At 59.1% G+C, this 57,671-nt stretch carries 52 protein-coding genes (2 of these 52 cut by a window edge); 25 read left to right on the top strand and 27 right to left on the bottom strand.

Annotated features, from left to right (window positions below; translation table 11 throughout):
* Positions 1-283: the 5' portion of an ATP-binding cassette domain-containing protein gene (locus EO133_RS14460; protein ID WP_127073354.1), read on the bottom strand. The gene continues 593 nt to the left of window position 1, outside the view; 283 of the gene's 876 nt are visible here — the first part of the coding sequence; its start codon is at positions 281-283; the stop codon falls past the left edge of the window.
* A gap of 113 nt (positions 284-396) precedes the next feature.
* On the opposite strand from EO133_RS14460, the gene EO133_RS14455 reads away from it, so the two are divergent.
* The gene (locus EO133_RS14455; RefSeq protein ID WP_127073353.1) at positions 397-1,488 is read left to right on the top strand and encodes a zinc ABC transporter substrate-binding protein; all 1,092 of its coding nucleotides are present in this window, start codon (positions 397-399) and stop codon (positions 1,486-1,488) included.
* Between the two features lie 232 nt (positions 1,489-1,720).
* The gene (zigA, locus tag EO133_RS14450) at positions 1,721-2,914 is read left to right on the top strand and encodes a zinc metallochaperone GTPase ZigA (protein WP_127073352.1); all 1,194 of its coding nucleotides are present in this window, start codon (positions 1,721-1,723) and stop codon (positions 2,912-2,914) included.
* 3 nt (positions 2,915-2,917) lie between these two features.
* On the opposite strand, the gene EO133_RS14445 is transcribed toward zigA, so the two are convergent.
* The 7 genes from EO133_RS14445 to EO133_RS14415 form a co-directional block, all read right to left on the bottom strand.
* Positions 2,918-3,292: a DMT family protein gene (locus tag EO133_RS14445; protein WP_127073351.1), complete on the bottom strand. Its 375-nt coding sequence runs from the start codon at positions 3,290-3,292 to the stop codon at positions 2,918-2,920.
* Between the two features lie 65 nt (positions 3,293-3,357).
* Complete coding sequence (locus EO133_RS14440; protein WP_127073350.1) at positions 3,358-4,398, bottom strand: osmoprotectant NAGGN system M42 family peptidase; 1,041 nt, start codon at positions 4,396-4,398, stop codon at positions 3,358-3,360.
* Complete coding sequence (locus EO133_RS14435) at positions 4,395-5,207, bottom strand: FadR/GntR family transcriptional regulator (protein ID WP_127073349.1); 813 nt, start codon at positions 5,205-5,207, stop codon at positions 4,395-4,397. Before EO133_RS14435 ends, EO133_RS14440 begins: the two co-directional genes overlap by 4 nt.
* Before the next feature lie 8 nt (positions 5,208-5,215).
* Positions 5,216-6,019, bottom strand: coding sequence for an ATP-binding cassette domain-containing protein (locus EO133_RS14430; RefSeq protein ID WP_127073348.1), 804 nt, complete (start codon positions 6,017-6,019; stop codon positions 5,216-5,218).
* Positions 6,016-7,803 (bottom strand): dipeptide/oligopeptide/nickel ABC transporter permease/ATP-binding protein, encoded by a 1,788-nt coding sequence (locus tag EO133_RS14425; RefSeq protein WP_127073347.1) that lies wholly within the window; start codon positions 7,801-7,803, stop codon positions 6,016-6,018. The genes EO133_RS14430 and EO133_RS14425 overlap by 4 nt, the downstream gene beginning before the upstream one ends.
* A complete protein-coding gene (locus EO133_RS14420; RefSeq protein WP_127073346.1) occupies positions 7,800-8,747 on the bottom strand; it encodes an ABC transporter permease in 948 nt (315 codons plus the stop codon). The genes EO133_RS14425 and EO133_RS14420 overlap by 4 nt, the downstream gene beginning before the upstream one ends.
* A 252-nt stretch (positions 8,748-8,999) precedes the next feature.
* On the bottom strand, positions 9,000-10,553 hold the full coding sequence (locus tag EO133_RS14415) for an ABC transporter substrate-binding protein (protein WP_127073345.1): 1,554 nt from the start codon (positions 10,551-10,553) through the stop codon (positions 9,000-9,002).
* Positions 10,554-10,695: 142 nt separating this feature from the next.
* On the opposite strand from EO133_RS14415, the gene EO133_RS14410 reads away from it, so the two are divergent.
* The 9 genes from EO133_RS14410 to EO133_RS14370 all read left to right on the top strand — a co-directional run bounded on the left by EO133_RS14410 (position 10,696) and on the right by EO133_RS14370 (position 21,668).
* Positions 10,696-11,337: a DUF1028 domain-containing protein gene (locus tag EO133_RS14410; RefSeq protein ID WP_127073344.1), complete on the top strand. Its 642-nt coding sequence runs from the start codon at positions 10,696-10,698 to the stop codon at positions 11,335-11,337.
* A gap of 137 nt (positions 11,338-11,474) precedes the next feature.
* Positions 11,475-12,776, top strand: a complete 1,302-nt coding sequence (locus EO133_RS14405) for an amidohydrolase family protein (protein WP_127073343.1) — start codon at positions 11,475-11,477, stop codon at positions 12,774-12,776.
* 99 nt (positions 12,777-12,875) lie between these two features.
* The gene (locus EO133_RS14400; RefSeq protein WP_127073342.1) at positions 12,876-13,871 is read left to right on the top strand and encodes a BMP family protein; all 996 of its coding nucleotides are present in this window, start codon (positions 12,876-12,878) and stop codon (positions 13,869-13,871) included.
* Between the two features lie 15 nt (positions 13,872-13,886).
* Entirely contained in the window at positions 13,887-15,323 is a 1,437-nt protein-coding gene (locus tag EO133_RS14395) for an amidase (protein WP_127073341.1), read from the top strand.
* Complete coding sequence (locus EO133_RS14390; protein WP_127073340.1) at positions 15,320-16,840, top strand: ABC transporter ATP-binding protein; 1,521 nt, start codon at positions 15,320-15,322, stop codon at positions 16,838-16,840. Before EO133_RS14395 ends, EO133_RS14390 begins: the two co-directional genes overlap by 4 nt.
* On the top strand, positions 16,830-17,882 hold the full coding sequence (locus EO133_RS14385; protein WP_127073339.1) for an ABC transporter permease: 1,053 nt from the start codon (positions 16,830-16,832) through the stop codon (positions 17,880-17,882). The genes EO133_RS14390 and EO133_RS14385 overlap by 11 nt, the downstream gene beginning before the upstream one ends.
* Complete coding sequence (locus EO133_RS14380; protein WP_371870900.1) at positions 17,882-18,820, top strand: ABC transporter permease; 939 nt, start codon at positions 17,882-17,884, stop codon at positions 18,818-18,820. The genes EO133_RS14385 and EO133_RS14380 overlap by 1 nt, the downstream gene beginning before the upstream one ends.
* Positions 18,821-18,897: 77 nt before the next feature.
* Complete coding sequence (locus tag EO133_RS14375; protein WP_127073337.1) at positions 18,898-21,081, top strand: FdhF/YdeP family oxidoreductase; 2,184 nt, start codon at positions 18,898-18,900, stop codon at positions 21,079-21,081.
* Between the two features lie 68 nt (positions 21,082-21,149).
* Positions 21,150-21,668, top strand: coding sequence for a shikimate kinase (locus EO133_RS14370; RefSeq protein ID WP_127073336.1), 519 nt, complete (start codon positions 21,150-21,152; stop codon positions 21,666-21,668).
* Here EO133_RS14370 and cbiB read toward each other — a convergent pair.
* Genes cbiB through cobA form a run of 4 tightly spaced genes read right to left on the bottom strand, consistent with a single transcriptional unit; the run spans position 21,633 to position 26,212 of the window.
* On the bottom strand, positions 21,633-22,595 hold the full coding sequence (cbiB, locus tag EO133_RS14365) for an adenosylcobinamide-phosphate synthase CbiB (protein WP_127073335.1): 963 nt from the start codon (positions 22,593-22,595) through the stop codon (positions 21,633-21,635). The two genes, EO133_RS14370 and cbiB, sit on opposite strands and share 36 nt — an antisense overlap.
* The gene (locus tag EO133_RS14360) at positions 22,592-24,067 is read right to left on the bottom strand and encodes a cobyric acid synthase (RefSeq protein WP_127073334.1); all 1,476 of its coding nucleotides are present in this window, start codon (positions 24,065-24,067) and stop codon (positions 22,592-22,594) included. Before EO133_RS14360 ends, cbiB begins: the two co-directional genes overlap by 4 nt.
* Complete coding sequence (locus EO133_RS14355; protein WP_127073333.1) at positions 24,064-25,371, bottom strand: cobyrinic acid a,c-diamide synthase CobB; 1,308 nt, start codon at positions 25,369-25,371, stop codon at positions 24,064-24,066. Before EO133_RS14355 ends, EO133_RS14360 begins: the two co-directional genes overlap by 4 nt.
* Positions 25,364-26,212 carry a uroporphyrinogen-III C-methyltransferase gene (gene cobA, locus EO133_RS14350; RefSeq protein WP_244640599.1) on the bottom strand — a complete coding sequence of 283 codons (849 nt, stop codon included), beginning with the start codon at positions 26,210-26,212 and terminating at the stop codon, positions 25,364-25,366. Before cobA ends, EO133_RS14355 begins: the two co-directional genes overlap by 8 nt.
* A 46-nt stretch (positions 26,213-26,258) precedes the next feature.
* On the opposite strand from cobA, the gene EO133_RS14345 reads away from it, so the two are divergent.
* Positions 26,259-27,017, top strand: a complete 759-nt coding sequence (locus EO133_RS14345; protein ID WP_127073331.1) for a cobalt-precorrin-6A reductase — start codon at positions 26,259-26,261, stop codon at positions 27,015-27,017.
* On the opposite strand, the gene EO133_RS14340 is transcribed toward EO133_RS14345, so the two are convergent.
* The 3 genes from EO133_RS14340 to EO133_RS14330 form a co-directional block, all read right to left on the bottom strand.
* The gene (locus tag EO133_RS14340) at positions 26,996-27,985 is read right to left on the bottom strand and encodes a cobalamin biosynthesis protein (protein WP_127073330.1); all 990 of its coding nucleotides are present in this window, start codon (positions 27,983-27,985) and stop codon (positions 26,996-26,998) included. The two genes, EO133_RS14345 and EO133_RS14340, sit on opposite strands and share 22 nt — an antisense overlap.
* A gap of 61 nt (positions 27,986-28,046) precedes the next feature.
* The gene (locus EO133_RS14335; protein ID WP_127073329.1) at positions 28,047-28,931 is read right to left on the bottom strand and encodes a hypothetical protein; all 885 of its coding nucleotides are present in this window, start codon (positions 28,929-28,931) and stop codon (positions 28,047-28,049) included.
* 1 nt (position 28,932) lies between these two features.
* Positions 28,933-29,952 (bottom strand): LacI family DNA-binding transcriptional regulator, encoded by a 1,020-nt coding sequence (locus EO133_RS14330; RefSeq protein WP_127073328.1) that lies wholly within the window; start codon positions 29,950-29,952, stop codon positions 28,933-28,935.
* A 128-nt stretch (positions 29,953-30,080) separates the two neighbouring features.
* Between EO133_RS14330 and EO133_RS14325 the strand changes: the two genes are divergently transcribed.
* From EO133_RS14325 to EO133_RS14280, 10 genes are all read left to right on the top strand, one after another.
* Positions 30,081-30,572, top strand: a complete 492-nt coding sequence (locus EO133_RS14325; protein WP_127073327.1) for a hypothetical protein — start codon at positions 30,081-30,083, stop codon at positions 30,570-30,572.
* A 76-nt stretch (positions 30,573-30,648) separates the two neighbouring features.
* Positions 30,649-32,103: a mannose-1-phosphate guanylyltransferase/mannose-6-phosphate isomerase gene (locus EO133_RS14320; protein ID WP_244640600.1), complete on the top strand. Its 1,455-nt coding sequence runs from the start codon at positions 30,649-30,651 to the stop codon at positions 32,101-32,103.
* A gap of 91 nt (positions 32,104-32,194) precedes the next feature.
* Positions 32,195-33,148: a sugar-binding transcriptional regulator gene (locus EO133_RS14315; protein WP_127073326.1), complete on the top strand. Its 954-nt coding sequence runs from the start codon at positions 32,195-32,197 to the stop codon at positions 33,146-33,148.
* Positions 33,149-33,352: 204 nt separating this feature from the next.
* Positions 33,353-34,663 (top strand): ABC transporter substrate-binding protein, encoded by a 1,311-nt coding sequence (locus tag EO133_RS14310; protein WP_127073325.1) that lies wholly within the window; start codon positions 33,353-33,355, stop codon positions 34,661-34,663.
* A gap of 166 nt (positions 34,664-34,829) precedes the next feature.
* Complete coding sequence (locus tag EO133_RS14305) at positions 34,830-35,702, top strand: carbohydrate ABC transporter permease (protein WP_127073324.1); 873 nt, start codon at positions 34,830-34,832, stop codon at positions 35,700-35,702.
* A 10-nt stretch (positions 35,703-35,712) separates the two neighbouring features.
* Complete coding sequence (locus EO133_RS14300; RefSeq protein ID WP_127073323.1) at positions 35,713-36,543, top strand: carbohydrate ABC transporter permease; 831 nt, start codon at positions 35,713-35,715, stop codon at positions 36,541-36,543.
* A gap of 12 nt (positions 36,544-36,555) precedes the next feature.
* The gene (locus tag EO133_RS14295) at positions 36,556-37,554 is read left to right on the top strand and encodes an ABC transporter ATP-binding protein (RefSeq protein WP_127073322.1); all 999 of its coding nucleotides are present in this window, start codon (positions 36,556-36,558) and stop codon (positions 37,552-37,554) included.
* Between the two features lie 48 nt (positions 37,555-37,602).
* Positions 37,603-39,078: a mannitol dehydrogenase family protein gene (locus EO133_RS14290; protein WP_127073321.1), complete on the top strand. Its 1,476-nt coding sequence runs from the start codon at positions 37,603-37,605 to the stop codon at positions 39,076-39,078.
* Positions 39,079-39,080: 2 nt separating this feature from the next.
* A complete protein-coding gene (locus EO133_RS14285) occupies positions 39,081-39,794 on the top strand; it encodes an HAD family hydrolase (protein WP_127073320.1) in 714 nt (237 codons plus the stop codon).
* 11 nt (positions 39,795-39,805) lie between these two features.
* On the top strand, positions 39,806-41,389 hold the full coding sequence (locus EO133_RS14280; RefSeq protein ID WP_127073319.1) for an FGGY-family carbohydrate kinase: 1,584 nt from the start codon (positions 39,806-39,808) through the stop codon (positions 41,387-41,389).
* 2 nt (positions 41,390-41,391) lie between these two features.
* On the opposite strand, the gene upp is transcribed toward EO133_RS14280, so the two are convergent.
* The 12 genes from upp to EO133_RS14220 all read right to left on the bottom strand — a co-directional run bounded on the left by upp (position 41,392) and on the right by EO133_RS14220 (position 54,690).
* Positions 41,392-42,021, bottom strand: a complete 630-nt coding sequence (upp, locus tag EO133_RS14275; RefSeq protein ID WP_127073318.1) for a uracil phosphoribosyltransferase — start codon at positions 42,019-42,021, stop codon at positions 41,392-41,394.
* Positions 42,022-42,039: 18 nt separating this feature from the next.
* Entirely contained in the window at positions 42,040-43,257 is a 1,218-nt protein-coding gene (locus EO133_RS14270; RefSeq protein WP_127073317.1) for a phosphopentomutase, read from the bottom strand.
* Positions 43,257-44,579, bottom strand: a complete 1,323-nt coding sequence (gene deoA, locus EO133_RS14265; protein ID WP_127073646.1) for a thymidine phosphorylase — start codon at positions 44,577-44,579, stop codon at positions 43,257-43,259. The genes EO133_RS14270 and deoA overlap by 1 nt, the downstream gene beginning before the upstream one ends.
* A 9-nt stretch (positions 44,580-44,588) precedes the next feature.
* Complete coding sequence (locus EO133_RS14260; RefSeq protein ID WP_127073316.1) at positions 44,589-46,961, bottom strand: aldehyde dehydrogenase family protein; 2,373 nt, start codon at positions 46,959-46,961, stop codon at positions 44,589-44,591.
* A gap of 70 nt (positions 46,962-47,031) precedes the next feature.
* Positions 47,032-48,021, bottom strand: coding sequence for a deoxyribose-phosphate aldolase (deoC, locus tag EO133_RS14255; RefSeq protein ID WP_127073315.1), 990 nt, complete (start codon positions 48,019-48,021; stop codon positions 47,032-47,034).
* Positions 48,018-48,812 carry a purine-nucleoside phosphorylase gene (locus EO133_RS14250; RefSeq protein ID WP_127073314.1) on the bottom strand — a complete coding sequence of 265 codons (795 nt, stop codon included), beginning with the start codon at positions 48,810-48,812 and terminating at the stop codon, positions 48,018-48,020. Before EO133_RS14250 ends, deoC begins: the two co-directional genes overlap by 4 nt.
* A gap of 15 nt (positions 48,813-48,827) precedes the next feature.
* A complete protein-coding gene (locus EO133_RS14245) occupies positions 48,828-49,238 on the bottom strand; it encodes a cytidine deaminase (RefSeq protein ID WP_127073313.1) in 411 nt (136 codons plus the stop codon).
* Position 49,239: 1 nt separating this feature from the next.
* Positions 49,240-50,214 (bottom strand): ABC transporter permease, encoded by a 975-nt coding sequence (locus EO133_RS14240; RefSeq protein ID WP_127073312.1) that lies wholly within the window; start codon positions 50,212-50,214, stop codon positions 49,240-49,242.
* Positions 50,215-51,351 (bottom strand): ABC transporter permease, encoded by a 1,137-nt coding sequence (locus EO133_RS14235; RefSeq protein ID WP_244640602.1) that lies wholly within the window; start codon positions 51,349-51,351, stop codon positions 50,215-50,217. It lies immediately after the preceding gene.
* Positions 51,348-52,934, bottom strand: coding sequence for an ABC transporter ATP-binding protein (locus tag EO133_RS14230; RefSeq protein WP_127073311.1), 1,587 nt, complete (start codon positions 52,932-52,934; stop codon positions 51,348-51,350). Before EO133_RS14230 ends, EO133_RS14235 begins: the two co-directional genes overlap by 4 nt.
* 33 nt (positions 52,935-52,967) lie before the next feature.
* The gene (locus EO133_RS14225) at positions 52,968-53,981 is read right to left on the bottom strand and encodes a BMP family lipoprotein (protein WP_127073310.1); all 1,014 of its coding nucleotides are present in this window, start codon (positions 53,979-53,981) and stop codon (positions 52,968-52,970) included.
* Positions 53,982-54,198: 217 nt separating this feature from the next.
* Positions 54,199-54,690: an SRPBCC family protein gene (locus EO133_RS14220; protein ID WP_164735028.1), complete on the bottom strand. Its 492-nt coding sequence runs from the start codon at positions 54,688-54,690 to the stop codon at positions 54,199-54,201.
* A 137-nt stretch (positions 54,691-54,827) separates the two neighbouring features.
* On the opposite strand from EO133_RS14220, the gene EO133_RS14215 reads away from it, so the two are divergent.
* The 3 genes in view from EO133_RS14215 to EO133_RS14205 are tightly spaced (at most 15 nt apart) and all read left to right on the top strand, a layout consistent with a single transcriptional unit that may run on beyond the window.
* Positions 54,828-56,015 (top strand): cell surface protein, encoded by a 1,188-nt coding sequence (locus tag EO133_RS14215; protein WP_127073308.1) that lies wholly within the window; start codon positions 54,828-54,830, stop codon positions 56,013-56,015.
* 15 nt (positions 56,016-56,030) lie between these two features.
* Complete coding sequence (locus EO133_RS14210) at positions 56,031-56,966, top strand: DUF6384 family protein (RefSeq protein WP_127073307.1); 936 nt, start codon at positions 56,031-56,033, stop codon at positions 56,964-56,966.
* Between the two features lie 13 nt (positions 56,967-56,979).
* Positions 56,980-57,671: the beginning of a coiled-coil domain-containing protein gene (locus EO133_RS14205; RefSeq protein ID WP_127073306.1), read on the top strand. The gene runs 820 nt beyond the window's last position; the window shows 692 of its 1,512 coding nt (coding positions 1-692); the start codon lies at positions 56,980-56,982; its stop codon lies off the right edge, out of view.

Below are 57,671 nucleotides of genomic sequence, written 5' to 3'. Positions count from 1 at the left end.
CAACCGTCATGGGCAGCGAGCGGTCCATTGCAACCCGCTGCGGGACATAGCCGATCCTGAGTTTCTTTTCGCGCCAGACCTTGCCTTCATCCGGTGCCATGATGCCGAGCGCAAGCTTGACGGTAGTGGATTTTCCGGACCCGTTCGGGCCGATCAGCGTGACGATTTCGCCCCGTGCAATGGAAAGATCGACCCCGCGCACCAGCCAACGATCCTCGCGCCGGACACCGACGCCGCTAACGGTGATGATGGGGTGCCGCTCGGGCGCGGTAAAGTTTTGCATAGGCATTCCTGCGCAACGGGTTCGAGAACGCTTGACAGCGTGCGTGCTGTTATAGCATTACACCAACTCAAACTTGTAATGTCATAACATAATGCCGAGAGGACGTCCCGACAATGCCCAATCGTGCCGCACGCCTGATTGTCCCCGCAACCTTGGCGATTTTTGCTGCCAGCCCGGCGCTTGCCGCGCCCAATGTGGTGGCTTCCATCAAGCCCATTCATTCCCTTGTCGCCGCCGTGATGGACGGGGTGGGCGAACCCGGACTTCTGGTGCAAGGCGCGGCCAGCCCGCACAGTTTCTCGCTCAGGCCTTCCGACGCGGCAAAGCTGGAAGCTGCGAACATCGTCTTCTGGATCGGGGCCGATCTGGAAACCTTCCTGCCTGGCCCGCTGGCAAGTCTTGCTGGTGACGCCCAGGTTGTGGAACTGATGGATGTCGAAGGCATGACCATTCTTGACATGCGCGAGGGTGGACTTTTTGAACCCCACAGCCATGATCATGGCGACCACGACCACGACCACGACCACGACCACGACCACGACCACGACCACGACCACGACCACGACCACGATCATGGGCACGATCACGATGACGACCATGGACATGAGGCGCACGATCACGACGATCATGGGCATGATGAGCATGGGCACAGCCACGATCATGAGCACGATCATCACCATGATCACGACCATGGCGATGCCCATATCTGGCTCGATACGCAAAATGCGCGCCTGATGGTCGCCGCGATTGCCGATACGCTGATGGCCGCCGACCCGGAAAATGCCGAGACCTATAACGAGAACGGTCAGGCGCTGGTCGCGCGGCTTTCCGAACTCGAAGACGAGATTGCCGAGAGCCTCGATGGCGCGCGCGGCAGGCCGTTCTTTGTTTTCCACGATGCCTATCATTATTTCGAGAACCGCTTCGACATCGAGGCGACAGGCACGTTCACCGTTAATCCAGAAGTCGCACCCGGTGCGGCCCGGCTGACTGAAATTCGCGAGCGGGTTCAGGCTGAGGAAGCCGTGTGCCTTTTTGCCGAACCGCAATTCAGTCCGGCTGTTGTTGAAACCATTGCCGATGGCACAGATGCGCGGCTTGGTGTTCTCGACCCCCTTGGTGCCGATATTGAGGATGGGCCGGAGCTCTATTTCACGCTGATGCGCAATCTGGCCCAAAGCCTGAGCGACTGCCTGGGCCAGTAATCAGGGGCAGAAACCTCGCACCGCAATACGACAAGAGAGGCGGGCCGATTGTGTCCGCCTTTTCACTCAGAAAAAATGTAATGTTATAACAGAAAAGTCATGGCGCCGGCCGCATTGTGACCGCGGTAAAGCCGGCACTGCATACCCTGAAGTCGAGCCATGCCCTTTCACATCGTTACCGCCGGTGGATTCGGCCACGGTCCCGGATTCGCCTCACATCGGAGATATATAAATGGATAGACGGCTTCCCGTCACCGTGCTTTCGGGTTTCCTGGGCGCAGGCAAAACCACATTGCTCAACCACGTGCTTGGCAATCGCGAAGGGCTGAAAGTCGCCGTGATCGTCAACGACATGAGCGAGGTCAATATCGATGCGGCGCTGGTGCGCGACGGCGGTGCAAATCTTTCGCGCACCGATGAGCAGCTCGTGGAAATGACCAATGGCTGCATCTGCTGCACCCTGCGCGACGATCTCCTGATCGAGGTGCGCAAGCTGGCAAGCGAAGGCCGGTTCGACTATCTGCTGATTGAATCCACCGGCATTTCCGAACCGCTGCCGGTGGCGACGACCTTCGATTTCCGCGATGAAAATGGGATCTCCTTATCCGACATGGCCCGGCTAGACACGATGGTAACGGTTGTCGATGCGGTCAATCTTTTAGCCCATTATGCCTCCCACGACCGCCTAGCCGATCATGGCGAAAGTCTCGGGGAAGGCGACGAGCGCACATTGATCGATCTTTTGGTCGAGCAGATGGAATTTGCCGATGTGGTGGTGCTCAACAAGGTTTCAGATGCCGATCCTGGTCAATTGGAAGCTGCACGCAAGATCGTGCGTTCGCTTAACGGGTCGGCGCGCATCATCGAAACCGATTTCGGCAAGGTGGAGATGTCCGACATCATGGGAACCGGTCGGTTCGATCTTGAAAAGGCCCAAGCCCATCCCTTGTGGTTCAAGGAGTTGAACGGGTTCACCGACCATGTGCCCGAAACCGAGGAATATGGCATCCGGTCCTTCGTCTATCGGGCGCGGCGGCCGTTCGTGCCGCAGTTGTTTCATAAATTTGTCCATGACGCATGGCCCGGCGTCGTGCGTGCCAAAGGCTTTTTCTGGCTGGCCACGCGCCCTCATTTCGTGGGCGAGATGAGTCAGGCCGGCGCCATGGTGCGTACCGAACGGCGCGGGCTTTGGTGGTCTTCGGTTTCCGAGGAACGCTGGCCCGACCATCCCGACTGGCGGGCATCGATGGAGCCTTATCTCGACCCGGTCTGGGGCGACCGCAGGCAGGAACTTGTCTTTATCGGGGTCGATCCCATGGATGAAGCGGCAATCCGCCAGAGGCTCGACCAATGCCTGATGCCTGCGCGCAACTTCTCGCCCGACGCCTGGCAGGGCTTGCCGGACCCCTTCCCGCACTGGGGATAAGGTCTATTTGAGCGGACCCTTAAAGATGAAAAAGGCGCCAAGGGCGATAAAGGCAAAGCCGAGCACGTGATTGAGGGTAAACTTTTCGCCCAGATAAAAGATGGCAAAGAGCGCGAAGACCGACAGAGAGATCACCTCCTGAATGGTCTTCAGCTCAGCACCTGAATAAACGCTATAGCCGATCCGATTGGCGGGCACTGCCAGCCAATATTCAAAAAAGGCGATGCCCCAGCTTATAAACACCACAACCCAGAGCGCGGCACCGGGGAATTTCAGGTGCCCGTACCAGGCAAAGGTCATAAAGACATTGGACCCGATCAGCAAAACGATCGGGGCCAGTAGCGAAAAGAGCGAAGGCGCGGCAGCAAGCGAGGGCATTGAGGCACTTTGAGGATTTTGAGAAAGCCAAAATTCAAAGCGCCGTTTGCAGGCAAATTGCAAGCCTAATATTTGCTGCCCGGCAGGGACACTAGATCGCTTTGCAGATAGGCGACGATCAACCGGGTCAATTGGATGAGGCTTTCGATATGGGTGCGTTCCCAGCCATGCGAGGAATCGAGTGAAAAGCACGCAAGCCCAACCCGCAAATCCCAGCCCGCATCGATTGCCGCCGCGCTGTCGGAGCGATAGGAGCGGAACGTGTCGCGCACATGGGTGATGGCGTTGGCGTTGCACAGATCGACAAGGTGGCGCGTGATCGGCATGTCGAATGGGCCGGTGCGGTCGCGAAAGGCAATGATGGCCGCGTCGTCCCGGCTGGCCTGATCGGGCGCTGTAACGCCATTATCGATGGCGACGAGTTCCTGAACCTTTGGCCCAAAACCATGCGTGCCGCCGATCCCCACTTCCTCAGAAATGGTGAACATGATTTGGGCGGGGATGGCCGGTTCGATGCCGTTGTCGCGGCAATATTTGAGCGCGGTCAGAAGGCAGGCGACCCCGGCCTTGTCGTCCAGATGGCGCGAAACGATAAAGCCGTTATCGAGAAATTCGGGCTGGGCATCGACGGCAACGATATCCCCGATCTGAACGGCCTTGGCGTCTTCATCATTGCAATCGAGGCGGATTTCCAGATTATCCCAATCGGCGGGTTGGGTATCGACTTCGGTATTGAACCGGTGCCCGGACGCTTTGAGCGGCAAAATGGTGCCGCGTAACGCTCCGCGATCGGTAAAGACAGTGACCCGCGCGCCTTCGGCAAAACGGGCGGCCCATGTGCCGGTATTGCGCAAGGTCGGGCGGCCGTTGGGTCTGATGCCGGTGACCATGGCGCCCAGCGTATCGAGATGGGCAGCAAGCGCGCGACGCGGTTCGCCTTGGCCGATTTGCGTTGAAAGCACGCCGCGGCGCGTATAGGCGCGCGGTAGGCCGAGATCCTCAAGCCAGCCATCGGCAAGCGCAACCGCAGGTTCGGTGCGCCCGACCGGGCTGGGGGTCTCAACAAGTGCCTTGAGGCAGGCGGTGAGATAGTGCGTATCGATCACGAGACAACCTTCCGGCGCCTTTCGCCCCGACCGCGTGCAACCGGATCGTGCAGGAAGTCGCCGGTCAATTCCGCCTGCAGATCGAGCATGGCCGTTTCCGCATAGGCCATGTGATCGGCCATGATCTGGTGCACGCGCGTACTGTCGCCAGCCTTCATAGCCTCGAGCAATTCGCGCTGATAGGCGATGCCCTGCTGTCGCAGCACAGGCTTGGGCTGGCGATAGATGTCGCGGCAGACGGCAAGCTCTTTGAGCAGCGTTTGGAGAAACCGGCAGGTAAAGGCCAGAAGCGCATTGTCGGCATATTCGGCAACAACTGCGTGGAAATCAAGCTCGGCCATGCGTTGGTCCCAACGCTCCTGCGCATCGGCGGGTTCATGATCGTAAATGGCGATGATGTCGGTGAGCCGCTTATAGCCCGCATCATCGATATTGGTCATGGCCGAAACGGCAACCAGGGGTTCAAGCACCTTGCGCAGAGCGTAGATGTCGCCAATCGTCATGTTCTTGGCGAACAGGTAATTGGACAAAAGGCTCATCGCCCGCTGTTCGGACATGGTCTCGATAAACGCGCCGCCGCCCGGACCGGTGCGAATGCGGATCAACCCCTGCACTTCGAGCGCCTTGAGCGCTTCGCGAATGGTTCCTTTGGATGCTGCATATTGCTCGATCAGCTCGCGCTCCTGCGGCAGCCGATCACCGGGCTGCAAGCCATGCTCGACAATGGTTTTCTTGATCGCATCGACAATTTCGTCGGTGCGTTTGCGGCGCATGGGGGCGGGCGAGGCGAGGGGCGTGAGTTCGTTCATTGTGCCAGTCAACTTGCAGCGCTTTCCAGACGCGGGGCGCTTGCGATCAGCTCCCTTGTATAGTCGTGGGACGGGGAATGAAACAGCTTAGCTGCCGTATCGAGTTCCACCATTTCGCCCAGATACATGACGGCCACCCGATCCGAGACGGATTCCACCACGGCAAGGTCGTGGCTGATGAAAAGGTAGGAAAGATCGAATTCGCGCTTGAGATCGTCGAGCAGGAGCAGGACTTGCGCCTGCACCGACACATCGAGGGCCGAGACCGGTTCGTCCAGCACCATGATTTTTGCTTCAGCGGCGAGCGCGCGGGCAATGGCAATGCGCTGGGCCTGCCCGCCGGAAAATTCATGCGGGTAGCGTTCGAGCGTATCGGCGGGCATCTGGACCGCATCGAGCAATTCGCGCTTGCGCGCCTGGCGCTTTTCGCGCGGATATTCGCGCAACAGCTTGAGCGGGATATCGAGAATATCGTTTATGGTCTTGCGCGGATTGAGCGAGGCGACCGGATCCTGAAACACATATTGGACCATGCGGCCAAAAATGCGCGAGCCTTTCGCACGCAAGGCAGCGGCATCCTCGCCACCGATTTCCATGGTGCCCGAGGTGGGTGTTTCCAGTCCCACCAACATGCGCGCGATGGTCGATTTGCCCGACCCCGATTCCCCGACAATAGCGAGGGTTTCGTTTTGCTTGAGGTCAAAGGACACGCCCCGGACAGCATGGACTGCATGGGAGGTGCCGCCAAACAGCGTGCGCTTCCCGCCGAAGGTTTTGACAAGATCTTTTACGACAATGGCATTGGCGCTCATGGCTTTGCCTCCGCAAACAGGGGGCGGACGGTTTCAAGAAAGGCCTTGCCCTGACCAAGTTCCGGCACGCAGGCGATGAGCTTCTTGGTGTAGCTGTGCTGCGGATTTTTGAGCAGGGTTTTGGTTTCCCCGCTTTCAACGATCTCGCCGTCTTTCATCACGGCGACCTTGTCGCAGACCTGGGCCACCACACCGAAATCGTGGGTGATGAGCAAAAGTGCCAGCCCGCGCTCGCGGCGCAAATCCTGCAGCAGATCGAGGATTTTGGCCTGTACGGTGACATCGAGCGCGGTGGTGGGCTCGTCCGCGATGATAATGTCGGGATCGTTGGCGAGCGCCATTGCGATGCCGATGCGTTGGCGCTGCCCGCCGCTCATCTCATGGGGATAGGCCGAAACGCGCTCTTTGGCATCGCGGATGCCCACTTGCTCCATCAGTTCGATGGCGCGGGAGTGCGCCGCATCGCGTGAAAGCGGCTGATGGGCAAGAATCGCCTCTGCAATCTGATCGCCGACACGGAACAGCGGGTGCAGTGTTGTAAGCGGGTCCTGAAACACATAGGCAACTTTCGCGCCGCGCAACGCACGCAAGCCGTGTTCGGTTTTCGAGAGCACTTCCTCGCCATCGATATAGACCCCGCCATGGGTAATGACGCCAGGCGGCGAGGCGACAAGTCCCAGAAGTGACAGCGCAGTGACCGATTTGCCGGAACCGGACTCCCCGATCAGGCCCATGCACTCGCCTTTTTTGAGCGAGAACGAGACCTTGTTGACGGCCGGTATGGTGGCGCGGCCACGCTGGAAGCTGGTTTCCAACTGATCGACAACGAGAATGTCGGAGCTTTGCATGGTCTTGGGCGGGATCGTGTCGCGCTTGATATTGGTCACCGAGCGCGGGCGGGTGAGATCGCCGGCGCGCAGGCGCGGATCGAGTACGTCGCGCACACCATCGCCCAGAAGGTTGATACTCATCACCAGCGCAAAGATCATAAGCCCCGGAATGATCGAGACGTGGGGCGCATTAAACAGCAGACGGCGGCCTTCGCCCAGCATTGAGCCGAGATCGGCCTGTGGCGGCTGCGCGCCAAGCCCGAGAAAGGAAAGCCCGGCGGTTTCCAAAATCATCCAGCCAACGGTTGTCGACATGGTGATGACGATGACCGGGGCGACATTGGGCAGCACTTCGGTAAAGAGAATGGCCGTATGGCTCTTGCCCGAAAGCCGGGCTGCATCGACGAATTCGCGATTGGCAAGACCAACCGTCACCCCGCGCACGTTACGGGCAAAGAACGGGATGTTGACAACGGCAATGGCGTAAAGCGCATTGATGAGGCTGGGGCCTAGCACCGCAACGATGGCCAGCGCCAAAAGGATATAGGGGAAGGCCATCAGCATATCGATGCCGCGCATCAAAAGGTTGTCGACGCGCCCGCGCGCATAGCCTGCAACCAGCCCGATCAGCGAACCGACAAGCGCCGCAATGGCGGTGGCGGAAAGCCCGACCGCAATTGAAACGCGCGTGCCCCAGATCAGCCGCGCCAGAATATCGCGGCCAAGGTGATCTGTGCCCAGCCAATGGCCGTCGGAAAAAACCGGCTGGAGGCGGTTGGGCGGATTGGTCGCGTTGGGGTTGGGGATCGGCAGGAGCGGCGCCAATATGGCCAAAAGGCAAATGATACCGAGGATAACCAGCCCCGCTGCGGCCAGCCTGTTGTTTAAAAGCAGCGCCCAGCTTGAAAGGCGTGCTGTGGAAACCTGCGGTTTCGTCGCGAGCGCTTCGGTCATGATTTCAGCCTCGGATCGAGAAGGGCCTGCGCCACGTCAGCGAGAAGATTGAGCAGGACATAAGAGACAGCCACGACCAGCACGCCACCCTGCACCAGCAGGATGTCGCGGGTGGAGATGGCATTGACCAGCATGGCGCCGATGCCCGGCCACTGGAACACGGTCTCGATATAGACCGCGCCGCCCATGACGAACCCGGCCTGGATGCCGATGACAGGAATGATCGAGACAAAGGCCGCCTTGAAGGCGTGCTTGTAGATGACCTTGCGCTCGGCAAGCCCCTTGGCCCGCGCGGTGCGTACGAAATCCTGCCGCAAGACTTCCAGCATGGCGGCGCGGGTGAGGCGTGCAATCACCCCGGTCGCGACAATGGCAAGGGTGATCGAGGGCAGCACGAGGTGGCGCAAAAGGTCGGGCAAATCGCCTCCACCATAAACCGAATACATGCCCGATGCGGGCAGGACGCGCCATTGCACCGCGAAAATGAGGATGAACAACAGTCCCAGCCAGAACGAGGGCGTGGAAATGCCGATCAGAACGAAAAAGGTGACGATGCGATCGGTCCAGCCGAACTGGCGGACAGCGGAAACCACACCGGCGAGAATGCCAAAGATCGAACACAGGACCAGCGAAGTCCCGGCTAGGATGAGCGTTGCCCCGAACCGGTCCATGATCTCATCGATCACCGGCCGGTTGAGAATGAACGAGCGCCCGAAATCGCCTTGCAGGAGATTGGTGATCCAGACGAAATATTGCTCGTAAAGCGGCCGGTCGAGGCCAAGGTCGCGGTTGATGCGCGCGACGTTTTCAGGCGTTGCATAGGAGCCGAGAATGGCAAGGGCCGGATCGCCAGGGATCAGGGCCATGATGGCAAAGACAATGATCGAAAGACCGATGATGACGGGTATGGCGGACAAAAGCCGCTTGATGATGTAACCGGTCATTATGTCCTCCTGCGCCGCCCTGCCTTCTGGATTCCGGGGATGAACCCCGGAATGACATTTGGCGTTGGTGCTGTCTCTCTACCGCACACACAAGCGCCTGCGTTCTGTGCCGCAGACCCCTCATCCGTCTCGGTCCTGCGGACCGATCCACCTTCTCCCTCAAGGGGAGAAGGGGAACAGTGCCAGATCTTTGCCGCTGTGTTCCCCCTCTCCTCTGGGTGAGGGAGGGGTGAAAACCAACAGCAATCGACCTCAGTTCTTCGTCACGCCCTTGAGCACCAGATTGAAGTCCGGCTGCAGGGCGAAGCCTTCGACATTGGATGTCGTGACTGCGTTCTGCTTCCAGTTGGCGACAAAAATCCAGGGCGCATCGTCATGGACGACCTGCTGGACGTCGCGATACAAAGCGGCGCGCGTTTCAGGGTCGGTATCCATACGGGCCTGATCGAGCATTTCGTCAACATCGATATTTGAGTAATAGCTCGAATTGAACCCTCCCGCGTCGGGCCATGCTGCGGTGCGCAGGGTGAGGAAAGGCAGGGTATCGGGGTCCGATGTCATCCATGCCATCTGGGCCATGTCGGCCTTGCCTTCCAGACCGGGATTCACATTGGCAAGGAAAGTGTTCCACTCGTAGGTTTCGATGGAAACGTCAAAGCCAACGGCGGCAAGATCGGCCTGAATGGCCGTGCCCATCGGAATGGGATCGAGCATGCCCGAGCCGCCTTCGGTGACATAGAAGGTGACGCTCAAATCGTCGATGCCAGCTTCTTGGAGAAGCTCGCGCGCACGATCGGGATCGTAAGGATAGGGCGCAACGTTTTCGTTATAGGCCCAGTTGAACGCGGGCGGGATCGGGCCGGCCGAGACATCGGCAGTGCCTTGAAGAACATCGTTGACAAGGCTTTCCTTGTTGACCGCGTAATTGGCAGCCTGGCGCACACGCACATCGGTGAACGGACCTTCGAGCATGTTGAGCATCACGTACCAGACATGCGGGCCAACCGCGTCATGCACGGTAAAGCCGGGATCGTCGCTAAACATGGCGACATTGTCGGGCGGAACCTCGACCATCACGTCGATGCCACCTGAAAGCATTTCGGCAACGCGGGTATTGGCGTCCGTGACAGGGCGGAAGACAACCGCTTCAACGCCAGCGGGTTCGCCCCAGTAATCGTCATTGCGTGAGACGACAACGCGGGTGTTGGACGCCCATTCCTCAAACCGGAAAGGGCCGGTTCCAACCGGGTTACGCCCGAAATCCTCGCCATGTTCGGCAACGGCTGCGGGCGAAACGATAACGCCCGACGTGCCCGCAAGATTGCTCATAAAGGGCGCGAAAGGCTGGCTGAGCGTGAATTCGACGGTGAATTCGTCAACAACGGTGGTTTCAGCAATATCGGCGAAAAAGAACGACAGCGGGAACGGACCGGTGTCGTAATAGGGATGATCTTCATCGAGCATGCGATCGAAGGTGAACTTGACCGCTTCTGCGTTGAACGGGGTGCCATCATGGAAGGTCACATCGTCACGCAGATTGAACGTATAAACCAGCCCGTCCTCAGAAATGGTCCAGTCTGTCGCCAGCGCAGGCTCGACTTCGAGCGTGCCTTCGGCAAAGCGGACGAGCCCTTCAAATACATTGATCAGAATACGGAAATCATTTGCGGCAGTGACTACATGCGGATCGAGCGATTGCGGTTCGGCAATCTGGCCAACGACAAGAACATTGGGTGGGGTCTGGGCGACGGCCGGCGATGCCGCCAACAGAACTGCGAGTGCTACCCCTCGTAGCAGAGTTTTCATAACAACCTCCTTTGACAGACGTGCCCCCCCCAAGTTGCGTGCAGGGGCAGCAATCCTGAATTTAATTTATCAGCATAAATAGACAGCGCAACATATTTATTAGTATAAATAGCACGCAAGAACGAGGAGCCAACCACCGCATATGACCTATTCGATTATCGCGAGAGACAAGATTAGTGGCGCGTTCGGCGTGGCAACGGCAACCGGTGGACCTGCGGTGGGCGCGCTGGTTCCTCATGCCCGCGCTGGGTTGGGCGCGTTGGCCACGCAAGGCTATACCAACCCATTTTACGCCTATGACGGGCTGGCGATGCTGGCGCAAGGCAAGGCAGCGCAAGCCATTGTGGATAGTTTGACTCAGGCCGATGCGGGGCGCGAAAAGCGGCAATTGATCGTTATTGACACTGAGGGACAATGCGCTGGCTGGACCGGCAAGGCGCTCAGCCCGAATGCAGGCATGATCCTGGGAGACGGCTTTGCCATTGCGGGTAATCTGCTGACCGCTGAAAATGTTCTGGCGGCAATGGAGGCCGGCTTTCTGGCGCGTCCAGCCGATGCGCTGGCCGACCGTATGATGGCGGCAATGCAATCGGGATTTCAGGCGGGCGGCGACAAGCGCGGTACGTTCTCCGCAGCGCTCAAGGTCGTGACCGACCAGCTTTATCCGGCAATCGATATTCGCATCGACCGCTCCGAAACCGCTATCGGCGATCTCACGCACCTTCTCGATGAGGTCCGCAACGGTGACTATGGCGACTTCGTCGCCGGGCTGCCAAGGCGTTAGGTCCTGACCCTAGGCGCACGCCGTCGCGTTGCGGCGCGATAGTGCTGAAAAGGCGCAGCTTTTTCATGGCTTGCTCTTGATTGGTTTAGGCCGGGCGCGCAAAGTGCCCGCAAAAATCAAGTACCGGTGCAGGGCTCATGTTCGATCTGATTATCCGCAATGCCAACCTTCCCGATGGAAGGATGGGCATCGATATTGGCGTGCGCGCGGGCGCGATTGCCGAAATCGCCCCGACGATTGCAGCTGAGGCGGGAGAGGAAATCGATGCGAGCGGGTGTCTTGTAAGTCCGCCCTTTGTCGATCCGCATTTCCATATGGATGCGACGCTTTCGCTGGGTCTGCCGCGCATGAATGTTTCGGGCACCTTGCTTGAAGGCATCGCGTTGTGGGGCGAGTTGCGGCCAACGCTGACGACAGAAGCGGTGGTTGAGCGGGCGCTGCGTTATTGCGATCTGGCGGTTTCTCAAGGCCTGCTGGCGATCCGAAGCCATGTCGATGTTTCCGATCCCGAACTGGTGACGGTTAAAGGGCTGCTGGAGGTCAAGGAAAAGGTGGCGTCCTATATCGACCTGCAACTGGTGGCCTTTCCGCAAGATGGCTATTACCGCGCGCCGGGCGCTGCCGAGGCGCTGGAGCGGGCGCTGGATATGGGCGTCGATGTCGTGGGCGGTATTCCCCATTTCGAGCGCACCATGGACGATGGCGCGCGCTCGACCGCGGCGCTGTGCCGGATCGCGGCCGAGCGCGGCCTGCCAGTCGATTTCCATTGCGATGAGACCGACGATCCAAATTCGCGCCATATCGAAACACTGGCTGCCGAAACCATACGGCACGGCTTGCAGGGCCGGGTTGCCGGATCGCACCTGACCTCCATGCATTCCATGGACAATTACTATGTATCCAAACTCATTCCGCTGATGGCCGAGGCGCAGATCAGCGCCATTCCCAACCCGCTCATCAACATCATGCTGCAAGGTCGGCACGACACATACCCGAAGCGGCGCGGCATGACGCGCGTGCCCGAATTGATGGCGGCGGGGATCACGGTCGGGTTCGGCCATGATTGCGTGATGGACCCCTGGTATTCGATGGGCTCTGGCGACATGCTCGAAGTGGCGCATATGGCGCTGCATGTTACCCAGATGGGCTCGATTGAAAACAAGCGCGCGCTGTTTGATGCGGTGACGGTCAATTCCGCAAAGATTTTGGGGCTTGAGGGCTATGGGCTGGAGAAGGGCTGCAATGCCGATTTCGTCATCCTGCAGGCACGCGACCCGCAAGAGGCCATAAGACTCAAGGCCAACCGGCTGTTTGTCATCAAGCGCGGCAAGGTGATTGCCGACACGGCGCCGCGCGTCGCACGGCTGCATCTTGAGGGGCGCCCGGAAATTGTGGATGGCGCTTCGTATGCACCTATTGCCCAAATTGACAATCAGTGACGCACAATTAGACAGGGCGGGCGCTTGACAAAGTTTTGTGCAAGGCGTCAGATAATTTTTAGACCATATGGTCAAAATTAAACAAGGGAACAGGGGAAAATGGCTTCACAGATCAAATTCACGCGCCGCGGTGTTCTCGCCTCCGGCCTCGCTTTGGGTGCATCGACGGCGTTGATGCCGCTGGCACGCGCGCAAGGCCCGATGCGCGTTGCCGGCATTCACGCCTCGCCGGTGGAAAACGCGTGGAACTCGGTGCTACATGACGGGCTCGTCGCTGCTGCCGAGGACGGACTGATCGAATATGTGTTCTCCGAAGGCGTATCGGGAACCGACTATGCGCGCGCCATGCGCGAATATGCCGATGCGGGTCATCAGTTGATCGTTGGTGAATCCTATGCAGTAGAGCGCGAAGCGCGCGAAGTTGCGGCGGACTATCCCGAAACCGCATTTCTGATGGGGTCGAGCGGGGAGCCTTCGGGTGACAATTTCGGCACGTTTGCCACATGGAACCATGAAGGCGCCTATCTGGCAGGTATGCTGGCAGGGCTGATGAGCGAAACCGGCGTTGTGGGTTCGGTCGGGGCGATCCCGATCCCGGAAGTCAATCTTTTGATCAATGCGTTTGCGGCGGGCGCTGCCGAAACCAACCCGGAGGTAAGGCATCTGGTTTCGTTTATTGGCACCTTCTTTGATCCCCCGCGTGCGCGTGAAGCCGGGCTGGCCCAGATCGATTCCGGCGCCGACATTTTGTTTGGCGAGCGGATCGGTACAGCCGATGCGGCGCAGGAGCGTGGTATTCTCTCGGTCGGTTCACTGATCGATTACTCGCCGCGCTATCCCGGCACGGTGTTTGCCAATGCCATGTGGTACTTCCGGCCCATGCTCGAAGCCGCTATTGCCGATGTTGCAGCAGGCAACCCCACCGGGCGCGATTACACGGGCGACAACCTGATGGTCGATGGCGGCAGCGACATTGTTTATGACGCAGATCTTGTACCCGCCGAGGCGGCAGAAGTGATGGAAGCGCGGCGCGCTGAAATCCTGTCCGGTGCTTTTGAAGTGCCGGTCAATCTCGAAGAGCCCGTTGCAAGCTAAGCCCGTTCCGGCTTGATGGCTGCACATTATAAAGATGGCAATAAGGCGGATGCGGTGGCGCTTGGCGGCGCCATCGCATCACGCCGTATTTCAGCGCGCAAGGCCATGCAAGCGGCAATCGCAATGGCAGAGGCCAATACGCATTTGGGCGCGCTTGCGGTGTTCGATCCCGAACTGGGCCTGGCGCAGGCAGAAGCCATGGACGCGGCGATGGCTGCCGATCCGATAGGGTTCCGAACCCGGCCTTTTGCGGGACTGCCGACCCTGGCGAAAGATCTCGGTGGCCCGTTTAAAGGCATACCCCTGCGGCTTGGATCGGAACGGTTTCGCGACAAAACCAAAAGCGATGCCGATTCGGATTTGGCAGAGCGATTTCGTGCAGCGGGGTTTTGCCTGTTCGGCAGCACGAGCGCTCCTGAATTCGGGCTGTCGCTTTCCACCGAACCGCTGGGCATGCCGCCATGCCGTAACCCTCTTGCGACGGACCGGATTGCCGGTGGTTCCTCGGGCGGGGCGGCAGCGGCGGTGGCAAGCGGCATTGTCGCGATTGCGCACGCAACCGATGCGGGCGGCTCGATCCGCGTGCCTGCGGCCTGTTGCGGGCTGATTGGGCTAAAGCCGAGCCGGGGCGCCATGCCCGGCGGGCCGGGCTTTGCCAATAACCTTGGCGGGGTCGCCAGCGAATTTGTGATTGCGCGTTCGATCCGCGATGCGGGTGTGGCTTTCAACCAATTGGCAGGCCAACCCAAAGGCCCATATCCCGAACCCCATTTTGCCGAGGCCAATCAAGGCCGATACCGTATCGGCGTGCTGGAAGATTTCGGCAACGCGTTTGCGTTGGACGATACGCGCGGTGCGACGATTGCCGAGGCGGCACGCGCGCTTCAAGACAGCGGGCACAGCATCGAGGTGCTGGGCTGGGGCGAGATTGAAGAGGCGGCGCTTGCTAGCAGCATGACGTTTAAGGCGATCATAGCGGCCAATCTCGCCAGCCTTTTTGAAGGCGACGTGGCGCTTAACCGGCTTGAGCCCATGACAAAGGCGGCCATTGCCTATGGGCGCGGACTTTCGGGGGCAACGCTGTGGCGCGCAATGGAAAAAATCGCGACCGTCAGCCATGCGCTCTGGCGCCTTTTTGATCGCTTTGACCTGATCCTTGCACCGATGCTGAGTTCCGCTCCGCCCCTGTTGGGCCACTTCCCCACCGATCACGACGACTATGAAGGCCATATCGCCAAAATGAGTGCATTTGCTCCGCTGGCGACGCTTGCCAATGTGGCGGGCGCACCGGCGCTGACCCTGCCTTTTGGTCAAGACGAGGACGGCTTGCCGGTGCCGCTGCAGATTTTTGCGCCCATGGGGTGCGAGGCGTTGCTGATCGCCATTGGTAGCCAGCTCGAAGCGCAGGGGCGCTGGAGCCACACATTTCCGATTGCAGGATTGCCGCAATGACCCAAACGCCAGTTCTGGAATTGATCGGCATATCCAAGCGCTTCGGCGATACCCAGGCCAATGACGATATTTCCATTTCGCTCGATAAGGGCGAAGTGGTTGCATTGCTTGGGGAGAATGGTGCGGGCAAGACCACCCTGATGAGCATTCTGTTCGGGCACTATACGCCCGATAGCGGCGTGGTGAAGGTGGCGGGCGTTGAGTTGCCGCAGGGCAAACCCCGCGCCGCAATCAATGCAGGGGTGGGCATGGTGCATCAACACTTCTCGCTTTCGGCCAATCTGACCGTGCTCGAAAATGTGATGACCGGCACCGAGCGCCTGTTTCGCCTTGGCTCCAATACGCGCGCCGGACGGAAAAAGCTGATGGAGATTTCCGAGCGTTTCGGGCTCAAGGTCGATCCCGATGCGCGGGTGGGCGACCTTTCGGTGGGCGAGCAGCAGCGCGTGGAAATCCTAAAGGCGCTTTATAACGATGCGCAGATCCTGATTCTGGATGAGCCGACCGCCGTTCTGACCAATATCGAAGCCGAAAAGCTCTATGCCACCCTGCGTGAAATGGCGGCCAAGGGCCTTTCGCTGATTTTTATCTCCCACAAGCTCCATGAAGTTCTGGCCGCTGCCGACCGGGTTGTCGTCCTGCGCGGCGGCAAGGCCGTCGCCGAGCGCAAGGCCAAGGACACCGACCGGGCCGAATTGGCCGAACTGATGGTCGGGCGCCGCGTCGCGCGCCCGGTGCGCGAAGCCTCGACACCGGGCGCGGTGGTGCTTTCAGCGCGCGGGGTGAGCGTAGGCACCAAACTGACCGATCTCGATTTTGAGCTGCGGGCAGGCGAAATGCTGGGCATTATCGGGGTGTCGGGCAATGGCCAGACAACGCTGGCGCACCTCGTTTCGGGTCTTGTTGCGCCCGATGACGGCACGTTTGAGGTTTTTGGCGAGCCGGTGACGCGGGCCAGCGTCACCGCGATGATTGAAAAGGGCGTGGGACGCATCCCCGAAGATCGCAACGCCGAGGGCGCTATCGGGGATATGACGATCTGGGAAAATGCCGTGCTCGAAAGGGTGTTTTCATCCCGGTTCAGCAAGGCCGGGCTTGTCGACCGGCAGGCGGCGCGGACTTTTTCAAGCCAGCTTGTCGAGCGGTTCGACGTGCGTGGGGGCGACCCGGACAAGCGCATAAGGCTGCTCTCGGGCGGCAATATGCAAAAGCTGATCCTTGGCCGCAACCTGATGGACGACCCGAAAATCCTGATCGCGGCCCAGCCCACGCGCGGGCTCGATGAGGGCGCAATCGCTGCCGTTCACGCAAGAATATTACAGGCACGCAAAGCGGGGGCCGCGGTTTTGCTGATTTCCGAAGATCTCGATGAAGTCATATCGCTGGCCGACCGCATTCAGGCCATTGCCGGGGGGCGATTGTCACCCCCGGTTGATGCCGATAAGGCCGATCCGCGGCAATTGGGGTTGATGATGGCGGGCGACTGGGACGATGTGGAGCCGGCCCATGCGCATTGAACGTCGCCCACACCGTCCGCTGTCTCTGATAGTCCTCTCGCCAATCATCGCCATTGCGGCGGCGTTGGCGGTTTCCGGCGGGCTGATCGCCATTGCCGGTGCCAACCCGTTTGTGGCCTATGGCCTGATCCTGCGTGGGGCGTTCGGTTCGATCCTCGGCTTTACCGAAATGCTGACCCGCGCAACCCCGCTGATCCTGACCGGGCTGGCCGCTGCCGTCGCCTTTCGTGCCAAGGTCTGGAATATCGGCGGCGAGGGACAGTTTTATATCGGCGCGATTGCGGTGGCTGCCTTTGCGTCGGGAAGCTGGATTGCCGGATGGCCGCCGGTCCTCGTTATTCCAATGGCGATGGCTGCCGGAGCAATTGCCGGGATGGCAATGCTATTGGTGCCGCTGGGCTTGCGGCTCAAGTTCGGGGTCGATGAAGTTGTGACAAGCCTGCTGCTCAACTTCGTGGCGCTGCTGTTCGTCTCGATGATGATCGAGGGCCCGCTGCGCGATCCTTTGGCGTTTGGCTGGCCCAGTTCCGTGCCGGTCGTCGATGCGGCGACATTGCCCAAACTGATCGAGCGGACGCGGGTGCATATCGGGTTGATTGTGGCAATCGGGTTGGCCTTTGCGATTTATTTCATCCAGGCGCGGACCGTCTTCGGCCTGCAATCGCGCGCCGCGGGGCTGAATGCTCCGGCAGCCCGGTTTGCCGGAGTGCCCTGGGTGAGAACGCTTGTGATCGTCGCCTGCATGTCGGGCGGGCTGGCCGGTCTGGCCGGAGCGATTGAGGTGATGGGCGTGCGCGGCTATGTGGCGAGCGACCTTTCACCTGGCTATGGCTATTCGGGCATTATCGTTGCCATGCTGGCCAATCTTCACCCCATAGGGGTGATCGCCGCGGCGCTTTTTGCGGCCATCATGTTCGTGGGGTCCGATTCCATGAGCCGCGCGCTGGGCATTCCGAGCTATATTGCTGACGTAACGGTCGCGCTTTCGCTTTTGACCATGCTGGTCTCGCTGTTTTTCACCCAGTACAGGATCGTGCGCTGATGGACGTCATTGAGATTTTCGCTTCAGCCGGACTTTGGGGTGCGGTGCTGCGCATTGCGACGCCGTTGATTTTCGGCACTTTGGGCGCGCTGCTCTGCGAGCGGTCCGGTGTGCTCAATCTCGGGATCGAAGGCATCATGACCTTTGGCGCAATGATCGGCTGGCTGACGGTTTATTCGGGCGGCGACCTGTGGACCGGCATCATGGCGGCCGCCTTTTTCGGGGCGCTTTTCGGTTTGTTGCATGCTGTGCTGACGGTGCCGTTGGGATTGTCCCAGCATGTGACCGGACTTGGCATTACGCTTTTTGCGTCTTCGCTCTCCTATTATATTTTCCGCCTGTCCGTGCCGCTGGCCTCGTCCCCGCCGACGATCACGCCCTTCCAGCCGATCTTTATTCCCGGCCTTTCCGATTTGCCGTTTTTCGGCCCTGCACTGTTCAGCCAGACAGCGCCGACCTATCTGGGCATCGCATTGGCGCTGGGGCTGGCCTATGTGATTTTCAGAACCCCGCTGGGGCTTGCGATCCGCATGACGGGAGAAAATCCGCATGGGGCCGAAGCCCAAGGGGTGAACCCGATTGCGGTGCGGATTGGAGCGGTGATGGCGGGCAGCGCGTTGATGGGCGTGGGCGGCGCGTTTTTGACGCTTTCGGCCTTTAACAGCTTTTTCCCCACCATGGTGCAGGGGCGCGGCTGGGTTTGTATCGCACTGGTAGTCTTTGCATCCTGGCGGCCCGGGCGGGCGCTTTTGGGCGCGCTACTGTTTGCCTTTTTCGACGCTTTCCAATTGCGGCTGCAAAACGTGATCGGGGCCATTCCCTATCAGATCTTCCTGATGTTCCCTTACCTGCTGTCAATCGCCGCCCTTGTGGTGATGGCACGGCGCGCGCGCGTGCCGCAGGCCCTGATGCAGCCCTATCGGCGTGGCGAGCGGTAAATTGTTTGTCTCCGTGATCGATTTGTGTGCGCCGCTTGGCTAAGATAGCGGCAACCAGCAGGATGGATCGCAAAGTCATGGCTGCAGAGCACAAAACGATCGGCGGAGGGGCGAAAAAGGTCCTTTATACGCTCGCGACGGTAGGCCGTATGGGGGTGGGTAAAGCCGCCAAGGCGCTGACGGCCAAAAATGCCTGCAAGGCCTGCGCCTATGGCATGGGCGGGCAGATGGGCGGCATGACCAACGAACTCGGTGAATTTCCCTCGGTCTGCAACAAGAGCGTGCAGGCGCAATCGACCGACATTCAGCCTGCCATCCCGCACGAGATTTTCACGCACCCACTGACTGAGCTCAAAGCGTTGACCGGGCGCGAAATGGAGTATCTGGGGCGGCTGGGCGATCCCATTTACAAGGCCAAGGGTGAAGACCACTACCGGGTTGTCGATTGGGACTGGGCGCTCGACCATGCGGCGAGCCGCCTGTCCGCGACAACACCGGACCGGAGTTTTTTCTATTCCTCGGGGCGTTCGTCCAATGAGGCGGGGTTTATCTTCCAGCTTCTCGCGCGCGTCTGGGGCACCAACAATGTCAACAATTGCTCCTATTTCTGCCATCAGGCAACGAGCGAAGGGTTGGCCACGACCATCGGCAAGGGCACTGCAACGGTCGAGTTGGCCGACCTTAAAGGCACGGACCTGATTTTCGTGATCGGAGCCAACCCGTCCTCGAACCACCCGCGCTTTATCCATATGCTCAAACACTGCCGCGACCGGGGCGGGGACGTGATTGTCATCAATCCGGCCAAAGAACCGGGGCTGGTGAAATTTGCCGTGCCGAAATCGCCCTCCTCCATGCTCAAGGGCGGCGATGAGATCGCATCGGATTACCTTCAACCAAGGATCGGCTCGGACATTACGGTGTTCAAGGCCATCGCCAAGGCGGTGCTGGCTATGGGCGCCGAGGATGCCGCCTTCGTTGCCGGTTCGACGCATGGCTATGAAGATTACAAGGCCGGTCTGGACGCGTTGGGCTGGGATGAAATCGAAACTGTGACGGGCCTTTCGCAGAGCGAGATTACCCGCGTTGCCAAACGCTATGCGGGTGCGAAAAACGCTGTCTTTGCCTGGGGCATGGGCATGACCCACCACGTCCACGGCGTTGAAAATGTGGAATCGATTGCCAATCTGGCGCTGCTGCGCGGCATGATCGGGCGCCAATATGCAGGGCTCTTGCCTCTGCGGGGCCATTCCAACGTGCAGGGCATTGGCACCATCGGGGTCAAGCCGCTGGTGGCCGAGGATGTCTTTGCCAAAATGGAGGAGGCCTTTTCGATCACGCTCTCGCGGCAAAAGGGCTTTGACACGATGGCAAGCCTTGACGCGGCCCATTGCGGCGACATCGATGCGGCGGTGATCATGGGCGGCAATCTTTACGGCGCGTCACCCGATACCGCTTGGGCACGCACGGCGCTGGACCGGATCGGGTTCAAGCTGTTTTTGACCACAACGCTCAATCTGGGCCACGTCAACGGCCATGACGAGAGCGAAAGCCTGATCCTGCCGGTGACGGCGCGCGACGAGGAATGGGAGCCGACCACCCAGGAATCGATGTTCAATTTCGTGCGTCTTTCCGATGGCGGCATCGACCGGCTGGCCAATGTGCGGCCCGAAAGCGTGATCCTGTGCGATCTGGCCGCCCGGCTGATGCCCGATTGCGCTATCGATTTTTCGGCGTTCAAGAAGCATAAAGCCGTGCGCGAGGCGATTGCCAAAATCGTGCCGGGTCTGGAAGACCTCAAGGATATCGATGTCGCCAAGCGCGAATTCCATATTCGCAACCGGGTGATGCACACGCCCCAATTCGGCACTGCCGACGGCAAGGCGCATTTTGTGTCAGTCGCCGAACCCCGGCGCACGCCGACGCTCAATGGCAGAAAACCGCTGACGCTGGCGACCATCCGATCCGAAGGGCAATTCAATACGATTGTTTACGAGGACAAGGACAGCTACCGCAAATCCGCGCCGCGCTGGAGCGTCTTGCTCAACGGTCGGGATATGGACGAGATGGGCGTTGCCGAAGGCGATCTTATCGACATTGCATCGGCCAATGGCCGGATGAAGCAGCTTACAGCGCTGTCCTTCGATATTCCCCCCGGCTCGGCGCTGGCCTATTACCCGGAAGCCAATGTGCTGGTGGGCACCGAGATCGACCCGCGCTCGAAAACCCCGGCCTTCAAATCGGTGCCGGTCTGGATTGAGTAGCGTCAGGCGTTTCCGTAAGCACGTTGCAAGCCATCATTGCCTGATATGAGGTTCGGGAAGTCAGCCATATGCAAATGCAAAAATCTGTTTTGTTTTTCGAGGGACCTGTCGGCGTGGGCAAGACCAGCCTTGGGCGCGAAGTGGCATCGCGGCTGGGATTCAGATTTATCGATGGCGATGATTACGCGACCAGAGGAAATTGGCTGCGCTCGATCCTTACGACCAGTCACCGTATCGTTGATGCCTGCCAGGAGCAGCTTACAAACCATCCTGCCGTGATTGTTGCCTATCCGCTGCGATGCACAAACTGGGTATTTTATCGCGAAACGTTCAAGCGGCGTGACATATCGTTCCACTGCATCGGCCTGACCGCCGATGTTGCCCATATCGCCAAGCGGGAGCGCAATCTATCCGAAGACGAGATTGCGCGCAGTGCGGAGATGATTGCCCAAGGCTATGGACAGCGCCCCTTCAGCGATCTGACGCTGCGCACCGACGAAAGTGATTTCGAGGATACCTGCAACCGCTTGATGCGTGCAGTGCAAAGCGTGCTAAAGCGCGAAAAAAATCGCGGCGAGGCCGGTTGAAAGAATAAGCACCCACAAAAGCCGCTGATAGAGGTTAAGAGCGCGGCCGATGTCGGTGGCGCCAAGGTCGCGGCGGCCGTCGCCCATTTGCGGCAGGTCGAGAAATTGTCCCTGATAGCTGCGTGGGCCGCCGAGCCCGAAATCGAGCGCGCCTGCCATTGCCGCTTCTGGCCAGCCTGCATTGGGTGAAGCATGTTTTTTTGCATCGCGTGTGGCGGTGGCCCATGCTTTTGAAGCGGACGCCCCGGACACGACCAGGGCGCTAGCGGCAAACAGGATGGCGGTGAGCCTTGCGGGGATGAAATTGGCGATGTCATCGACTTTGGCGGCGGCCCAGCCATAGGCGAGATAGCGCTCGCTGCGGTGGCCGATCATGGAATCTGCGGTGTTGATTGCTTTATAGAGCGCAATGCCGGGCAGGCCGAAAATGACGAGATACAAGAGGGGCGCGACGACACCATCCGAGGTGTTCTCTGCCAGGGTTTCGATGGCGGCGCGGGCGATTTCGGGTTCATCGAGGGCGGATGTATCGCGGCCAACGATATGGGAAACCGCTTCTTGGGCATTTTCGATGGGGCCGTCCTCAAGCGCGGTCTGGACCTTGGCAACGGCGTCGCCCAACCCCTTTTGCGCAAGAAAGCTTGAAGCGAGCACCGCTTCGATAAGCCAGCCAAAGGGCAGGCTGCGCAAAGCGAGGCTGATGGGGACTGTGATCGCAAAGACCAGAACAAGGAGTGTTGCAAGGCAGAGCGCCCCATATTCCCTGCGCTTCTCGAAAGGGGCAGACGCCGTGTTGAACCGCTTTTCAAGCATGCCGATAAGCTTGCCGATCCAACTGACGGGGTGTCCAATGACCTTGAAGAGAGTGTCGGGATAGCCAAGAAGGCGTTCAACAAGCAGGGCTAAAAAGGCAATGAGCAGGTTCATGGCAGGGGCCGGGGTTCACGCGCGAGATTGAGCAAAAGATCGAGGTCGATATGGGCTTCGATATGCGCGGCAAGATCATCCAGGGTCCGGTCGATCTGCGCGTCGAAATCGAGCAATGGATCGGTCGCAACATCGAGCCGTTGCAAAAAGGCGCGGCGGAAATCGTCGGCAGCAAAAAGTCCGTGCAAATAGGTGCCGATGATGCGGCCATTGGCACTGATCGCGCCGTCGGGTGCGGCCTTGACATGGGAAAACGGCCGCGCACAATCGGGCCCAGAGGTCGTGCCCATATGCATATGATAGCCCGTTAACGGCAGGTCAAAAAGCGTCGAGCGGGCGTTTTCAACGCGCAATTGCTTTGTATGGTCCATGCGGGTTTCGATATCGAGATGGGCAAGACCCGGTGAGCGACCGGGTGCGCCTTCGGTGCCGTCGGGATCGTCGATGGACTGGCCGAGCATCTGATAGCCGCCGCAAATGCCCAGCACATGGCCGCCCGCGCGGATATGGGCAGCAAGATCGATGTCCCAGCCTTGCTGGCGGAAGAATTCGAGGTCGGCCCGCGTGGCTTTTGAGCCAGGCAGGATAACGAGCTTTGCATCGCGCGGCAGGGGCCTGCCGGGTTCGACAATCACCAGCCGGACGCCCGGTTCGGCCTTGAGCGGGTCTAGGTCGTCGAAATTAGCAATACGGGCCAGGCGCGGCACGGCAATGATTGTTTCGCCCTGCGATGCGGTCGGGCTATCGAGCGCCAGAATGTCCTCGGCGGGCAGGAGATGTGCATCCGCGAAATGCGGTAGCGGCCCCAGGCAGGGGCGGCCGGTCTGGGCCTCGATGATGGCCTTGCCGTTATCGAACAGGGTCGGGTCGCCGTGGAATTTGTTGATCAGCGTGGCTGCGATCAGTTCGGCATCGGTTGGCTCGATAATGGCAAAGGTGCCGATGATCGAGGCGATGACGCCGCCCCGATGAATGTCGCCGACAAGGATCACCGGTGTATCGGTGGCGCGGGCAAAGCCGAAATTGGCGAGATCGCCAGCCCGCAGATTAACCTCCGATGCACTGCCCGCGCCTTCAACGATCACAAGGTCATTGGCTTGGGCAAGCCCGTCAAAACTTTCCAGAATGGCCGGCAAAAACTGGCTGCGCGCCTTGAAATAATCGCGCGCACTCATCGAGCCGATGCGCCTGCCATTGACGATGATCTGCGATCCGGTTTCCCGCTCGGGCTTTAACAGCACAGGGTTCATGGCGGTTGTCGGCGCCTTGCGGGCAGCGCGGGCCTGGAGCGCTTGCGCGCGCCCGATCTCGCCGCCATCGACGGTAACGGCAGCGTTGTTGGACATGTTCTGCGGCTTGAACGGCGCGACCCCTAACCCGCGATTGGCAAAGGCGCGGCAAAGCCCGGCAACCACGAGCGATTTGCCGACATCGGACCCGGTGCCCATGACCATGAGTGCGCGGGCCGTCATGCGCGTTCATCCGCGCCGATAACATGGGCGTATGAGCCCATGACATTGCCCGACTGTATGCCCATCGGCGGCAGGGGTTGGCCCTGCGCATCTTTTGCCGCAAAGAGGGAAGCGACGCCGTTTTCAAAATGCGCCGATGAATAATGAAATTCGTGGCCGAGCAGCGCGCCTGGCCACGGCAGGGGCGATTTATGACCGAGTGCCCGATAGCCGAGAACGCGTTTGGGGCGGTCGATAGCGGTTGTGACCGGCAAGAGGCCCGTCATGCGATGTTGGGTGCCCGATTTATCGATCAGAGTTTCGCCTAAAACCATGAAGCCGCCGCACTCGCCATAGATCAACGCGCCGCGTTTTTTGGCGGCAATCAGCCCGGATTTGAAGGCTTTCGCGTTGGCGATTGCCGCGCCATGCAGTTCGGGATAACCGCCGGGCAGGAAGATGGCATCGGCGCGCGCGGCGGGGGCTTCATCGGCGAGTGGAGAGAAAAACGACAGCGTGGCTCCGGCCCGTTTCCAGCCTTCGAGGAGGTGCGGATACAAAAACGCAAAGGCGGCATCGCGCGCAATCGCGATGTGCTGGCCAAGCGGTGGCAGGTCCGATTGCAAGGATGCAGGGGCAACCGGGGCAAGCAGGGTCTCGAGATGAGCGAAATCGATATGGGTTCGGGCAATGTCGCTGGCGCGGGACAAAAAGGCGTCGAAACCTTCGATTTCGCCTGCAAGCACCAGCCCCAGATGCCGTTCGGGCAGGGCGAGATGCTCGTGGCGCGGGATTGCGCCAAGGCAGGCAATGCCGGTCTGTGCAACCGCATCGCGCAGCATGGCTTCGTGCCTGGGCGATGCAACGCTGTTGAGAATGACGCCAGCGATTGAGACATCCTCGCGCCAATGGGCAAAGCCGGAAATGAGCGCGCCGATGGATTGGGCCTGCCGGTCGCAATCGACAACGAGGATGACGGGCAGATCGAGGATCGCGGCAAGATCGGCGGTGGACCCCGTGCCGGAAGCCGAGGCATCGAAAAGCCCCATCACGCCTTCGATGAGAAGAATATCACGTTGTTCGCAATGGGATGACGCCGCACCCCTGAGACAGGCTGCTGTCATGGCCCATGGGTCGAAATTTATGGCCGGATGCCCGGCGGCGCGGGCGAGAAATCCGGGGTCGATATAATCGGGGCCGGTCTTGGCAGGAGCGATTTTGTGCCCCCGGCTGGACAGAACATTGGCAAGCGCCAGCGTGATCGATGTCTTGCCCGAGCCCGAGCGTGGCGCCGCAATGACGATCCCGCGTGCGCGCTCAGACAAGCGAGGTCCCTCCCGTGTCGGGGCGATACCAATCGAGCACGGCGCGATATGCGCTGACCGGTCCGACGACCACGATGGCGGGGGTGGGCAATTGGGTTTCCTGCGCCAGCGACCCGATGGCCCCAAGCGTGGTTTCGATCACCTCCTGATCGGACCGCGTGGCATTAGCGACAATGGCAAGAGCATCGCCGGGGTCGCGTCCGGCTTCGACAAGCTTCTGCGCGATAGAGGCCAGATGCTTGACCGCCATATACATGACGATAACCGGAGCGGCAGTGGCGACAGAATTCCAGTCCACCGATTGCGGGACCGCGCCGGTATCGTCATGGCCGGTAAGGAAAATAACGGCGTGGTTGGTGTCGCGATGGGTCACGGGAATGCCCGCATAGGCCAGCCCGCCAATCCCCGAAGTGATGCCCGGCACGATGCGAAAGGGAACACCAGCGCGGGCAAGGGTTTCGCTTTCCTCGCCGCCGCGCCCGAACATGAAGGGATCGCCGCCTTTAAGGCGCAGCACTTTCTTGCCCGCCTTGGCTTCGGCAATGAGTTTTAGGGAAATATCGGCCTGTTTTGGCGACGGCTTGCCACCACGCTTGCCGGCGAAAAACTGCTCCGCTTGCGGGTTGGCCAAGGCCAGAAGATCGGGGCTGACCAGCGCGTCATAAACGATGATGTCAGCCTGCCCGAGCGCATGATAGCCCAGAAGCGAAATCAGGCCTGGATCGCCGGGGCCAGCGCCGACGAGCCAGACCGAACCGGGCGCAAAGGCCGGAAAGCGCGCCTTATCGAGCCGGGCAAAATGCCCTGCATCTTTTTGCGCCTCTTTGGCTTCCGCTTCCACGCGATTCTCCTGCACGTTTGTCGCTAGCGTTGTATAGGACTGGACCATGACCCAGAGCAATGGCGTTGCAAACCCAATTCTGATCCTTGGCGGCACCGGCGAGGCGCGCGCGCTGGCCGCTGCGCTGGTTCAATCGGGGCGACGGGTGATGTCCTCGCTGGCTGGGCGCACGGCCAATCCGTTAATGCCCGAGGGCGAAGTGCGTATCGGTGGTTTTGGCGGCGTTGAGGGCCTTGCCCGCTATCTGCGAGATGAGCGCATTGGGCTTTTGATCGATGCCACCCATCCTTTCGCGGCACAGATTTCGGCAAATGCGGTGGCGGCGGCCAAAGTGGCAGATGTGCCGCTGGTTCGGCTCGAGCGCCCGCAATGGCTATGCCCGCGCGGGGCTGAATGGATCGAGGTCGAGGAAATGGCGCAGGCAGCCGATGTTCTGCCGGCGGGTGCAAACGTGTTTCTGGCAATCGGCCGGCAGGAGATTGCGAGCTTTTTTCACCGCACCGATTGCCGCTTTACCGCACGGGTAATCGAACCGCCCGAAACTGCGCCAGAGGGCTGGACGATTATTGGCGCGCGCGGACCGTTTCCAGTTCAGGCGGAAATCGATCTGCTTGCCCTGCATGGCTTTACCCATATGGTCGCGAAAAATTCAGGCGCCGCGGCCAGCCATGACAAGATCTTGGCGGCGGCAGAACTGGGCATTCCGGTTGTGATGGTCAAGCGACCAAGCCTGCCGCCTGCGCGCAGCTTTGAGAGTGTCAAAACGCTGCTCGACTATATCGATCAGGCAGGCTTGCCGAACTGATCGGGCAGGATGGGCGTATCGGCCCGGCCAATGGCACATGTGGCGTATGACGATTTCTGCTTGGGCACGAGGATGGCCCCGGCTTTCAGCGCTATGGCTTCGCAAACCCCGGCCAGCCCGGTCTTGTCTTCGACACTAACGGAGGGCGTTGCCAGCCGTTTTTGTTCCGCTACCAGCATCCGCTTGGGGAAAACGCGGATGGGGCGGGAGAAATGCTCGGCGGTGGCAAGCAAAGCGGGGTGGCTGGCAAGACCATCGAGCGTTGCAAGTGCGGAGATGGCGGCGGGGGAAAGATTTTCGGCAGCCAGGGCCTGCTCGATCAGTGCTATCACCTCCTCGGGCGCCGCGCTCGACGCAAAACCCAGCCCGACAACCAGATTTTGCGGGTGAATCACAAGTTCGGGGCCGGCATAGATTTTTTCGGTGATGATGAGCTTTTGACTGCCTTGGGGATCGACCGGATAGCCTGCCAGCGACAGCCAGCCCGAGGAGCCCGAAACGCAGAGCTTTTCGCCATTGAGCAGCGCTGCCATGACGGGACGCAGCGCCTGTGGGTTGGCGAGCACATAGCCCGGTGGGAGATCATCGAGCGCAAAATCATAAAGCGTGTCGGAAAAAGAAGTGATGGCAGCGGTACCGCGAAAGCCTTCCGCAATCCAGCGCGCCAGCGCATTGGCGCCGCGGTGACTCCCCAGCAGCGGAACCGCCATCTTGCCGTCAGCCGAGACTGCTACGACGGGCGGCTCGGAGACTTTTTCGCCTATGTCGGTTCCGATAAGCCGGATCAGAACCCCCGCTGCACAAACCCCGATAATCGGCGTGCGGGCGGCGTAGGCCTTGCTGACCAGAACCGCCGCATCCTCACGACCGGTGCCGCACATATGAACCGGGGAAGCGAGCAATTGGGCAACATGGCGGGCAATTTCATCACCCTTAGGGCCCATGGAAAAAACGAGGGGGGTCTTCACGATTGGTCGATATCAAACTTGATTGTGAGGGAAAGGTTTTCTTGGCTCTTAGCACAGACATTCAGACGCCGACAATCCAGCCTTCCTCGCTAATTGCAATCCGATAGGTTGCATCGTCCATATGGCTCGGACGCGCCAGAAGCGAGACGAGCGTGCCGTTTCGATCAGCATTTGCAAAATCCGCGACCACAGCTTCGACCTGGGCGCGATCCTTTATCACGCCGTCCGGTTTCTCCTTTAGATGCAGTGACGGATAAATCTCGGCAAGGATAATGGGCCGGGAGAGGTTGTCGGCAAAATCGGTCTCGAACGGCCAGATGGCAATGTGATCGGCCAGGTCTCGTCGCTTTCGCAGGTGTTCCAGCCAGGCGATGCCCAGAAGCGCTTGCGATCCAACGCTGCCCGCACCCATCAATTGCCAGACCGTCTTGGTCTTGGGCGAAAGCATTTCGACGCGACGACGGATGGCGAGGGCCGGGTCGGTGACGGGTGGGCGCTTTAGCGTGAGATGCGAATAGCTGCGTTGATACGGGTGCCCCCAAAACCGTGTCTTGCCGCTATCGAGGCGCTGGTTGAAAAGATTGGCAACCGCGAACCGATTGGAGCGGTTCTTTTCGTCGTCCTCAATAAGACGGGAAAGCGCACGCCAGAGCGATTGCCAGCCGGGCGTGCCGGTCAGCAATGTTGCCGCACCCGCCGGATAGGCAAAGGGAAAGTCAAAGCCGATCAGCACCCGTTCATCGTTATGCAACGCATCGCGCGAAATCTGCGCAATGTGTTCCATTGCCTGATACCGGGTTGGCGGATTTTGTAAGGCAGTCGGCAAAATGTCGCCGTCGCGATAACGGCCATGCGCAATCCAGATCGAATCGGCCCCGGTTTTCCGGCTATTGGCCGCCGACCAGTCGACAGCGACATAATGATCGAAAAGTGCGGAACGCGGCACGCTATTTCAGACGTTTCACGCTGTCGCGCGGGATCAGGTGCACCGGAAGTTCCACAATGGTTTGCTGGACATCGGCAGGGCTCTCGATCAGCCCCAAAAGCAGCGACATGGCCTGGCGGCCCATTTCCTCTTTAGGCTGATGCAGCGTTGTCAGCGCGGGGATATAGCAATCGGCAAGAACAATGTCGTCGAACCCGACAACCGATACATCCTCGGGAACCGACACGCCATACTTGGACAATTGAGACATGAAGCCCATTGCCGATTCATCGTTGCCGCAAAAAACCGCAGTGGGCCGATCCTTGAGCGAAAGATAGCTTTGTGCCGCCGCGCGTCCGCCGGGGGAACTGAACCCGCCTTCCAGGAAATATTCCTCGCGCACCGTCAAGCCGGCTTCGGCCATTGCGCGGCGGAAACCGTTGGCGCGGGCGCGGCGCACTGGCATACGATGCGGGCCATAGGCGTGCGCGATTTTCCGGTGACCCATCTCGATCAGATGCCGCCCTGCCAGATAGCCGGCATGCTCGTTGTCAATCAAAATTTGCGGCACCCTGACATGCCCGCGCTCTTCGCACATGGCAACGATGGGTGGATGGCCCGAATAAAGCTTTTCGAGAAGATCATAATCGTCGTCCGACATTTCGTAGCCGGAAAGAACGATTACACCATCCACCTTGGCCGTGCGAAGCTGGTTGAAAATCAATTCCTTGGTACCGCCAGGGCTGGGGTTGGTGATGGTGATCGCATAGTTGGATGCTTCCGCGCGCCGCTGCACGCCCCGAAACAGTTCAGAATAATAGATATTGCCGATGTCATGTGCGACGACCAGCACCGAATGGGCGCGCTGCATTTTGAAATTGCGTGCGGTTTCGCTCTGAACGTAATGGAGCGCCTCGACGGCTTCCTCGACCCGCATGCGGGTTTTTTCTGTTACCGACGCCGGCATATTGAGCGCGCGCGAAACGGTTGCCGTGGACACCCCAGCATGCCGCGCTACATCACCGATCGAAGGTCGTTTCACGAAAATCCCCCAGTTTTGAAATCCTTTTTACAAGAGATCGTCGTAAAGCGGAACCGTGCGCGTTTGGCCATCGGCTGTTCAAGCCAATTTCCCTTGCAGCCGCCTCAAAGCGGCGGCATTTTCTTCCCATGATTCGCGTTCTGGCTTTGCTTTCGGTTCTGCTTGGCTCGGCTGCCCCATTGTGGGCGGCTGACTGGCATCGCTATGTCAATCCGCGCTTTGGCGCTGCCGTTGATATTCCGTCCGATTTCCGGGCCGATGGGGTGCCTGCCAATGTGCAGGGCGATGGGCGGCTGTTTCGCGCCGCCAACGGCCGCTCGACAATCTCGGTCTGGGGCGAGCCGATCAATGGCCTGGAATTTTCCGATCATATGCGCCGGCGCATCGCGAGTGACGAGGCCGATGGCTGGGGTGTGACTTATCGTTCGCAAACCCCCGACTGGGCCGCATGGAGCGGCACGCGTGCCGGCTTTGTCTTTTATGCCAAGTCGATTTCAACCTGCGATGGGCGCCAGGCTGCCAATGTAAGGCTGGTTTATCCCGCGCTCGATATTCCGCGCTTCGATGCCATTGCAAATCGGCTGGGCGCCAGCCTTGGCCAGGACGGCGCCTGTTTTTGAAACCAACGGTTTCGCTTGGCAGGCAAAAGGCGCTAAGTTGCCCCCATAGAACATGATTTTTGTGAAAGGCGGCCAAATGCGTGCTGCACATATGGATGGCGCTGGACCCAACGATACCATTGTGCCGGTTATTCTCGCTGGCGGGCAGGGCACGAGATTGTGGCCAATGTCGCGCGCAGCGCGGCCAAAACAATTCCTCTCGCTCGATGGGGCCATGAGCCTTTTTCAGCAGACGCTAAAGCGCGTAGCCGACCCGGCCCGCTATGGAGCGCCCATCGTCATCACACATCACGACTATAGGTTTCTTGTCGCAGAGCAGGCCCAAGAGATCGGGATCAATCCGGCAGCCATTTTGCTTGAACCGATGGCGCGCAATACTGCCCCTGCGATTACCGCCGCAACTCTTTACGCGCAAAAGGAAAATCCGGGCGCCGTTCTTCATATCCTGCCCTCGGACCATGCGCTGGCAACCGAGCCGGGCTATTTTGCGGCGCTGGAGACCGCGCGCAGGGCAGCCGAGAATGGTGCTCTTGTCACATTCGGGGTGACGCCTACCGCGCCGGAAACCGGTTATGGCTATATAGAAATCGGTGCCGAGCGCACCAAGGGCGTCAACGATGTCGCCCGCTTTGTAGAAAAGCCTGACAGCGAGACGGCCCAGCATATGCTCGATGCTGGCACCTATGTCTGGAATTCCGGCATGTTTGTTTTTGAGGCGAACACGTTCCTTGAGGAAGTGGCCGCGCTCGCGCCCGAGGTTCTTGCTGGTGCAAAGGCAGCGATAGCGCAAGGCGCAGTCGATCTCGACTTTTTCCGCCTCGACGCCAAGGCCTTTGAGGCAGCACCATCGATCTCGGTCGACTATGCGATCTTTGAAAAGTCCAGTTCTGTTGCCGTCGTGCCGGTGAGTTTCGATTGGTCCGATCTGGGCAGTTGGGACGCGGTGTGGAAAACCGGCGCACAGGACGCCAAGGGCAATGTCGGCGCCAAGAACGTGCTTTTTTCCGACAGCAATGGCTCACTTGTTTTGAGCGAAAAGGCCCATGTGGTGCTCGACGGGCTCGATGGTGTGGTGCTTGTGGCAAGCGAGGACGCGATTTATGCCGGACGGCTCGATCGTGCGCAAAATGTCGGCAATATCGTCAAGCAACTCAAGTCGGACGCAAAAACCGCGCCGCTGACCCAAACGCACACCACGGACTATAGGCCGTGGGGCGGATATACATCAGTGCTGATGGGCGAGCGGTTCCAGGTCAAGCGTCTATTTGTCAAACCCGGCAAGAAGCTCTCGCTTCAACGCCACCATCACCGCTCCGAACACTGGATTGTGGTGAGCGGCACCGCCGAAGTCACGATCGATGGCAAGATGCGCATGGTGACGGAGAACGAGTCGGTCTATCTGCCCGTGGGTTGCGAACATCGCCTGGGCAATCCGGGCAAGATCCTGCTCGAATTAATCGAGGTGCAGACCGGCTCCTATCTCGGGGAGGATGATATTGTCCGCATTGAGGATGCTTTCGGTCGTACTTGAGCATTTGCTATTATGTTTGGCATAAGCGCATAACACTTTTGCTGGTCCTTTACAGTGTGCGATTGTAAAACCGGACTAGGAGGACGTTGGTTTGGCCGGACGAAACGATATCGGAAAAAGTAAACTCGACGAGGCCGCCCGTGCGGGCTGGCTCTATTATGTCGCGGGCAATACCCAGGACGAAATCGCAGTCAAGCTGGGGGTGTCGCGCCAAAGCGCGCAACGGCTCGTTTCGCTCGCGATTTCGGAAAAACTCGTCAAGGTGCGGCTCGATCATCCCATAGCCGATTGCATGGACCTAGCTGAAAAATTACGCACGACCTTCGCGCTCGACCATGTAGAAGTGGTGCCGTCCGATCCCTCTCATCTCAATCCGACGCTGGGCGTCGCCGATGCGCTCGCTGCCGAAATCGAGCGCGTGCTCGCGCGGGTCGAACCGGTAATAATGGGGGTCGGGACCGGCCGCACACTCAAAGCGGCAGTGGATCTCTTGAGCACTATGGATTGCCCGCACCATCAGATCGTTTCGATAGCGGGCAATATCGCGCCCGATGGCTCTGCGGCCTTTTACAATGTGATTTTCAATATCGCCGATAAGGTCAAAGCCCGCAGTTTTCCTATGCCTTTGCCGGTTATCGCGGCCAGTGCGCGCGAGCGCGAATTGCTCCATGAGCAGGCCAGCATAAAAAACACGCTGGCGCTTGCCGCCAGGGCCAGCGTCACTTTTGTGGGCGTCGGCGATCTGGGGCCAAACGCGCCGCTATATGAGGATGGGTTCGTTACGCGCGACGAACTCAAGGCGCTGCAAAAGGCCGGTGGCGTCGGCGAGATGCTGGGCTGGATTTTTGATTCTCAGGGCAATCTGATCGACGGCATGACAAATGACCGGGTGGCCAGTGCGCCGATTCCGAGCCGGGAAACCTCGCTGGTGGTTGCGGCCGCGCGCGGCTCCAACAAGGTCGAAGCGGTCAAGGCTGCCGTGCGGCGTCGGCTCGTCAACGGCCTGATTACCGACGAAGATATGGCGCGCGCGCTGCTCGTATAGCAACATTATTCATACATTTTCTCGAGTGCATGGCCACCTGCCCGCGCGGGGCGTGTGGACGCTGATCTATGCGCCAAGAGGTCGTGAAGGCGGTCGCGTGGGCGCCGGACTGAAAAATTGCCCTTGACTTCTCATGTTCATTTATGAGTAATTGCCCATGCGTATAGCAAATGCTCACAAATGGGCATATGGGAGGTTTTACCAATGAAACTGTCTTCACTCGTTCTCGGGTCGTGCTCGCTCGTTGTCCTGGCGGCAACGGCGCAGGCCCAATCCCTGACCATCGCAACCGTGAATAATGGCGACATGATTCGCATGCAGGCACTCTCGCCCCAGTTCACAGAAGAAACCGGCATCGCGCTCGATTGGGTTATTCTCGAAGAAAATATCCTGCGTCAGCGCGTCACCACCGACATTGCGACCCAGGGCGGCCAATATGACATAATGACCATCGGTGCTTATGAAACCCCGATCTGGGCGGCGCAGGGCTGGCTCGCGCCGCTGGATGGTCTGGGCGGCGATTATGACATCGATGACCTGCTGCCCGCAGTGCGCCAGGCATTGACGGTGGATGGACAGCTCTATGCGGCGCCATTTTATGCTGAAAGCGCGATGATCATGTATCGCACGGACTTGTTTGAGCAAGCAGGGCTGGACATGCCGGAAGCCCCGACATGGGATTTTATCGCCGACGCCGCCCGTCAGATTACCGACCGGGACGCTGAAATTTATGGCATCTGTCTGCGTGGCCGTGCCGGGTGGGGCGAGAACATGGCGTTCCTGACAGCCCTTGCCAATTCCTACGGAGCGCGTTGGTTCGATATGGATTGGGAGCCCCAGTTTGACAGTCCTGAATGGAATGAGGCGCTCAATTTATACGTCGATCTGATGACCGAAGCCGGCCCTCCGGGGGCATCGTCTAACGGGTTTAACGAAAATCTGGCGCTGTTCCAGCAGGGGCGTTGCGGCATGTGGATGGACGCGACCGTTGCGGCATCCTTTGTGACCAATCCCGATGAGTCCGAAGTTGCCGACAGCGTAGGCTATGCCCTATTCCCAACGCATAATAACTTCGGCAACCATGGCAATTGGCTCTGGGTCTGGTCGCTGGGCATCCCTGCAAGCTCGCAGAATGCGGATGCCGCCCAACAATTCCTCGCCTGGGCGACTTCCAAGGATTATCTTGAACTGGTTGCCAGCCAGGAAGGTTGGGCAAATGTGCCTCCCGGCACCCGCACCTCGCTCTATGAGAACCCTGCATATATCGAGGCAGCGCCCTTTGCCGGAATGACGCTCGATGCGATGAATTCGGCAAATACTTCCAACTCCTCGGTTCAGGACGTGCCCTACTCGGGTGGTCAGTTCGTAGCGATCCCTGAATTCCAGGGTATCGGCACGGCGGTTGGCCAGATATTCTCGGCGGCTCTTGCTGGCCAGACATCGGTTGACCAGGCTCTCCAGCAGGCCCAGCAGATAACCCGTATGGAAATGGATCGCAGCGGCTACTACCGGTAGTCGGCTCCTCCCCGAAAGGGCCGGTGCAACGACGTTGGCCCTTTCCCCTTTTTGAACGAACATTGGTTTCCGAAAATGTCCGCGCATAAGGTGACGGGCACAAGGTGAACGGCATCGCTCGCGACGCGCTTTCGCGACGATGCGGTTGCAACCGGGAGATATGATCATGGCAACCCAACAGACCCAGACCGCGGCCCGTCTCATGATGTCGCCGGCAGTGCTATTGCTGCTTGCCTGGATGCTGATCCCGCTCTCGATGACGCTGTATTTCTCATTCCAGCGCTACAATCTGCTGATGCCCGGTATGGAATATTTCACCGGGCTGGACAATTACCGCTACTTTTTCGCCAATCCCAATTTCTGGGCCGCACTGACCAATACGCTGGTGCTGGTCGGTGGAGTTCTGGCCATCACCCTGATCGGGGGAACGCTTCTGGCCCTTTTGCTCGATCAGCCGATTTTCGGGCAAGGCATCGTGCGGCTGCTGGTGATCGCGCCGTTCTTTGTCATGCCGACCGTTTCTGCGCTTGTGTGGAAGAACATGATGATGCACCCGGTCAACGGGCTGTTTTCCTTCATTGCGCGTGTTTTTGGCGTTCAGCCACTCGATTGGTTCGGGCAAGTGCCCATGCTTTCGATTATCCTGATCGTCTCCTGGCAATGGTTACCCTTTGCCACGCTGATCATTCTCACCGCGCTGCAATCGCTCGATGAAGAGCAAAAGGAAGCCGCGGGCATGGACGGTGCCGGGCCGCTGTCGCTGTTCTTCTATATCATCTTGCCGCATCTGGCGCGCGCGATCACGGTCGTGATGCTGATCCAGACCATCTTCCTGCTCTCGATCTTTGCGGAAATTTTCGTCACCACGGCTGGCGGTCCGGGCGTCGCGACCACCAACCTCACATTCCTGATCTATATCCAATCGCTGCTGCAATTTGACGTCGGGCTGGCGTCCGCCGGTGGCATTGTTGCGGTCATCCTGGCCAATATCGTTGCGCTCTTTCTATTGCGCATCGTCGGTCGCAACCTGGACGCGTAAGGAGAGGGAAATGGCACGCACAATTTCAACCCGTCGCAAGGTCATTGTTTCAGCCATTGCGTGGCTGATCGGATTGACTCTGTTTTTCCCGATCCTCTGGACGTTTTTGACCAGCTTCAAGACCGAAGGGACCGCGATTGCCATGCCGCCGCGCTTCCTGTTTTTTGACTGGACGCTGGAAAATTACCAAACCGTGCAGACGCGCTCGAACTATTTCCGTCACTTTTCCAATTCGGTGATTACGGCGGTCGGTTCGACCATAATCGGGCTCATAATCGCCATTCCGGCGGCTTGGGCGATGGCGTTTTCCCCGACCAAGCGCACAAAGGATGTGCTCTTGTGGATGCTCTCGACCAAGATGCTGCCCGCCGTTGGCGTTCTGGTGCCGATTTATCTGATCTTCCGCGACCTGCGCCTGCTCGACACCCATATCGGTTTGATCATCGTCCTGACCATGATCAACCTGCCGATCATCGTCTGGATGCTCTATACCTATTTCAAGGAGATTCCGGTCGATATTCTGGAAGCCTCGCGTATGGATGGCGCCAGTCTGCGCCAGGAAATCATCTATGTGCTGACGCCAATGGCCATCCCCGGCATCGCCTCGACAATGCTGCTCAACATCATTCTTGCCTGGAACGAAGCCTTCTGGACGCTCAACCTCACAACGACACGCGCAGCGCCGCTGACCGCGTTCATTGCGTCCTATTCATCGCCCGAGGGTCTGTTCTGGGCAAAACTCTCGGCAGCCTCAACGCTTGCCATCGCGCCCATTCTGATCATGGGCTGGTTCAGCCAGAAGCAGCTTGTGCGTGGCCTCACATTCGGCGCCGTAAAGTAAGGAATTTTCGATATGGGTTCGATTTCACTTCAAAATGTTAGCAAGAATTTCGGCGGCGTCACGGTCATTCCCGATATTTCGCTTGAAATCGAAGACGGGCAGTTCGTGGTCTTTGTCGGACCGTCAGGCTGTGGGAAGTCGACACTTCTGCGCCTGATTGCCGGGCTGGAAGATGTGTCGGGCGGTGTGATCCAAATCGACGGGCAGGACATGACCAGGACGGCACCCGCCCAGCGCAAGCTGTCGATGGTGTTCCAGTCCTATGCGCTCTACCCCCATATGAGCGTGCGCGGCAATATTGCCTTCCCGCTCAAGATGGAAGGCGCGGACAAGGAGACGATCGACAAGGCGGTGAACAACGCCGCATCGATCCTTAACCTGACCGATTATCTCGATCGTAAGCCGCGCCAGCTTTCGGGCGGCCAGCGCCAGCGTGTCGCGATCGGTCGCGCCATCGTGCGTCAACCCAAGGCTTTCCTTTTCGACGAGCCGCTCTCCAATCTCGATGCCGCGTTGCGCGTCAACATGCGGCTTGAGATCTCCGAGTTGCATAAAAAACTCAAGACCACGATGGTCTATGTGACCCACGATCAGGTGGAAGCCATGACTATGGCCGACAAGATCGTCGTGCTCAATGCTGGCAATATTGAACAGTACGGCACGCCACTTGAACTCTATACAAAGCCGGCCAACAGGTTTGTCGCCGGTTTTATCGGCTCACCGCGGATGAACTTCATTGAGGGGGACGAGGCGAAAAAAATGGGCGCACATACCGTTGGCGTGCGACCCGAACACCTGTCACCATCGAAAACCGAGGGGCTGTGGGCGGGCACGGTCGGTGTTGCCGAACATCTGGGCTCCGATACTTTCCTTTACGTGCATGTAGATGACGTGGGCCAGATAACGGTGCGCGCCTCGGGTGATGTCGCCTTCCACAGCGGCGAAACCGTCTACATGACCCCAATGGACGGACGGCTCTATAAGTTCGACGCGCAGGGACAGGCAATCTGAGGACCGAAGGACCTGATGTCTGGACTGCGCTGAAACAGGAAAAATGTGATGAGTATCAAGCTATCCGCCACCACATTGACGGATCTGCCAGACACCGTATCGGGTCCCGGATTTGCGCGCGAGGACATCACCGCCGGTATCGTTCATTTCGGAGTAGGCAATTTTCATCGGGCCCATCAGGCAGCATATCTCAATGACTTGTTTGCAATGGGTGAAAGTCGCGATTTCGGCATAATCGGGGCCGGTGTGCGTCAGTCCGATGCGAAGATGCGCGAGGTGCTTGCTGCGCAGGACTACCTGACGACGCTTGTGGAACAGGAAGCAACGAGCACAACGGCCCGCGTTCTGGCGCCGATGCTCGATTATATCGACCCCAATGATCCCGAGGCGCTGATCGCAAGACTTGCCGATCCCCAGATTCGCATTGTCTCGCTGACCATCACCGAAGGCGGGTATTTTCTCGACGCCGCAGGCGCATTCGATGCCTCCCATCCCGAGATTGTTGCCGACGCGGCCAATATTGCAGCACCGAGAACCGTGTTCGGCCTTATCCTTGCCGGGCTGATCGCGCGCCGGGACAAGGGCATCGCGCCCTTTGCCGTGATGTGCTGCGATAACATTCCCCATAACGGCAAGGTGACCATGAACGCCATTGCCGGGCTGGCAGAAGTGTTTGATGCCGCGCTTGCGCGATGGGTGCGCGAGAATGTGTCCTTTCCCAATGGGATGGTGGACCGGATCACACCGGCAACCTCGGATCGCGAACGCGCGCTGCTCGAAACCCAATTTGGCGTTAAAGATGGCTGGCCGGTCTTTTGCGAAACCTTTACCCAATGGGTTCTGGAAGACGATTTTCCGCTCGGGCGGCCGGCGCTGGAAAAGGTGGGCGTAACCTTCGTACCCGATGTGGCGCCCTACGAACTGATGAAGCTGCGGATATTGAATGGCGGCCACGCGGCGATTGCCTATCCGGGGGCGCTGATGGATATCCACTTTGTCCATGAGGCGATGGAAGAACCGCTGATCGCTGCCTATCTGGCCAAATTGACAAGCGAAGAAATCATTCCGGTGGTTCCGCCGGTTCCCGACACCGATCTTGAGGCTTATCGGGCGCTGATTGCCGAGCGCTTCGCCAATCCCAAGATTGCCGACACCATCCAGCGCTTATGCCTGGATGGCTCCAACCGTCAGCCAAAGTTTATCCTGCCCTCAGTGATCGACCGGCTGGCGGTTGGACAAAATGTTACCGGGCTCGCGCTGGTCTCCGCGCTCTGGTGCCGCTATTGCTATGGGGCGACAGAATCCGGTGCGCCGATTGCCCCCAACGATCCGAACTGGGACCGTATAAAGGGCGCAGCCATTGCTGCAAAAGACGATCCCGATGCTTTCCTTTCCATGCACGATATTTTTGGAGCGCTGGCTGACGATACGGTGTATCGCGATGCCTTCGCAGCGGCCTTGCGCAAAGTCTGGGCCGATGGCACGCGCGAAACCTTGATTGCCTATCTCGAAGACCGGCTTTAGCGATGACAGGCGCAGCACCGCATATGCGCCCGAAAGGTCCGGCACCGGAGCTCGTGATTTTCGATTGCGACGGCGTTCTGGTCGATAGCGAACCGCTTGCCATAGCGGTTCTGACCGCGACGCTCGCCGAACTGGGCCTGAGCGTTGATGATGAAATGGCCTATGACCGGTTCTTGGGGCGTTCTTTTTCGACGATGACCGCAATTTTGCGCAAGGAGTTCGATTTGGAGCTCGCGCCCGGCACCGTTGAGACCATGCGGTCGAAATTGTTCGCGCGATTTGAGGCTGCGTTGTCCCCGGTTGCAGGGATCGGAAATGTGCTTGCCGGATTGGATATGCCCTTCTGCGTAGCCTCTTCGAGCCAGCCCGAACGCATAGCGCTCAGTCTCAAACTGACCGCGCTCGACACCTATTTCGGTAGCCATGTCTTTTCCGCCACCATGGTCGAGAACGGCAAGCCCGCGCCGGACCTGTTTCTCCTCGCGGCAAGGCAAATGGGGTTCTCCCCCGAAAAGTGCCTTGTGATCGAGGACAGTCCTGCGGGCATACTAGCGGCAAAGGCCGCGGGCATGAAAGTGTTCGGCTTTACCGGCGGGGGGCATGCCGAACCGGCGGGTCTGGATGAAAAATTGGCAATGCTTGAACCAGATTACATCTTCGCAGATATGCAGATGCTGCCCGATCTTTTACACTCCCCGCAACTTTTCGGGGAGTAGTAGGGAAGGCCATGGTTCTTGTCGCGGTGGATGTGGGCACCACGAGCGCGCGTGCCGGGGTGCTGGACAGGACCGGTTGCCTTTTGGCCCGGACGACCCAACCCATTCAGATTTCACGCCACGGCGCGGATCGGGCTGAACATCAATCCGAAGACATCTGGAATGCAGTCTGCAAGGCTGTGCGCGCAGCGGTTGACCGGGCGGCAATAAAGCCGGACGAGGTCATGGGCCTGAGCTATTCGGCGACCTGCTCGCTTGTGGTGCGGGATCGCGACGGCGCGCCCTTGCCGGTTGGACCCGAACAGGATGCCGCGTGGGATACGATTGTCTGGCTCGACCACAGGGCGGCCAAACAAGCGCGCCAGATCACTCTCGCCGGTCATAAGGTTCTCGATTTTGCCGGGGGTGTAATGTCCCCGGAAATGGAAATTCCTAAGCTGATGTGGCTCAAGACCAATATGCCACAAACATGGGACAAGATCGGCGCGCTCTACGACCTTGCCGATTTCCTGACGTTCAAATCCAGCGGTTCAATGGCGCGCTCACAATCCACATTGACGGCCAAATGGACCTATCTCGCGCATGAGAGCCAAGGCTGGCAGCGCGACTTTCTGGCGCTTTGCGGGCTGGACGACTTGCTGGAAAAGGGGAAATTGCCCGATAGGGCCACCCCGGTGGGGACCGATCTTGGACCGTTGACAGATGCGGCGGCAAAAGACCTGGGATTGACGACAAACTGCCGGGTTGGCGCGGGGATAATCGATGGGCATGCCGGTGCAATGGGTGTTCTGGCCGCGTTTGCCGGGGAAACGGCAAGCCTTGAGCGGCACCTGGGCTTGATTGCGGGGACCTCGAGCGCGGTGACGGCACTTAACCTGAACCCGCGCCCGGCGCGGGGGCTTTGGGGCCCATATTTTGGCGCGCTTTTGCCTGAGTGCTGGCTGATCGAGGGCGGTCAATCGGCATCGGGGGCGGCGCTCGACCACATAATTGCCACGCACGGCGCGGGCAGTGTGTCCAACCCCGAAATGCACGAAAAGATCATTGCCCGGATCAGTGAACTGCAAAGCCAGACAGGGGGGGAACTCGCGGCGCGCTTGCATGTCCTGCCCGATTTCCATGGCAACCGATCCCCGTTTGCCAACCCCGATGCCCTGGGCGTGATTTCGGGGCTGAACCTCGATGCCTCGTTTGATGGGCTGTGCGCGCTCTATTGGCGGACTTGCGTGGCAATCGCTTGCGGTATCCGGCAAATTCTCGAAACGCTCAATGCACAAGGCTATGAGATCGATACGCTCCATATTGCCGGTGGGCACACCCGTAATCCGCTGCTGATGGCGCTTTATGCCGATATGACCGGATGCGTTGTCAACGAAATGCCCGGAGCCGATGCCATGCTTTTGGGCACAGCCATTTCTGCCGCCAAAGCGGCCGGGCTGCATCCCGATCTGAAAAGCGCGGCCACGGCGATGGCACAAGAAGCGCTCCGGCGCGAACCGGACCCTTCACGCAAGGCGCGCTATGATGCCGATTTTGCAATTTTCAAAAAGATGCACGCCCATCGCGCTGAAATCGATGCGATGACCGCTCCGTAAACCTATCTGGTGCCGTACATCCGGTCGCCGGCATCGCCAAGGCCCGGCACGATATAGCCGTGATCGTTGAGCTTTTCATCCAGGCTGGCGGTGAAGATTGGCACGTCGGGATGGGCTTTGGTGAACCGCTCGACCCCCTCGGGGGCTGCCAGCAGGCACAGAAAGCGCAGATTGTTGGCGCCGCGATCCTTGAGCTTTTGCACAGCAGCAATCGCTGAATTGGCAGTCGCCAGCATGGGATCGACAACGATCACCAGTCGGTCGGCAGCGTCTGACGGTGCCTTGAAATAATATTCGATCGCTTCGAGGGTTTCAGGGTCGCGATAGAGCCCGATATGGGCAACGCGCGCCGAGGGCACCAGATCGAGCATGCCCTCAAGCAAACCTTCGCCCGCTCGCAGGATTGAGGCAAAGACGAGTTTTTTACCCTTGAGCGTTGGTGATTTGGTCGGCCCGACCGGGGTTTCGATATCAATCAGTTCGACTTCGAGGTCGCGGGTGACTTCATAGCAAAGCAAATGTGCGATCTCGCGCAGAAGGCGCCGGAAACTGGCGGTCGAGGTATCCTTGCAACGCATGATGGTGAGCTTGTGCTGGACAAGCGGGTGTTCGACGACGGTAAGGTTCTGCATGTGGTGCCGCTCTTGTTGTTATAATGCACTTGTGCCGTGCGGACCGGGCGGCAAGCCCAGCCAATGGGCGATGGTCTCGCCAATATCGGACAGAACGGGCCGCAAGCCAATGCTCCCTTGCGCCAATTGCCGGGAAAATAACAGGATTGGAACCTGCTCGCGCGTGTGATCGGTGCCGCGCCATGTCGGATCGTTGCCGTGATCGGCGGTGATGACCAGAAGATCGTCATCTTTAAGCTTGGCAATCAGCTCGGGCAGGCGCGCGTCGAATTGCTCCAACGCGCCCGCATAACCGCCCGGATCACGGCGATGGCCGAACTCGGTATCGAAATCGACAAAGTTCGTGAAAATCAGCGCGCCATCGGCGGCCATGTCGAGCGCTTCCAGCGTGCGATCGAATAGAACCATATTGCCAGAAGCCTTGATCTTGTGCGTCACCCCGCGTCCCGCATAGATGTCGGAAACCTTGCCAATGGCAAAGACCTGCCGGTCATGCGCCTTGGCGCGATCGAGCAGGGTGGGCTCGGGTGGGTCGATGGCAAAATCGCGCCGATTGCCGGTGCGCTTGAACGATTTGGCATCCTCGCCCACAAACGGGCGCGCGATCACGCGGCCGATTCTCAATGGCGCTGTGAACCGAAACACTGTCTGGCAAAGTTCATAAAGCCGCTCGAGCCCGAAATGGGTTTCATGGGCGGCGATCTGGAAGACAGAATCCACAGACGTATAAAAGATCGGCTTGTCCGATCGGACGGACTCCGCGCCGAAATCCTCGATCACCTGCGTGCCGGACGCATGGGTATTGGCAAGCGAGCCTTCGAGCCCTGCAGCCCTATAGATTTTATCGAGCAGATCCTGGCCGAATGCCGGGTTCTCGTTTGGGAAATAGCCCCATTCAAACGGCACCGGCACGCCGGCAATCTCCCAGTGGCCCGACGGCGTATCCTTGCCGATCGAAACCTCACGGCCAACACCCCAGCGCCCGCCCTTGGGCTGGTCGGTCAGCCCGACAGGAATTTCTCCGGTTGAAAGTTTTGCGGCTGCGCCAAGTCCGAGCGCATCGAGATTGGGCAGCGCCAATGGCCCGGAACGTAAACCCGGCACGTCGCCACGGCCGTCCGCACAGGTCTGAGCGATGTGACCAAGCGTATCGGCGCCCTCATCGCCGAATTGGGCTGCATCTGGTGCGCCGCCAATGCCGAAACTGTCAAGAATACATAAGATAGCGCGTGGCATTATCGGGCTCCCTCCGGTGCAATATAGGTGTAGAGCGTTTTGCGTTCCGGCGCGGTTTCAGCCAACCGATAGGCGGCCTTTAACCGCGCTGCTGCCTGATCCGCAGTGTCGGCATCGCGGGCATGAAGCCGGGCAATCGGCGTTCTGCTATCGATTTTAGCACCGAGCCCGGCAAGTCGGTCAAAACCAACGCCGTAAAAGATCGTGTCTGCCGGGTTGGTGCGTCCCCCCCCGAGAACGACAACCGCCATACCCACCCCGCGTGTATCGATGGAACTGACGAAACCGTTTTCATCGAGAAAGACGTCGCGCATGACAGGCGCGGCATGGGGCGAGGCTTCATAATGGGCCTCTAGGTCTGCCGGGCCACCCAGCGCCGCAACCATGGCAAAGAACTTTTCGGCGGCCGCCCCGCTGTTGAGCGCCATTTGGGCGCGCAGCATACCATCCTCAAAATCGAGCGCACCGCCCCCCAGAACCAGCCCATGCGCGCAAAGAGCCAAGGTTATGGCTTCAAGTCGCGCGTCGCGCTTTTTGCCAGTCAGAAAATCGATGGCATTGACCACTTCGAGCCAATTGCCCGCAGCGCTTGCCAGCGGCTCGTTCATGTCGGTTATCAGCGCGCCGGTTGTCATTCCCGCGCCATTGGCGACGGACACAAGGCTTTGTGCCAGCCCTTCCGCATCCTCCAGCGTTTTCATGAAGGCGCCGGTGCCGGTCTTGACGTCGAGGATAAGACTATCAAGGCCCGCAGCGAGCTTTTTGGACAGGATCGAAGCGGTGATCAGCGAGATGTTCTCGACCGTGGCAGTCACATCGCGGATGGCATAAAGCCGCCGGTCTGCTGGAGCGAGATCGTCTGTCTGCCCGATAATCGCGCAGCCGACCTCGCCAACCACCTTGCGCAGCGTCGCAATGTCGGGATTTGTCTTGTAGCCTGGGATGGCGTCGAACTTGTCGAGCGTACCGCCGGTATGGCCAAGACCGCGACCCGAGATCATGGGCACATAAGCGCCGCACGCCGCAAGAATGGGGGCAAGCATCAGCGAGACATTATCGCCAACCCCACCTGTCGAATGCTTGTCGATGACCGGACCATCGAGATCGGACCAGTCGAGCACGCGCCCGGAATCACGCATGGCAAGCGTCAGCGCCACCCGCTCATCGAGGTCCATATTCTGGAAATAGACCGCCATTGCAAAGGCCGCGGCCTGCGCATCGGTGACTTTGCCTTGCGTCAGCCCGGCAATGAACCCGGCAATATCCGCGCCCGAAAGCGTTTCTCCATCGCGCTTTTTGGCGATGACTTCCTGAGGCAGCAAGGTCATTGCTTAAGCCCCATAAGGTATCCAGACATTCTTGATCTGGGTGGCGCGGGCCAGCAGGTAATCGCTCTCCATGATCGCCTTGTCCGACCAGTCATAGCCCAGCCCGCGTGTCGTCCAGCTTTGCTTGACGTTGCCGGCAGACGCGGCTTCGATCATAGCGCTGTCCTCAAGCGACCCGGCAAACCAGATGCCATCGACCCCATCATGCTCGGCAAGGGTTTTGGAAAGCTCGCGTTTGGGACCAGTGACGATATTGACGACACCGCCGGGCACGTCCGAGGTTTCCATGACCTGATAAAAGTCGGTGATGGCCAAGGGATGTGGGTCAGATGGAACGAGAACCACCGTATTGCCCATGGCAATCGCTGGAGCTAGCAGCGAGATCGCGCCCAGCAGTGGCATTTCATCGGGCGCAGCAATGGCGAGGACGCCGATGGGTTCGACAATACCCGCGGCCAGCATGCGGGCAGGGGGATTGTGGACCGCGCCGTCATATTTGTCGGCCCAGCCTGCAAAGGCAAAGAGCCGCTCAACTGAGAGATCGACTTCGCGTTTCGCAGCATTTGCGGAAGCGCCGGTTAGAGCCCGCAGGCGCTCGGCAAACTCGGCCTTGCGGTAGTCGAGATTTTCACCGAGGTAATATAGGATCTGACTGCGCAGATGCGCCGTCTTGGCACCCCAACCCAAGGCACCACGCGCCGCCTCGACAGCATTGCGGATGTCCTTGCGATTGCCTTCACCCACCTCGCCAACGAGTCTGCCATCCGCGCCATGAATCGCTCGCGCATAGCCGGAATCGGGCCGGGCCTGCTTGCCGCCAATATAAAGCTTTGCGGTCCGATCAATGCCGGCGCTGACAGGATCGCTGATCGGTGTGGCAAGTTTGAGCACGGGCGTTGCTTTGAGCGCTTTCTCCCAGCTCGGCTTGAGATAGGCGGCCATGCCCTCACGTCCGCCTTCGCGGCCAAACCCGGATTCGCGGTAGCCGCCAAATCCGACGGCTGCATCGAACTGATTTGTGGAATTGATCCAGACCACGCCCGCCTTGATCTTGGGGGCCAGATCGAGCGCCAGATTGATGTTTTCGGTCCAGACCGATGCAGCCAGCCCGTACCGGGTGTTGTTAGCCAGCGCTACAGCCTCTTCGGGCGTACGGAAGCTCATGGCAACGAGCACTGGGCCAAAGATTTCCTCGCTGGCGAGGATATGGGCCGGTGAAATGCCTGTCACCAGAGTGGGCCTCAGGAAGCAGCCTTTCTCGGGCATCGTTCCGTCAGGCGCATAAACCGTGCCGCCTTCTTTGGCGCCCTGCTTGAGCAGGTCCTGCACGCGCGCGACCTGAACGGGGTCGACCATCGCACCGATGTCGATGGATTTGTCCAGCGGATCGCCAACCCGCAATGTCGCCATGCGCGCCTTGACCTTGGCGATGAATTTTTCCTCGACCGATTCCTGGATAAGTAGCCGCGAGCCAGCGCAGCAGACCTGCCCCTGATTGAACCAGATGGCATCGACCAACCCTTCCACGGCGCTGTCGAGATCGGCATCGTCGAACACGACGAAAGGCGACTTGCCGCCCAGTTCGAGCGAAAGCCCTTTGCCCGAACCGGCCGTCGCCCGGCGGATGATCTTGCCCACCTCGGTGGAACCGGTAAAGGCGATCTTGTCGATATCGGGATGATTGACGATGGCTTCGCCGGTTTCCCCGGCACCGGTGACGATATTGACCACGCCTTTGGGCAGACCGATACGCGCGCAAATCTGCGCGAAGAGCAGCGCGGTGAGAGACGTGAACTCGGCGGGCTTGAGAACCACCGTATTGCCAGCGGCGAGCGCGGGCGCAATCTTCCACGCCAGCATCAGCAGCGGGAAATTCCACGGGATAATCTGACCACAAACGCCATAGGGCACATGGTCGGGAAAGGCCTTGTCGATATGCTGTGCCCAGCCTGCGTGATGATAAAAATGCCGCGCAACGAGCGGGATATCGGCATCGCGGCTTTCGCGGATCGGCTTGCCGTTATCGAGCGTCTCGAGCACGGCAAACAATCGACTTTCGCGCTGGATTTGCCGCGCAATGGCATAAAGATATTTGGCGCGCTCAAAGCCTGAAAGCTGCGACCAGTCCTTGAATGCGGCGCGCGCTGCCTTTACGGCCTTGTCCACATCGGCTTTGGTGCCGTCGCTGATTTCGGCCAGTTTTTCGCCATTTGCCGGATTGATCGAGGCAAAGGTCTTGCCCGGTTTTGTAAACCCGCCATCGATGAAATGACCGAACTTGCCGCCATTGGCCTTGAGCCAGTCCAGCGCAGGGCCGGGCGCTTCCGGTGCCAGCCCATAGTCGAGCGTTTCAAAGATTTCCGCCACTTTGCTCATCTCTTTTCTCTCCCTGCCTCAAGCCCGATGGGCGAGGCAAATATTTCGATCTTCGGATTGGTCGATCGTGTCAGGCCATGGCCATCCGGTAATCGGCGGCGTAGTGACCGGTCAGCCCGTGTTCGATCTGCCGCTCTATGTCGGTCAGAAGCGAGGAGGCGCCGAAACGGAACAGGTGCGGTTCGAGCCAGCCACGGCCAAGCTCTTCCTTCATCAGCGCCATGTAGGTCAGCGCATCCTTTGCCTTGGCGATGCCGCCGGCGGGCTTGTACCCAATCTCGATGCCTGTTTCTTGATAGAACCAGCGGATCATCCGCACCATGGCAAGCGATGTGGGAAGGGTTGCGTTGACCTTTTCCTTGCCGGTCGAAGTCTTGATGAAATCGGCACCGGCCAACATGCAGACAAGCGAGGCCTTGGCGACATTGGTGAGCGTTGCCAACTCCCCGGTGCCCAGAATGGTCTTGATATGAGCATCGCCACAGGCTTCGCGCATGGCGCGGACCTGCTCGTACAGCCCCTGCCAGTCACCGTTCAAGACCATGCCGCGTTCAATGACGATATCGATTTCCTGCGCGCCATCGGCAACCGACGCCTTGATTTCGGCAAGCCGTATGTCAAGGGGGGTCAGGCCGTGCGGGAAGGCAGTTGAGACAGCGGCAACGGGTATGCCCGTGCCGTCGAGCGCCTCAACGGCAGTCGCGACAAAATTGTGATAGACGCAAACCGCTGCAGGGGTGATGCCGAGATGTTTGACGCCCAGCGCTTCGACAAGATCGGGGCGGATTGGATTGCGCGCCTTGGCGCAAAGCCGCTCGACGCGCCCCGGCGTATCGTCGGAATTGAGCGTTGTCAGGTCCATCAGCGCAACGGCCTTGAGGAGCCATGCCAATTGATGCTCTTTCTTGACGGAACGGCGTGCGCCGATGGTGCCCGCCCGGCGTTCTAGCGCCGACCGGTTCATCCGAACCTGGCCAACCCAATCGAGATCGAGGGGGTAGCCGGGATTGCGCTTGTGGCGCGCGGCCTCTTTCGGGGTATCGACGATCTTGAGACTCATAATTCCTCCACCAGCGCCGGGATCAGGCGCTTTAATTTCTCCGCCCCCAATTTTGCGACTTCTTTGGTCTGGGTGTGCGAAATGGCCTCTTGTGCCATCCCTGCCCCCATATTTGTAATCGACGAACAGGCCCAGACCTTCATCCCGAAAAACCGTGCAAGGATGACTTCCGGCACGGTGGACATGCCAACGGCATTCGCGCCCAGCGCCTGCGCCATGCGAATTTCGGCTGGCGTCTCAAAACTCGGGCCGGAAAACCACATATATACGCCCTCCTTGAGGGCGATTTCGAGGCGCGCGGCAATTGCATGGGTGTTAGCGCGCAGGCCCGGATCGTAGGCATCGACAAGATTGACGAACCGCGCGTCGGTTTCTTCCCCGATCAGCGGATTGACGCCTGCATGATTGATGTGATCGGCAACCAGCATAAGGTTGCCCGGCGTTACATCGGTGTCCAGTGACCCTGCGGCATTGGTGAGCATCAGCGTCTTGACGCCAAGCTCACAAAGCGTTTCGAGCGCTGGCCGCATGGCTGCAGGATCGCCATGCTCGTAATAATGCTGTCGTCCGGTCAAAATCGCGATGCGCTTGCCGCCCATTTCTCCGATGATGAGATCTTTCCCGTGCCCCGAAACCCCGCCCTGCGGAAACCCCTTCAACTCGGAGAAAGGAATGGTGATCTTGTCTGCCACAAGCTCGCCGATATCGGAAAGACCCGAACCAAGGATGAGTGCGGTTTCAATGACGGAATCGCCCGCCAGCTTGCGGATGGTTTTAAGGGCCTTGGCCATATCAAATCTATCCTGTCAGCGGCCCAGAAATTCGGGGCCGAACGAATGCGGGAGCAGTTCTCCCAGTGATGTATAAAGCGGGTCCCCTTCAACGCCGAGACATATGATCGGCGTATCGGGCGCAGCAAACTCGCGGATACGCTGGCGGCATCCCCCGCAAGGGGTGACAGGTACAGCGCCGGGGCCTGTCACAAATATCTTTTCGATGCGCTTGCCCCCGCCCGCCAGCATTGCCGCAATGGCGGAAGGCTCGGCGCAATTGCCTTGGGGGTAGGCGGCGTTTTCCACATTGCAGCCCGCATAGATATTGCCGTCATCGGCCAGGATCGCGGCCCCGACCTGAAAACCCGAATAGGGAGCATAGGCCCGCGCGCGGACCTTTTCGGCCGCATCGAACAGGGCCTTGTCGGTGCCCGCGAACCCCACCTTACCGCTCCTTCACATAGGGCTGGCCAAGGCCTTTGGGCGGTATGGCGCGCCCTACAAACCCGGCAAGCAGCAGAATGGTGAGAACATAGGGCAGAGCCTGCATCGCCTGGGTGGGAACCCGGCCGATAAAGGGAAGATCCTGTCCCTGCAGACGATATTGCAGCGCTTCCAAAAGCCCGAACAAAAGGCAAGCGAACATTGCCTGGAACGGCCGCCACTTGGCAAAGATCAGTGCCGCCAGCGCAATAAAGCCGCGCCCGGCTGCCATGTTGTTGGAAAAGCTCGCGGCCTGCGCCGTCGAGAGATAGGCCCCGCCAACACCCACAAGCGTGCCGGTGATCATAAGCGCCTTGTAACGCAGCCACATCACGCTCATCCCTGCGGTATCGAGGGCCTTGGGGTTTTCACCGACCGAACGCAGGCGCAGGCCGAACCGCGTGCGCCACAAGACCCAGGCCGTAAGCGGCACTGCAAGGAAGGCAATGTAGGTCAGGATTGTATGGCCCGAGAGCAGACCGGAATAGAGCGGGCCGATGACCGGCACGCCTGAAAGCTCGCGCGCAAAAGGAAAATGGATGGCGCCAAACCGCGCGTCGCCCGAAAGCGCTGGCGTATTGCCGCCGCGCGCGAACCATGTCGCGCCGAGAAACGTGGTAAGGCCCGCGGCAAGGAAATTGAGGGCGACGCCTGAAATCACCTGATTGCCACGGAAGTTTATCGAGGCGAGACCGTGGATGCCCGAAAACGCGAGCGATACGCCAACGCCGGCAATAAGCCCGATCCAGGCGCTGCCGGTCAGATAGGCAACCGTGGCTGCCCCAAAAGCGGCACCCAGAAGCTTGCCTTCCAGCCCGATATCGATGATCCCGGCGCGCTCGGAATAAAGCCCGGCAAGACAAGCCAGAATAAGCGGGGTTGAAACCCGGATTGTGGTGATCAGAAGGGAAATCAGATCGCTTAGTATCGCGTCCATTTACTTGTCCTCCTGAGCGGCCAGTTTGGGTTGGGTATCGGGATCATGCCCGCGCAAGCGCGAGAAAATGAAGGCCAGTTCCACCGGGCGGCGCAGCATTTCGCTCATCGCGCCGGTAAACAGGATCACCAGCGCCTGAATGGTCAAAATCATCTCGCGGGTGATCGCCGGCATGGTGAAGGCCAACTCCTGCCCGCCCTGATAAAGCACACCAAACAACAGTGCCGAAAGGCCGACACCGATCGGGTGTGCCTTGCCCATAAACGCAACGGCAATGCCCACGAATCCGGTGCCCGCAACATAGTTGAGCAGTAAACGGCCATGCGCGCCCGCAACGTCATTGACGGCAATCATCCCGGCAAGCGCACCGGAAATCGCCATGGTGATCATAATGAGCTTGGCATTGGACATGCCCGCATAGCGCGCAGCGGTGCCACTATGGCCCATGGTGCGCAGCGCATAGCCGAATTTGGTGCGCCAGATCAGGATATAGACCCCAACCAGCGCAGCAATCGCGAGGAAAAAGGAGATATTGACCGGCGTGTTTCGCAGCATCGGAATCCATTCGGAAAGGAACGGAACCCGCGTCATTGCATCCACGCGCTCGCTTTCGTCAGATGCGATATGGGGTGGTTTCAGCACGCGTGAAATCAGGTAGCTCATCAGCGACGTCGCGATGAAGTTCATCATGATTGTCGTGATAACCACATGCGAGCCGCGCTTGGCCTGTAAATAGCCCGGAATCAACGCCCAGATCCCGCCAAACAAAGCCGATGCGATCATGATCAGCGGCAGGGCTAGTGCCCAATGCAGACCGGCAACCGCCAGTGCGACAAGGATGGCACCAAGTCCGGCAACATAGGCCTGGCCTTCGCCCCCGATATTGAATAGGCCCGCATGATAGGCGAGCGCCACGGCGAGACCGGCAAAGACGAAATTGGTGGTGTAATAGAGCGTAAATCCGAAACCGTAACCGTAGCCAAACGCGCCATAGAACATGATGCGCACAGCCTCGATGGGGTTTTCCCCCACCGCGAGCACGACAATGCCGCCGATCAGAAAGGCAAGCGAAACGTTAAGGACCGGCAAAAGGACGACATCGACCCAGCGCGGTAATGCAATTCGGGGCGCGCTCATTGGACAGCAGCCTTCTTGTTGTTGACGCCGGCCATCAACAGGCCAAGCTCGCCTTCGTCAGCGGTTTCAGGGTCAGCCTCGCCAACGATCTGACCGTCGAACAGAACGACGATGCGGTCGGACAGCGAACGAATTTCGTCAAGCTCGACCGAGACCAGCACAATGGCCTTGCCCGCGTCGCGCATTTTTATGATCTGGTTGTGAATAAATTCGATGGCGCCAATATCGACGCCTCGGGTCGGCTGGCCGACGATCAGGACATCTGGATCCCGTTCCATCTCGCGCGCCAGAACGATCTTTTGTTGATTGCCGCCCGAAAAATTGGCGGTCTTGAGATCGGTATTGGCGGGGCGGATGTCGAACTTTTCGATATGGCGTTTCGCCTCGGCCTTGGCAGCCTTGATCTCGAGCATCAAGCCCGATCCATAGCGCGGTTCGTCATGATAGCCGAGAATCGCATTTTCCCACTCGTAGAAATTGGTCACAAGCCCCATGCGCAGCCGGTCTTCGGGCACATGAGCCAGCCCCTTGCGGCGCAGAAACGCGGCATAATCCTCGTCTGCAGCAGTAACTTCCTCGCCATTGAGGGTAATCGTGCCGCCATTGGCAGGGCGCATCCCTGCAATGGTTTCAAGCAGCTCAGACTGGCCATTTCCGGCAACCCCGGCAATGCCAAGAATTTCTCCGGCCCGGACGGTAAAGGAAACGCCCTTGACCCGTTCCGTGCCTTGATCGTCGGCTACCACAAGGTCCTTGACCTCGAGTTTTACGTCGCCGGGATTGGCGGGCTCTTTGTGCACGCGCAGCAACACGCGGCGCCCGACCATCAGTTCGGCAAGCTGTTCCGGCGAGGTTTCGCTGGTTTCCAGCGTCTTGACCATTTCACCCTGGCGCATCACCGAAACGCGGTCCGTAATCGCCATGATCTCGCGCAGTTTATGGGTAATGAGGATAATTGTTTTGCCTTCATTACGCAGCGTTTCGAGCACCTTGAACAGGTGATCCGCCTCAGCGGGCGTCAAGACGCCGGTTGGCTCGTCCAGAATGAGAATATCGGCACCGCGATAGAGTGCCTTCAATATTTCCACGCGCTGCTGCTGGCCGACCGAAAGGTCTTCAACCAGCGCATCGGGGGGAACATTAAGCCCGTATTCTTCTGCCAGGCGCGTAAGCTCACGGCGCGCCTTGTCGACACTTGGTCGCAACAGCGCCGAATCTTCGGCGCCCAGAATGACGTTCTCGATAACGGTAAAATTGTCCACCAGCATGAAATGTTGATGGACCATGCCGATGCCCAGATGCAGGGCATCGGATGAATTGTTTATTATCACCGGCTGACCGCCGACCACTATCTCTCCGCTATCGGCGTGATAAAATCCATAGAGGATCGACATCAGGGTCGACTTGCCCGCCCCGTTCTCACCGACAATACCGTGGACGGTGCCCCGCTTTACCTCAAGATCGATGTCCTTGTTGGCATGTACGGGGCCGAAACGCTTGTTGATCTTGCGTAACTCTATTGCAAAATCGGTTCCAGCGGCCACTTCGGGCCGCTGGGTCGTTTCCGGGGTCAGACTGGTCATAGCCTGCAGTCCTTCCTAAAGGAAAAGAGATGATCAGACGGGGCAGGAACTATCGTCGCGATAATCGTGGACGACGATCTCACCCGAAACGATCATAGTCGTGATTTCCTCGATCTGGGCCCGCATTTCGTCGGTGATCAGGTCGGCATTGTGCTCGTCGAACGCTGCACCGACACCTTCTTCTGCAAGGCCGAGTACTTGCACGTCATTGGTCCAGGCATCGTTATTATAGTCATTGAAGGCATTGAAGACGGCAACATCGACGCGCTTGAGCATCGAGGTCAGAACCTGACCGGGATGCAGGTGGTTCTGGTTGGAGTCAACGCCGATGCCGAGAATGCCGGCATCTGCCGCTGCCTGAAGCACGCCAACGCCTGCACCGCCTGCCGCATGATAAATCACGTCAGCGCCGCGGTCGATCTGGCTGCGGGCAACTTCGGTGCCGCCGCCGGGATTGTTGAAGGCATCGAAGCCGGTTCCAATCGCGGTTTCGATGATTTCGATATCGGGATTGATATAGGCCGCACCCTGACGATAACCGCAGCCGAACGCATTGAGCAGCGAGAAGTCAAATGCAGGCACAAAGCCGATTGTACCGCTTTCCGACGCCATTGCAGCCAGTGCACCGACAAGGAAGGAGCCTTCATGTTCCTTGAAGACGACCGAACGCACATTGGGCAGGTCATCGACTACCGTATCGATGATCACAAATGCTGTATCGGGGAAATCCGGGGCGACGGCGCGCAGTGCGGTTTCCCAGGAAAAGCCGGGTAGCGCAATCGGGCTGTTGCCGCGAGCGGCGAACTGACGGATTGCCTGCTCGCGCTGGGCATCGCCCGCGATTTCGAGATCCTGATAGCCGATACCGGTTTCCTGGCTGAACCATTCGGCGCCGTTATAAGCCGCCTCGTTGAACGAGGCGTCGAACTTGCCGCCACCGTCATAGACAAGGGCGGGATCGGCAAAGGCCGTGCCTGCCATGAGCGCTGTGAGGGCGACGCCGCCAGCTAGAGCTGAGAGGCCTTTGAAGTGTTTTTTATTGGACATGATGATACTCCCTGTTTTCGGGCTGCAACCGCGTGGACATAAGTCCACCAGCGTTCCATGCGCGAGACCCAAATACAATCTCGCAAACAGTTATGAAGCAAGAGGGAAGTTCGATTTTTTGACCATTTGGGCAAAAAATCTGTTCGTTCTGGTTAAACCGGCGGCCTTTCCGGCACAAACCGGGGGCCGGTAACGTGCTATTGATGGGGGGTGCGTGTCATCGCTGGTGCAGAGGGATAACATTTGCGCCCATTGCTTCACCGAACCGCTCAAAAAAGCCATCGATGATCTTTTGGGCGGAATTGCCAACAAGCGCCTTGCCCAGTCTCATGATCTGACCGGAGGCGCCTCCTGTCGCGCTAAAGAGCAGTAGGGTTTCGCCTTCAAAATCGCTCAATTCGATATCGGCAGACGCCTGTGCCTTGCCCAAGAGGCCGCCGCGCCCCTGGCCTGAAAGCGTATAGCTTTGGGCCACAATGACATTACTCAGGCGCAGATCGCCGGTAAAGACCGGTTTGATTACGCCCAGATTGACGGCAATCTCGGCTTCCAACGCGTCCTCGCTCACCCAATCGATTCGCTTGCAGCCCGGAATGCAGGCCTTGAGCACTTCCGTGTCATTGAGAGCAACCCAAACCGTTTCGCGTTTCGCCTGTACTTTGTATCGGCCACCAAATTCCAAGCTCACTATCCCCTTGGGCTGGTTCAATTCATTATCCTGATTGCGGCTTTTTGGCACCATTGACAAGAAAACATATCCCCGCGTCTTCACGGCAATTGTGTTCTCTCTTGCCAACGGGAATCATGGCACCACATCTGCCAAAGTTACAACAGGGACAAATGGCTATGGCAACCGAACTCGTGGATAAACCCTTGCAATATCTCGATAGAGCGGTCGGTGCGATCAGAGGTCTGGGCATATGGCCCGACACGCCTCAGGAAGCGCCGATCACCGGGCTGTTGAGCGAAATCACCCATCTCGATGAAACGAAGGTCATTCTGATCGGACGGGTTCTGACCCAAGCCAGTGCATTCAACGAAGTTGTCCGGTCCCAGATTTCGGCGATGAATGTCGGCGAGCGTTACGAGCAGATCACCAAGTCGTTCGATTCCATTCGCAACGATGCCAAGGCCATGGTCGATCAACTCGACGACGGCAAGCTCGATCTTTTCGAGCGCGCCTCCAACGTATGGATGAAGGTCACGCGGGGCGATATTCCCAGCCGGTTCGAGCGCATTCGCGATACCTATCTCGATGTTTCGCGCGACACCAAGGATCAGATCGAACGCGAACACACAATCTTGGAGGCCTATCGCGACTTTCGGGGCGCGCTCAAGCAAGCCGAAGTCATGGCGCTGGAAGTGCTTGAAGTCGCAGAAAAGAAGCTCGACGAGCGCAAGGCCGATCTGGCGGCTGCATCAAAAGCACTGTCGGAATTTTCCGAAGGTACACCGGCAGACCGTGCCCGGCTCGAAATGGCGCGCGATGAGCGCGTGCGCGACCTGCAGAATGAAGAACGCCGCTATCAGATCGCCAAGGACCTTTCGGACAATCTCACGATTTCCTATTCCACGTCCGAAGTGATTATGGCGCGGCTGATGCAGACGACAAATGCCAAAGAGCGCGTATATCAGCAGTCCATTTCGTTCTTCTCGACAAATGAAACGGTGTTTACCGCTCTTTCAGCCTCCTTTACCGGCCTTTTCGGCCTGCATGAGTCCACCGAAACGCTCAATGCCATGAAAGAGGGCATGAGCAAGAGCCTCGAAACGCTGGCCGAGATCGGCGGACAGGTTCAGGATGAAGCGCTCAAGGCGGGCTATGGCCCGACGATACGCGCGGATGCAGTAAAGGCGCTTGTAGATTCGGTGGTATCCTACCAGGAACATTCGCTGGCCATCATTTCGGAAATGCGCGAACTCTCCACCAAAAATTCGGCTGAAATCCGCGATGCGGTCGAGGATGGCAAGCAGCGGCTTGCACGGCTTGCCGCAGATGGCAATGCGCTGATGACGACAGGCAAAGGCGTATAATTTGGGTCAAAGGCTATGATCAGGCGGGCAAGCGAAGCGGCACCGCTCGATGACGTCATGCTGGCCATGGATGTGGTCGATACCCTGCGTCACCAGAGAGACCTGGTGGCGCGGGAGCTTGGCGCTGCATCGCGCGAGGACCAACTCATCGCGCGGCTGAAAAAGCTTTACGGCGATCAGGGCATCGAGGTGCCCGATCATATTCTCAAGGAAGGCGTGAAGGCACTCCAAGAGAGCCGCTTTACCTACACGCCGCCGCCGGACAATTGGCGAACTCGCCTTGCCACGCTCTATGTGAAGCGCAAGAGTTGGGGCAGGCCCGTCGCAATACTTATTGCGATTCTGCTTGTCGCTTTCATCGGCTATTTCACTGTCTATCGGCCTTTCGTTGCCATGCAGCAGGAGGCCGCGCGCATTGAACTGGCTCAAACCTTGCCCGATCGCATGGACGAGCTTTTCAGCCATATTTATACCGAAACCAAGGTTCAGGCCGCTCTCGAGGAGGCCGAGCCCTGGGTAATACGTGGCAAGGCCGCCGCGGCTCGTGGGGATCGAGAAGGCGCGATGCAAGCAATCGCTCAACTGGAGCGCATTCACCGTACGCTTCTGGCAGAATATTCATTGCGTATTGTCAATCGCGAAGGCCAACCAACCGGCGTGTGGCGGTTCCCTGAAGCTACCTCCGAAGCGACCAATTACTACATTGTCGTCGAGGCCATCGGCCCGGCTGGGCAAGCGCTCAGATTGCCCATCGAAAGCGAGGAAACCGGCCAGATCGAGGAGGTGGACATCTGGGCCGTCCGTGTTCCGGAAATCACCTACGAAGCGGTGCGCGCCGACCGCCTTGATGACGGCATCATTCAGCGGAACATCATGGGTATCAAACAATATGGATTTCTTGAGGTCGATTATCTGATGCCAGTGCTGGGCGGGGCGATTACCCAATGGTAGGCCGGAGCGCACAATGACTTTTTCCGGCCCCCAGGGACTTCGCGCGCTCGAAGACGCTCTCAAGGATGTCAGGCGCGAAGAAGACCAGATCACAAAGCGGATTGCTCGCGCCACCGAACGCGCCGTGCGGCTTCGCGAGGCAGAAGCGCAGAGTCTGCGCGAGCTTTCGACCCTACGGCTGCTGCCCGAAAACCAAGGGGATATAAGGGGGCGGCTGAGTGCTGCCGAAGCTCAGGCGCGGGAAATGCTCAAGCAGCATGCAGCAGCCATGAATGCGATCGAGGCTGATCTTGCAGAGCACGAGGCCAGCCTCTCCAGGCTTGTCGCCGAACGCGGCAAGGTGCTCGACAGGATAGGTTCGCACCAGGCCAACATCGATGCGCTGGCCCAGACGGTGCGGGCCAGTCTTGCGACCGATGCCGCTTACGCGGATGCGGAAAAGGAAATTCAGGCCCTGAGCGCCACGCTGGCCGAAGCGGAAAAAAAGACCAAGCAGGCTGAAGCCGACAGAGTGGAGAAAGGCAGGCCGTATAAAGCCGATCCGCTTTTCATGTATCTTTGGGACAGCGGTTACGGAACGCCCGAGTATAAGGGGCGGAACTTTACCCGTGTGTTCGATGCCATGGTGGCGCGCCATATCCGCTTCCATGACGCGCGGCCCAATTTCGCCATGCTCAATCTCATTCCCGAGCGTCTTGCCGAGCA

It is taken from the genome of Pelagibacterium lentulum, assembly GCF_003992625.1.
In the GTDB taxonomy this organism is placed as follows: domain Bacteria; phylum Pseudomonadota; class Alphaproteobacteria; order Rhizobiales; family Devosiaceae; genus Pelagibacterium; species Pelagibacterium lentulum.
Note: the sequence above shows the minus strand (reverse complement) of the source record. Positions and strands in the feature narration are given on the sequence as shown.

Excerpts from the sequence above, each read along its gene's own strand:
- upp (WP_127073318.1), bottom strand. The coding sequence starts at position 42,021 with ATGCAGAACCTTACCGTCGTCGAACACCCGCTTGTCCAGCACAAGCTC.
- EO133_RS14295 (WP_127073322.1), top strand. The coding sequence starts at position 36,556 with ATGGGTTCGATTTCACTTCAAAATGTTAGCAAGAATTTCGGCGGCGTC.
- EO133_RS14415 (WP_127073345.1), bottom strand. The coding sequence starts at position 10,553 with ATGAAAACTCTGCTACGAGGGGTAGCACTCGCAGTTCTGTTGGCGGCA.
- EO133_RS14305 (WP_127073324.1), top strand. The coding sequence starts at position 34,830 with ATGGCAACCCAACAGACCCAGACCGCGGCCCGTCTCATGATGTCGCCG.
- EO133_RS14345 (WP_127073331.1), top strand. The coding sequence starts at position 26,259 with ATGACCCAGAGCAATGGCGTTGCAAACCCAATTCTGATCCTTGGCGGC.
- EO133_RS14410 (WP_127073344.1), top strand. The coding sequence starts at position 10,696 with ATGACCTATTCGATTATCGCGAGAGACAAGATTAGTGGCGCGTTCGGC.
- zigA (WP_127073352.1), top strand. The coding sequence starts at position 1,721 with ATGGATAGACGGCTTCCCGTCACCGTGCTTTCGGGTTTCCTGGGCGCA.
- deoC (WP_127073315.1), bottom strand. The coding sequence starts at position 48,021 with ATGAGTCTCAAGATCGTCGATACCCCGAAAGAGGCCGCGCGCCACAAG.
- EO133_RS14420 (WP_127073346.1), bottom strand. The coding sequence starts at position 8,747 with ATGACCGGTTACATCATCAAGCGGCTTTTGTCCGCCATACCCGTCATC.
- EO133_RS14425 (WP_127073347.1), bottom strand. The coding sequence starts at position 7,803 with ATGACCGAAGCGCTCGCGACGAAACCGCAGGTTTCCACAGCACGCCTT.
- EO133_RS14445 (WP_127073351.1), bottom strand. The coding sequence starts at position 3,292 with ATGCCCTCGCTTGCTGCCGCGCCTTCGCTCTTTTCGCTACTGGCCCCG.
- cbiB (WP_127073335.1), bottom strand. The coding sequence starts at position 22,595 with ATGAACCTGCTCATTGCCTTTTTAGCCCTGCTTGTTGAACGCCTTCTT.
- EO133_RS14225 (WP_127073310.1), bottom strand. The coding sequence starts at position 53,981 with ATGTCCAATAAAAAACACTTCAAAGGCCTCTCAGCTCTAGCTGGCGGC.
- EO133_RS14280 (WP_127073319.1), top strand. The coding sequence starts at position 39,806 with ATGGTTCTTGTCGCGGTGGATGTGGGCACCACGAGCGCGCGTGCCGGG.
- EO133_RS14285 (WP_127073320.1), top strand. The coding sequence starts at position 39,081 with ATGACAGGCGCAGCACCGCATATGCGCCCGAAAGGTCCGGCACCGGAG.
- EO133_RS14405 (WP_127073343.1), top strand. The coding sequence starts at position 11,475 with ATGTTCGATCTGATTATCCGCAATGCCAACCTTCCCGATGGAAGGATG.
- EO133_RS14260 (WP_127073316.1), bottom strand. The coding sequence starts at position 46,961 with ATGAGCAAAGTGGCGGAAATCTTTGAAACGCTCGACTATGGGCTGGCA.
- EO133_RS14395 (WP_127073341.1), top strand. The coding sequence starts at position 13,887 with ATGGCTGCACATTATAAAGATGGCAATAAGGCGGATGCGGTGGCGCTT.
- EO133_RS14215 (WP_127073308.1), top strand. The coding sequence starts at position 54,828 with ATGGCAACCGAACTCGTGGATAAACCCTTGCAATATCTCGATAGAGCG.
- EO133_RS14235 (WP_244640602.1), bottom strand. The coding sequence starts at position 51,351 with ATGAGCGCGCCCCGAATTGCATTACCGCGCTGGGTCGATGTCGTCCTT.
- EO133_RS14375 (WP_127073337.1), top strand. The coding sequence starts at position 18,898 with ATGGCTGCAGAGCACAAAACGATCGGCGGAGGGGCGAAAAAGGTCCTT.
- EO133_RS14320 (WP_244640600.1), top strand. The coding sequence starts at position 30,649 with ATGCGTGCTGCACATATGGATGGCGCTGGACCCAACGATACCATTGTG.
- EO133_RS14380 (WP_371870900.1), top strand. The coding sequence starts at position 17,882 with ATGGACGTCATTGAGATTTTCGCTTCAGCCGGACTTTGGGGTGCGGTG.
- EO133_RS14430 (WP_127073348.1), bottom strand. The coding sequence starts at position 6,019 with ATGAGCGCCAATGCCATTGTCGTAAAAGATCTTGTCAAAACCTTCGGC.
- EO133_RS14400 (WP_127073342.1), top strand. The coding sequence starts at position 12,876 with ATGGCTTCACAGATCAAATTCACGCGCCGCGGTGTTCTCGCCTCCGGC.
- EO133_RS14300 (WP_127073323.1), top strand. The coding sequence starts at position 35,713 with ATGGCACGCACAATTTCAACCCGTCGCAAGGTCATTGTTTCAGCCATT.
- EO133_RS14390 (WP_127073340.1), top strand. The coding sequence starts at position 15,320 with ATGACCCAAACGCCAGTTCTGGAATTGATCGGCATATCCAAGCGCTTC.
- EO133_RS14455 (WP_127073353.1), top strand. The coding sequence starts at position 397 with ATGCCCAATCGTGCCGCACGCCTGATTGTCCCCGCAACCTTGGCGATT.
- EO133_RS14270 (WP_127073317.1), bottom strand. The coding sequence starts at position 43,257 with ATGCCACGCGCTATCTTATGTATTCTTGACAGTTTCGGCATTGGCGGC.
- EO133_RS14210 (WP_127073307.1), top strand. The coding sequence starts at position 56,031 with ATGATCAGGCGGGCAAGCGAAGCGGCACCGCTCGATGACGTCATGCTG.
- EO133_RS14240 (WP_127073312.1), bottom strand. The coding sequence starts at position 50,214 with ATGGACGCGATACTAAGCGATCTGATTTCCCTTCTGATCACCACAATC.
- EO133_RS14310 (WP_127073325.1), top strand. The coding sequence starts at position 33,353 with ATGAAACTGTCTTCACTCGTTCTCGGGTCGTGCTCGCTCGTTGTCCTG.
- EO133_RS14360 (WP_127073334.1), bottom strand. The coding sequence starts at position 24,067 with ATGACGGCCCGCGCACTCATGGTCATGGGCACCGGGTCCGATGTCGGC.
- EO133_RS14250 (WP_127073314.1), bottom strand. The coding sequence starts at position 48,812 with ATGGCCAAGGCCCTTAAAACCATCCGCAAGCTGGCGGGCGATTCCGTC.
- EO133_RS14385 (WP_127073339.1), top strand. The coding sequence starts at position 16,830 with ATGCGCATTGAACGTCGCCCACACCGTCCGCTGTCTCTGATAGTCCTC.
- EO133_RS14325 (WP_127073327.1), top strand. The coding sequence starts at position 30,081 with ATGATTCGCGTTCTGGCTTTGCTTTCGGTTCTGCTTGGCTCGGCTGCC.
- EO133_RS14230 (WP_127073311.1), bottom strand. The coding sequence starts at position 52,934 with ATGACCAGTCTGACCCCGGAAACGACCCAGCGGCCCGAAGTGGCCGCT.
- EO133_RS14290 (WP_127073321.1), top strand. The coding sequence starts at position 37,603 with ATGAGTATCAAGCTATCCGCCACCACATTGACGGATCTGCCAGACACC.
- EO133_RS14435 (WP_127073349.1), bottom strand. The coding sequence starts at position 5,207 with ATGAACGAACTCACGCCCCTCGCCTCGCCCGCCCCCATGCGCCGCAAA.
- EO133_RS14370 (WP_127073336.1), top strand. The coding sequence starts at position 21,150 with ATGCAAATGCAAAAATCTGTTTTGTTTTTCGAGGGACCTGTCGGCGTG.